The sequence below is a fragment of the Marinovum sedimenti genome (assembly GCF_054052205.1).
Window position 1 is genome coordinate 2,002,501 of sequence record NZ_CM133223.1, and the last position, 55,240, is coordinate 2,057,740.

Genomic DNA, 55,240 nt, shown 5'->3' on the forward strand with positions numbered 1-55,240 from the left:
AGTGTTGCTGATCATCCTCTAAAACCAGCTATAGATCGTAGACTTGGTAGGCCGTTACCCCACCAACTATCTAATCTAACGCGGGCCAATCCATCTCCGATAAATCTTTCCCCCGAAGGGCGTATAAGGTATTACTCACCGTTTCCAGTGGCTATTCCTTAGAGAAGGGTATGTTCCCACGCGTTACTAACCCGTCCGCCGCTAGACCCGAAGGTCTCGCACGACTTGCATGTGTTAGGCCTGCCGCCAGCGTTCGTTCTGAGCCAGGATCAAACTCTCAAGTTGAAACGCATTACTGCGTATCCTTGACGGTTGAACCTCTGCACATCTTTGATTGCACGACCGTAGCCATCTACTTGAGCGCCGAAGCGCCCGGGGAGTAGACAGTCACAGCACCCTCACCCGGCTAGGAACGAGAGTGGCAACCAAAAGTCATCTGTCTGTCTGTGCTTCAGGTTTCTAAGAAACCGAAAGTCCATACAAACAGTGAAGCTGACACCGGTCATCGGTACTCACTCGAAAGCAAATCCCTACCGGCGTTGATATACAGACGTCCATCCGTCGAAACGAACCAAACCGCCCACATATCTCTTCAGATATTAGCAATGTCAAACAGCGCAGAGACAAAAACAAACCGGATGCGCCCAAACTTATCGGCGCGCCCGCCCGTCAAAACCTCTAATTTTCTTCTCCGCCTCGTAACCGTCAGCTCCGCGTCTCCGCCTCGCCGCCGCCCCGTCTGGCGTCCCGTTGTGCGCCTCAGCGCCGCCGGTGAGGGGGCTTTTACGGTTAGCACCCAAAACCCGCAAGGCCTTTTTGACCAAACAATGATCTTTTCTTCAAATAACCGTCACAATATAACAATATCAATAACTTACAGGATGAAGTTTCTTCAGACAAATCCGCACGATCCCGATTTCCCAACCCCCAAGCAGCGCCCATTCCGACTCGTTTCCCCTCAATCCCAACTTCTCCACAGCCTTACCCACAGATTCACGCCAAAATTCCCCCAAACCAGCCCCGACTCGCACCCGAGTCGCCCCCAAATCCCCCCGACTCGCGCTCACCAAACCCCCAAAAACCAAAAAGCAGCCCCAAGGGGCCGCTTTCTCGTGCATCAGTCTTATAGGGGATCACTCCGCCGCTTTTGCCGTCAGCTTTTTCAGTGCGCCGGCCATCGGGGTTGTCACTGCCTCAGGCAGCGCGCCATCGGCGAGATCGGCCATCCGCTCGTCGGGCGCCTCATAGGCCAGCCAGACGCCGCCCGCCTTGTCTTCGTAGACTAGCACCTTGAGCGGCAGGGCCAATCCGGTTTCGCGGGCCTCGATCATCGCGGGTGTTCCCACCTTGGGATTGCCAAAGATCAGCAACTCGGACGCGCCAATATCCTGTCCGACGCTTTTCGCCCCTTTGCCGTGATCGACCCGCGCAAACAGCGTGGCCCCGGCGCCTTCGATTGCGGCGGCCAAGGCATCGGCGGCCTCGGGCACGGTTTTGCCGGTGGCGACCTTGATGGTTTCAGCCCCCACACCGGTGGCAACCATCAGGGAAAGGGCGAGTGTCAGGGTACGCAGCATATCTGTCTCCTATACAAAGTCCCGCCGCGGGGTGTTTGAGGCTGTCTTCTGGCGCGACACACGGCGGCGCAGTTTCTTGGGATCAAGTCGCAGCGCCAGCAGCCCAAGGATGGTGAACAGATAGAGCAGCGGTTCGATCTGGAAACCCTTGGCCACCATCAAGGAGTGCACCCCGCCCAACAGCACCGCCAGATAGGTCAGCTTGTGCAGCTTGCGCCAGCGCGGCCCAAGCTTGCGGATCGACAGGTTGTTCGAGGTCAGCGCCAGCGGCAGCAGCACCACAAAGCCCGCCATGCCGACGGTTATATAGGGACGTTTCAGAATATCGGCCCAGATCTGCGAGAGGATCTGCACATCAAGCACCAGCCATGTCAGCAAATGCAGCACCACATAGAGGAAGGCCATCAGGCCAATGGCGCGGCGGAACTTGATCAGATTCACCCCGACAAATTTGCGCAGCGGCGTCACCGCCAGCCCAACGATCAGCAGCTTGAGGCCGAACTCGCCCAGCTCACGCTCCAGTGCGTTGATCGGCTCGGCCCCAAGGCCGCCGGTCAGCCCAAGGTACAGGAACCACAGCGCCGGCAGCGGCAGCGCGATATACAGCACCCACGCCGGCACCTTGCGCAGCGTTGTGTTGATCCGGTCCGTCACACTCATGAACAGCATCCCGCGCCCGTCTGCACCGGCGGGCAGGCCACAGAGCCATACGAACAGTAAACGCAGCAATCGCCGGGTTTGGGGCGCAACACCACGGCGCAGGCTTTGCACTCATAAAAGAACTGGCACGCGTCGGTGGGCATGTCTTCATCCTCGGCATGGCCGCACTTGGGGCAGGTCAGCGTGGAAAGGGTAACGGGATCAGCCATCTCGCTCAGCGGAATTTCCGCAGGTCCATGCCGTCGTAGAGACTGGCCACCTCTTCTTCGTAGCCATTGAACATCAGCGTCGGGACCTTTTTGGCAAACAGCCCGCCGCCAATCACCCGCTCACTGGCCTGCGACCAGCGCGGATGATCGACCTCGGGGTTCACGTTGGAATAGAAGCCGTACTCATTGCCCAGCGCGACATTCCAGCTTGTCGGGGGCATTTCGTCGGTCAGCGTGATGCGGACAATCGATTTGATCGACTTAAAGCCATACTTCCACGGCACCACCAGCCGCAGCGGCGCGCCGTTCTGGTTGGGGATGTCGCGGCCATAGATGCCAGTCGCCACCAAGGTCAGCGGATGCATCGCTTCGTCAAGCCGCAGGCCTTCGACATAAGGCCACTCCAGCACGGGGTATTTCTGGCCAAACATCTCTTCGGGGCGATAAAGCGTCTCGAATGCCACGTATTTCGCGCTCGACTGCACACCGGCCATTGCCAACAAGTCGGCCAGCTCAAAGCCGTTCCACGGCACCACCATCGACCAGGCCTCGACACAGCGGAAGCGATAGATGCGCTCCTCGACGGTCATCGCCTTCATGATGTCCTCAAAGGCATAGTCGCCGGGCTTGTCGACCATGCCGTCAATCTTGACGGTCCAGGGGTCGGTCGTCATCGCATGCGCATTGCGCGCGGGGTCATCCTTGCCGGTGCCAAACTCATAGAAGTTGTTGTAGGTGGTGATGTCGTCCCAGTCGTTGGGTTCGAGGTCGTCGCCCATCGCCAACGCCGGTCCGGCAATCGACGCAAGGCCAAGCCCCGCCACACCGCCCATCAACTGGCGGCGGTTGAGATAGACGGATTCCGATGTGACGTCATTGTCCGTGAGTGTGTTCTTCCAGCGAAAGGCCATCTGTGTCCCCTAGTGATGTGCATGTCGGGGGCACGGTCGCACGCACCTTCCCTGTCCTTGCATATCTAGCCGCATGTCAGGCTTGGACAAACCAAACTCTGCTCAACTTGTCGTGGCCCGGCTGTAATGTTTTGGCTTGGCAGGCAGGGAATGGTGGGCTGGGCTGCCATTTCAGACGCGCCTGCAACGCTTTTGAACGACGGCCTGTGATCGCCTTTGGCTGCCGTGCGACCGCATTGACTGCAAAGCCGCGCATTGCCGCGCCGCGGGGTGGCTCAAACCGAAGCGCTTGCCTCTGCCATTTCGCGGCTCCGCGGGGCGGGTCGGCGCTTTGAACGCGCCAGGTGAAGTGCGCGCACGAACATCACGGCCCTACTCCGCCGCAACCTCACCTTGCGCCGTCCGCCGGGCCAGAACCGCGCCCATCGGCTCGGACTGGCCATTGTCTTGCATGATCCGCACATGCCGCCGCCGGATCTGCCGAGGCTCTGACACGCCCACCGAATGCGCAATAATCTCGACTTCCTCGGTGATCTGCTTGGCATAGCGCGCGACGCGCTCGTCTTTTTCCTCGACCACCAGCCCCTTTTGCAGGCGGGCGTCATGGGTGGTGATCCCGGTCGGGCAGGTGTTGCGATTGCACTTCATCGCCTGAATACAGCCCAGCGCAAACATAAAGCCGCGCGCCGACACGATGAAATCTGCCCCCGCTGCCAAAGCCCAGGCCACATCACCGGGATTGACCAGCTTGGCCCCGGCAATCAACCGTATCCTGTCTTTCAACCCGGCCGCGTTGCGCAGGTCGGCCACCATTGGCAGGCTCTCACGCACCGACATCCCCACCAGATCCATCAGCGGCATCGGCGCGGCCCCGGTGCCACCCTCACCGCCGTCGATGGTAAGGAAGTCGGGCGCGCTCAACGCTCCGCGCTGCTTAATCGCATCAAACAGCCCCGTAATGCCCTCTTGCGACCCCACCACCAGCTTGAGGCCGACAGGCTTGCCCGTCACCTCGCGCACATGGTTGATCAGGTCGAGCATATCGCCCCAATCATCCACCTCGAGATGGCGGTTGGGCGACAGCGCATCCTGCCCCACCGGCAACCCCCGAATGGCGGCAATCTCGGGCGTGACCTTGGCACCCGGCAGAATGCCGCCTTTGCCGGGCTTGGCGCCTTGGCTCATCTTGATCTCGAACATCCGCACCGCGCCATGTGCCGCCACTTCGCGCAGTTTCTCATCACTCAGCCGGCCCTCGCCATCGCGCACACCAAACTTGGCCGTGCCGATTTGAAAAACGATGTCACAGCCGCCTTCAAGGTGAAACGGGCTTAGCCCGCCCTCGCCCGTGTTCATCCAGATGCCGGCCTTCTTGGCCCCCCGGCTGAGCGCCTGCACCGCCGGTTTGGAAATCGCACCGTAGGACATGCCCGAGATGTTAAATATCGACGGCGCGGTATAGGGCACCCGCGCGCCCTCTCCGATCACCATCGGGGCGGTCTTGGCAAATTGCTCATGCAGCGGCGGAAAGGCGGCGTTCACAAAAATCGATGTCCCCGGAAGGCTAATGTTGCGGGTCGACCCAAAGGCCACCGTGTTGTCCATGCCCTTGGACGCCTGATCAACCCACTCCCGCTGGGCGCGGTTGAACGGCAGTTCCTCGCGGTCCATCGCGAAAAAGTACTGGCGAAAGAATTCGCCGAGCTCGGAAAACAGATGCCGAAACCGCCCGATCACCGGATAATTGCGCCGGATCGCATCGGCGCGCTGCGTGCGATCGATAACGAACATCACAGCCGCCGCCACAACGGCCAGACCAGCCAGCGTGGCAAAGAGCACGGCGGCCACATTGATGATATGCATGGCCACGCCCATGGCGGCTCTCCCTTTGGTTTGCGCAGTGTCGCGCAACAGTGCGCAAACCCAACGCCCCCGGCAACACAGGAAACCCAACGTCCTCGTGATGTGGCCTCTCTGCCGCACCACAGTCACCGGTGCCAAAACGCCCCCTTTGCAGCCCCACTTTAACCATAATCGGATCGCAAAACCGTATTTGTTTCCGATTCCTGAGCAGCGCGAGGAGCAGTGTGTTGCCAAACCAAAATTCATTTCCCTACGGGACCCAGCTTTATATCAACCCATCCGCACCGATCACCGGCAGCCCGCTCGCAGACTACCTGCGCGGGACAAGCGGTGACGATGTCATCAACGGCGAAGGCGGCAATGACTCGCTGCGCGGTGGCTATGGCAATGACCTGCTGTCCGGCGGCAACGGCAACGATGTCATGACCGGCAACTGGGGCGCTGACACGCTTCTGGGCGGTGCGGGCAATGACCTGCTGTCTGGCGGCGGCGACAATGACGAGCTTCAAGGCGGCACCGGGGCCGACACCTTGCGCGGCGGATGGGGCAACGATCTGTTGTTCGGCGGCGAGGGCAATGATGTGCTGCTTGGCGGCAACGATGATGACACCGTCTATGGCGGCGCAGGCCACGACTCGTTGGTCGGCGGATACGGTGCCGATGTGCTTCATGGCGGCGAGGGCAATGACACCGTCTATGGTGGCAACGGCGACGACATCATGACAGGCGGCGACGGCAACGATGTGCTCTCGGGCAACAACGGTGACGATCTCGCTGAAGGCGGCGCGGGCAGCGATACCCTGCGCGGCGGCACGGGCGACGACACCCTGCGTGGCGGCGACGACAACGATGACCTGCGCGGTGGCAGCGGCAATGATCTGCTCGAAGGCGACGCGGGCAACGACCTGCTTCTGGGTGCCAACGGCGAAGATACCCTTATGGGTGGCGCTGGCGATGACCGGCTCTCGGGGGGCAACCACAATGATGTGATGGACGGCGGGGCCGATCAGGACTGGCTGTCTGGCGGCAATGGCCATGACACACTGGCCGGCGGCGCGGGCAATGACACCCTGTTTGGGGGCAATGGCGCCGATGTGCTGGACGGCGGGGCCGACAACGATGTGCTCTGGGGCGGCTCGTGGGACGATGCGCTGTCTGGCGGTCTGGGCAATGACACCCTGTATGGCGGAACGGGCAATGATACGCTGACTGGCGGGGCCGGTGATGACCTGATGAGCGGCGGTTACGGCCACGATCTCTTTGTGTTCGACGCAGGGTTCGGCCAGGACACCATCACAGGCTTTGGCAACGGCGATGACCTGATCGACCTCACCAGCCTTGGCCTCAGCGACACCAGCGATCTGGTGTTTGCCGACACCACCGATGGTTTGATGATCGGAGCCCCCGATGGCAGCAGCATCCTGATCGACGGCGCATCGCTGCTCAACTTCGACACCGATACCATCCTGATCTGACCCCACAAAAGAAAACGCGCCGGGGGGACCGGCGCGTTTCAGTGTCTCAAAGGTGGTCTAGTGAACCACGGCATCCTCCGGCCTTGGCCGATTGGTCGCCGCGACCCGGTCGCCGATGATAAGCCCATCGGCACCGGCACTCACCGGCAGCGCATCACCGTCACCGATGTCACCCGCCAGCAGCATTTCCGCCAGCGGATCCTGCAAGGCACGCTGGATCACTCGCTTGAGCGGTCGCGCGCCGAACACCGGATCATAGCCCTCTTCCGCCAGCCATTTGCGCGCCGCATCGTCCAGCTCCAGCGCGATCTTGCGCCCGGCCAGCCGTTTGAGCAGGCGGGCCAGCTGAATATCAACGATCCCCGCCATGTCCTCACGCTTGAGCCGGTCAAAGATGATCGTCTCATCCAGACGGTTGAGGAACTCAGGCCGGAAATGCGCCCGCACCGCATCCATCACGTCGCGTTGCGCCTGTGCGCCATCGGCCCCGTCGGGCAACTGGCTTAGCGCCTGCGACCCAAGGTTCGACGTCAGGATGATCAGCGTCTGTTTGAAGTCCACGGTCCGGCCCTGACCATCGGTCAGCACGCCATCATCAAGCACCTGCAACAGCACGTTGAACACATCCGGATGCGCCTTTTCGACCTCGTCAAACAGCACCACCTGATAGGGGCGGCGACGCACGGCTTCGGTCAGAACCCCGCCTTCGTCATAGCCAACATAGCCCGGAGGCGCACCGATCAGACGCGCGACCGAATGCTTCTCCATGAACTCGGACATATCGATGCGCACCATCGCATTGTCGTCGTCAAACAAGAAGTTGGCGACGGCTTTGGTCAGCTCGGTCTTGCCCACGCCGGTTGGCCCGAGAAAGAGGAACGAACCCAAAGGCCGGTTTTCATCGTTAAGCCCGGCACGCGCCCGGCGCACAGCATTCGCAACCGCACGAACCGCCTGATTTTGGCCTACAACGCGGCCATGCAGCTCGTCTTCCATCCGAAGCAGCTTGTCACGCTCGCCTTCCAGCATCTTGCCCGCCGGAATACCGGTCCAGCGTTCCACAACCGAGGCAATCTGATCGGGCCGCACAGCCTCTTCGACCATGACGCCGTCCTGCTCTTGCGTTTCCGCCACGGACAGTTGCTTTTCAAGCTGCGGGATCACGCCATACGACAGCTCGCCCGCCTTGGCGAGATCGCCGTTGCGCTTGGCAATGTCGAGCTCTGCCCGCGCGTGATCAAGCTGTTCCTTGAGGTCGCGCGCCACGTTAAGCTTGTCCCGCTCGGCCTGCCATTTCGCCGTCAGATGCGCCGACTGGTCCTGAAGATCGCCCAGCTCTTGTTCCAGCTTTTCCAGCCGGTCCTTCGAAGCCTGATCATCCTCTTTGCGCAGCGCTTCCGATTCAATCTGCTTTTGCAGAATGTCACGGTCAAGCGCGTCAAGCTGCTCGGGTTTGCTATCCACCGCCATGCGCAGGCGGCTGGCGGCCTCGTCCATCAGGTCGATCGCCTTGTCGGGCAGAAACCGGTCGGTGATATAGCGATGCGACAGTTGCGCCGCCGCCACCAAGGCACTGTCGGCAATCCGCACACCGTGGTGAAGCTCGTACTTCTCCTTGATGCCACGCAGGATCGAGATCGTGTCCTCTTCGGTTGGCTCCTGAACCAGCAAAGGCTGGAACCGCCGCGCAAGGGCCGCATCCTTTTCCACATGTTTGCGGTATTCATCGAGCGTCGTCGCACCCACGCAGTGCAATTCACCCCGCGCCAGCGCCGGTTTCAGCAGGTTCGAGGCGTCCATCGCCCCATCCGCCTTGCCCGCGCCGACAAGCGTGTGCATTTCGTCGATGAACAGGATGATTTCACCCGCCGCCGCCGTCACTTCCGACAGCACGGCTTTCAGGCGCTCTTCGAATTCACCGCGATACTTCGCCCCGGCAATCAGCGCGCCCATATCGAGCGAGAGCAGCTTCTTGTTGCGCAGGCTTTCGGGCACGTCGCCATTGACGATCCGCAGGGCAAGCCCCTCGGCAATCGCGGTTTTACCCACGCCCGGTTCCCCAATCAGCACCGGATTGTTCTTGGTCCGTCGGCTCAAAATCTGCATCGCGCGGCGAATTTCCTCGTCGCGGCCAATGATCGGGTCAATCTTGCCCTCGCGGGCCCGTTCGGTCAGGTCGAGGCTGTATTTCTTCAACGCTTCATAGCCATCCTCGGCGCTCGCCGTATCAGCGGTGCGCCCCTTGCGGATGTCATTGATCGCGGTATTGAGCGCCTGTGCGTTGACGGCCCCGGCCTCCAGCGCCTTTTTCGCCTCGGATTTCACCAAAGCCAGCGCCATAAGGATGCGTTCAACCGGGACAAAGCTGTCACCGGCTTTCTTGGCCACCTTTTCGGCCTCGTCCAGCACCTTGCCTGTCGCGCTATCAAGGTAAACCTGCCCGGCATCGCCACTGACCTGCGGGATTTTACCCAATGCAAGGTCGTTGGCCTGCACCACGCGTTCGGGCGCACCGCCCGCACGTTTGATAAGATTGGCGGCAAGCCCCTCTTCATCATCCAGCAAGGCTTTGAGAATATGTTCGGGGGCCAGCCGTTGGTGGCTTTCCCGCATTGCGATGGTCTGCGCTGCTTGAATGAATCCGCGCGACCGCTCCGTGAACTTCTGCAAGTCCATGGTTGTCTCCTTCATGTTAAGCGCCCTGTCGCGGCGATGCCCGGCTATGCGGCACACCCCCTTTGGGCCTTCGTATTGGAAAATGGGCACCCTTTTTGGCATTTCAAGACTGGCTTGCCCCCTGACATCACACCTTCTTGCAGCGAGGGTTTTCTGCGGCGAAGCGGCGAAGTGACGTAAGGGGAAACAGGGCTGGGAATGGCCCGAGGGAACAAAACAAGGGGCAACGGCGTTTGGTCTGCAAGGGGTAACGTCCCGCGAGCAGTAAGAGAAAGGCCCACAAGATGCCGTTCAAGACCCGCATTACCGACGCCCACCATAACGCCGAAACCGGCTGTTTCGAAGCGCATGTCACTCTGATGGAGGGCACCGACAGCTTCACTTATACGGTCGAGGTTCCGGCTCCGATTGACCGAGATTACGATGAGGTCAAAGCCGCGCTGATCACGGCGGCCCGCCGGGTTCACCGTCCGGGCGATTGCACACTGACCAAGCGCCGCGTCGAAGAAGCGCTGCCCGATCGTCATGAGGATATCGCCAACCGCATCCTGTTTGCGCGTCCGAACTTCCTCGAACAAATCCTGGTACGCCACTAACGCCGCCCGGCGCACCGGTGGCTTTTTGCCCCCTGCGCCGGTCTTGACCTCCTGCACCGGCTCGGCCAACAAGGCGCGAGTTTGCCCCAGGAGAGCGCCCCATGTCCCATCCCATTTCCGATGACCGCCTTATCGTTGCCCTCGACGTGCCCAACGCCGTGGCCGGGCTTGAGCTTGCCGAAAAGCTGGGCGATGCGGTGTCGTTCTACAAAATCGGGCTGGGGATGCTGACCGGCGGCGGCATGGCGCTGGCCAATGAGCTCAAGTCTGAACACGGCAAGCGCATCTTCCTCGACATGAAATTGTTCGACATCGGCGCAACGGTTGAGGCCGCAGTGCGCGGCCTCGCGCAGTTCGATCTCGATTTCCTGACCGTCCACGGCGACCCGCACGTTGTTCGCGCCGCAAAGGAAGGCGCGGCTGGCAAGGACCTCAAGATTCTCGCTGTCACCATCCTGACCTCGTTGGATCGCAATGATCTTGACGATGGGTTGATCGCACCGGGCGACATTCACGACATCGTTGCCATCCGCGCCGCCCGCGCGCTTAAGGCTGGGGCCGATGGGGTGATCGCTTCGGCGCAGGAAGCCGCAATGATCCGCGCGCTGCCCGAAGCGAAAGGCAAGCTGATCGTCACCCCCGGCATCCGCCCCGCCGGTGCCGACGCGGGCGACCAAAAGCGGATCGTGACCCCGGCCAAGGCTGTGGCCGGTGGGGCCGATTACATCGTTGTCGGCCGCCCGGTCTGGCAAGCCGCCGATCCCCGCGCGGCAGCGCAGGCCATCGTGGCAGAGCTGAACGGGTAAATATCGACTCCGAGAGACCCGCGATAAGCCGCGCAATCGCCGACCCGCGGGGTGGCGAACCGACATCGGTGTTGGGCACTTTATCGTGCCAAACTCTAAAACCACTGATCGAAGCGCCATACCAACCGTATCGCCGCCCCGGGGGGCGGGTCGGCGATTGCGCGGCGGACTGCGGCCTTGACTCCGCGCCTGCGGCGTCACGCGCGCCAACCCCTCTGGAACTCCTCGCCGCGCCCGCCTAGTGTCCGCGCAAGGAGAACAGCACCATGGCAATAGGCACCAACATTCGCACATACTTTCAGGGCCAATGGCACGACGGCGACATCCCCGTGATGAAAGCCGCTGACCACGGCAGCTGGCTCGGCTCGACCGTGTTTGACGGCGCCCGGATGGTGAACGGGCTGACCCCCGACCTCGATCTGCACTGCGCCCGCGTCAACCGCTCGGCCAAGGCGCTGATGATCACGCCCACCGTCACCACCGAAGACATGGTGGCCCTCATCAAGGACGGCCTCAAAGCCTATGCCCCCGGTGACGCCGTCTATATCCGGCCGATGTACTGGGCGCTTGAGGGCGATTTCCTTGGCGTCGTGCCCAAGCTGGGCGAAACCGGTTTCGCGATCTCGCTTGAGGCGGTGCCGATGGCCCCTGACACCGCCACCTCGACCCTGACCCGCACCCAGTTTCACCGCCCCATTCTGGCGGATGCGGTGGTGGATGCCAAAGCGGGTTGTCTGTATCCCAACAACGCCCGCATGCTGGCCGAGGCCCGCGCCAAGGGGTTTGGCAACGCGCTTGTGGCCGATGCCCTTGGAAACGTGGCCGAAACCGCCACCGCCAATATCTTTATGGTCCGCGATGGCACCGTCTTTACCCCGGTGCCCAATGGCACCTTCCTCGCGGGCATCACCCGCGCCCGCCACATCATAAACCTGCGCGCCGATGGCGTTGAAGTCGTGGAAAAAGTGCTGAGCTTTGCGGATTTCCATGCCGCCGATGAGGTCTTTATGTCCGGCAATATGATGAAGGTCACGCCGGTCACCGGTTTTGACGACACCTCGTATCAGGTCGGCCCGATCACCCGCCGCGCGCGCGAGCTTTACTGGGACTGGGCCGCCACCACGGCTTAGCGCAGACGCCAAAAACCCATTGTCCCACACCTCAATCACGGGCATGATCCGGCCCGAAGGAGTGCACTCATGCGCAAGTTTCTTGTCATACTCGACGACAGCCGCGAATGCCTGAACGCCATGCGTTTTGCCGCCATGCGCGCCAGCCACACCGGCGGCGGGGTCGAGATCCTCTCGGTTATCCCGCCCGATGAATTCAACCACTGGATTGGGGTTGGCGACATCATGCGCGAAGAGGCCCGCGAGCGTATTCACGCGCATTTCGAGGTCTTCGCCAAGTGGATGCGCGACCGGCAGAATGTTGATCCCGAACTGGTGATCCGCGAAGGCGAACCGGTCGACGAGATCATTTCGCAGGTCAACGAAGACCCCGACATCGGCGTTCTGGTGCTGGGCGCGGGCACCGACAAGAAAGGCCCCGGCCCGCTTGTCACCCAGCTCACCCGCAACTCCGGCGCGCTGCCGATCCCGATCACAATCGTGCCCGGCGATCTAAGCAAGGAGCGGCTGGAAGCGATCACCTGATGGCGGCCACCCCAGTTTAGAACCATTCCAAATATTGACATCGCGGGTTTGGATAGACATATCTGACCCAAGCGATAAGGAATACGTCTCATGTTCATCCAGACCGAATCCACACCGAACCCGGCCACCCTGAAATTCCTGCCCGGTCAGACCGTGCTTGAAATGGGCACCGCGGATTTCCCGACGGCCGATGGCGCATCCGCCTCGCCTTTGGCAGAGCGGCTGTTTGCGGTCAGCGGCGTTGAAGGCGTGTTTTTTGGCCATGATTTTGTGACCGTGACCAAAGCGGAAGCGATGGACTGGGATCACCTCAAGCCGTCGCTTCTGGGCGCGATCATGGAGCATTTCCAATCCGGCGCGCCGGTGATGGCGGGCGATGTTGCCGGTCCCTCGGGCCACGCGGAACACACCGGCGAAGATGGCGAAATCGTCAACCAGATCAAGGAATTGCTTGATAGCCGCGTGCGTCCCGCCGTGGCACAGGATGGCGGCGACATCACCTTTCACGGCTTTGAGCGTGGCGTCGTCTATCTGCACATGCAAGGGGCCTGCGCGGGCTGCCCGTCGTCAACCTTGACGCTGAAAATGGGCATCGAAAACCTGCTGCGCCATTACATCCCTGAAGTTACCGAAGTGCGCCCGGTCGCCGTTTAAAACGCTGGCGCGGAGTGCCCTGATGACCGAACCGCTGGTTCTGGGATTTGATACATCGGCCGCGCAATGTGCGGCCGCTTTGCTGTGCGGCGACCGCATTCTTGCCAGCCGCGCCGAAGACATGACGCGCGGTCAGGCCGAACGGCTGTTTCCCCTGCTCGAAGAAGTCTTGGCCGAAGGCGGCGCGACCTGGCGTGATCTGGCCGCACTTGGCGTCGGCACCGGCCCCGGCAATTTCACCGGCATCCGCATTTCCGTCGCCGCCGCGCGCGGGCTGGCTCTGTCACTGGGCATTCCGGCGGTCGGCGTCACTGCGCTCGAAGCCGCGGCCTTTTGCTTGCCCACCCCGGTCACAGCTCTGATTGATGCGCGCCGCGACCGGGCCTATGCCCAAAGTTTTCCAGACGGCGCGCCCGCGCTTGTCGAAATTGCCGACCTGGGGCCCGATACGGTTGTGACTGGTCCCGGCGCACCTCTCATGCCGCAGTCCACGCAAATCCCCCCGGCGATGCCGATTGCCGAAGCCATCGCCCGCATCGCTGCGGATAGGTTCCAAACCGAAACAAAATCCCCCGCGCCGCTGTATATCCGTCCCGCCGATGCCGCCCCGGCGCGCGATGCGCCGCCGGTGATCCTTGATGACGCCTGAGGCGCTCGCGGCGCTGCACGCACGTTGCTTTCCCGCGCGACCTTGGTCGGCCACGGAATTCCAAGACCTGATGCAGGCGCGCGGCATGATCTGGCGCGTCAGCCCGAACCAAGACGGCTTTGTTTTCGCGCAAACCGTGCCGCCCGAAGCCGAAATCCTGACCATCGCCGTCGCCCCGGAGGCTCGCCGCACTGGTGTGGCCCGCGCGCTGATGGCGGATTTGTTGGCCGCATTGCCCACCGCCAAGGTCTCGAACTTGTTTCTGGAAGTGGCCGACGACAATGCCGCCGCGCGCGCGCTTTACCATGCCATCGGCTTTGAAACCGCTGGCCGGCGCCGGGGCTATTACCCCCGCGTGGATGCCCCTGCGGCAGATGCCCTTATCCTGCGCAAAGCACTGGCCTAATCCCGCCTTGCCGCAGCGGAAACACGCAAAAATCGGTTGACCCTTCCGCTGCAACCCGGCCTTATTCGGATATGATCCGGGCAAATCCGGACAACGTACTTTGTGCGGGGTCGACCCCCGCGCTTTTCCAACGGGAGCAACCAAATGACTTTCATGCACAAAATCATGGCCACCACCGCCGCTCTGGCGCTGTCGGCGGGCGCGGCACTGGCCGAGCCAGCGCTGATTTTCGACCTTGGCGGCAAATTCGACAAAAGCTTTAACGAAGCCGCCTTTGCCGGTGCGCAACGCTGGGCCGAAGAAACCGGCGAAAGCTTTCGCGAAATCGAGCTTCAATCCGAAGCGCAACGCGAGCAGGCCCTGCGCCGCTTTGCCGAAAATGGCAACAATCCCATCGTGATGACCGGCTTTGCCTTTGGCAACGTGCTGACCGAAGTCGCGCCTGATTACCCCGAGACCAAGTTCGCGATCATCGACATGGTGGTGGACCAGCCCAACGTGCGCTCGGTGGTGTTTAACGAACATGAAGGGTCGTACCTTGTGGGTATGATGGCGGCGATGGCCTCCGAATCCGGCACTGTCGGCTTTATCGGCGGCATGGACATCCCACTGATCCGCAAATTTGCCTGCGGCTATGCCCAGGGTGCCAAGGCTGTGAATGGCGACATCACCGTTCTGTCCAACATGACCGGCACCACGCCCGCCGCATGGAATGACCCGGTCAAGGGGTCGGAGCTGACCAAAGCGCAGATCAGCCAAGGCGCGGACGTGATTTATGCTGCGGCGGGCGGCACCGGTGTTGGCGTGCTGCAAACGGCCGCTGACGAAGGCATTCTGTCGGTCGGCGTCGACAGCAACCAGAACTACATGCACCCCGGCAAGGTTCTGACCTCGATGCTGAAACGGGTCGACAACGCGGTCTATGACGCGATGACCCAAGGCATGGAGCTGGAAACCGGCATCAACGTGATGGGCGTCGGCAATGGCGGCATCGACTACGCGATGGACGAGCACAACGCCGATCTGGTGGGTGACGAGATGAAAACCGCCGTCGAGGATGCCAAAGCTAAGATCTCCAGCGGAGATCTGATGGTGCACGATTATTCGTCCGACGACACTTGCCCCGATCTGAACTTCTGATCCGGTTAAGCGATTGATACACCGGGCCGCGCGAACATATGCGCGGCCCGAATCCCAAAACGCACAGCCCAGCCAGCCCACCCGGCCCTCTTTTCAAAGATGGCCCCGAAGGGCGGGATGAGCCTGCGGTGCTAGGAGAGCATCCCATGTCCGTTGCACCCGCCATCGAACTCAAGGGCATCTCCAAGGCCTTTGGCCCCGTTCAGGCCAACAAAGACATTTCGATCCGCGTCATGCCGGGCACGATCCACGGCATCATTGGCGAAAACGGCGCCGGGAAATCGACGCTGATGTCGATTCTCTACGGCTTCTACAAGGCCGACGCGGGCGAGATTTTCATTCAGGGCAACCAGACAACCATCCCCGACAGTCAGGCCGCAATTGCCGCCGGCATCGGCATGGTGTTTCAGCATTTCAAACTGGTGCCGAATTTCACCGTGCTGGAAAACGTCATTCTGGGCGCGGAAGAGGGTGAGCTTCTCAAACCCTCGCTGGCCAAGGCGCGCAAATCGCTAACCGATCTGGCCGCTGAATATGAGCTAAAGATCAACCCGGATGCCATTGTTGAGACCCTGTCTGTTGGGCACCAGCAGCGGGTGGAAATCCTCAAGGCGCTGTACCGGCAGGCCGATATCCTGATCCTTGATGAGCCGACCGGCGTGCTGACCCCAGCCGAGGCAGACCAGCTGTTCCGCATCCTCAACCGGCTGCGCGAAGAGGGCAAGACGATCATCCTGATCACCCACAAGCTGCGCGAAATCATGGAAATCACCGATACCGTTTCGGTGATGCGCCGGGGAGAGATGACAGCAACGGTCAAGACGTCAGAGACCAGCCCCGAGGAGTTGGCCGAGCTGATGGTGGGCCGCAAGGTGCTGTTGCGCGTGGATAAAAAACCCGCCCAGCCTGGCGCACCGATTTTGCAGGTCCGCAACCTTCGCGTGGTCGATGCGGATGGGGTTGAGCGGGTCAAAAGCATCAATCTTGAGGTGCACGCCGGCGAAATCCTTGGCATTGCCGGGGTGGCGGGCAATGGCCAGTCCGAACTTCTCGAGGTGTTGGGCGGCTACCGTGCCGCCACCGGCGAAATCCTGATGAACGGAGAGCCGATTGACCTGACCGGCAAGAAATCCGATGGCCAGTCGCGCCGCGCCCGTGGCATTGCCCATGTGCCCGAAGACCGCCAGCGCGAAGGTCTGATCATGGATTATCACGCTTGGGAAAACGCGGCCTTTGGCTATCACCGCGATCCGGCGTTTCAGTCCGGCTTTCTGATGAACAACGCCGCGATCAAGGCCGACACCGCGCGCAAGATGGAAAAGTTTGACGTGCGCCCGCCCGATCCGAACCTTGCCGCCAAGAACTTTTCCGGCGGCAATCAGCAGAAAATCGTTGTCGCCCGCGAGATCGAGCGTAACCCCGATTTGCTGTTGGTCGGTCAGCCAACGCGCGGCGTCGATATCGGTGCGATTGAGTTCATTCACAACCAGATTGTCGCCCTGCGCGATGCGGGCAAGGCGGTGCTGCTGGTCTCGGTCGAGCTTGAGGAGATCCTGTCGCTCTCGGACCGGGTGGCGGTGATGTTTGACGGGATGATCATGGGCGAACGCAACGCAACTGACACCGATGAAAAAGAGCTGGGACTGCTGATGGCCGGGATCACAGAAGAGCCCGACGTGCCGATCATCGACGCAATCGAGGCGAAACTGGCCGCCAAGGACGCGCGGGGGGCAAAGCAACATGGGTAGCGAGCTTCCCCAAGCACGGAATCAAGGCCGCAGGCCGCCGCGCATCGCAGGCGCGCCTCAACGCGGCGGCGATTTGGCTGCCGCAAGCGCCACCTTCCCAATTTCCGCGGATGTGGCGGCGATAAAGTGCCCCGAACATCCGTTGGATCGCCCCCGCGCGCGCCTGCAATACACGGCTCGCGCACAAACACTGAACGACCAAGAGGCCCTCAATGGATAGAATGCCCGGCTGGGCCGATGCGGTCCTCGTCCCTCTCATCTCGCTGATTTTAGCGGCATTTCTGTCGGCGCTGGTCATCATTGGCATTGGCGAAGACCCTGTTGCTGCTTTCAAACTCATGGTCGAAGGCGCGCTGATGCGATCGGCGGGTTGGGGCTATACGCTCTATTACGCCACCAATTTCATCTTTACCGGCCTCGCTGTGTCCATCGCCTTCCATGCCCGCATGTTCAACATCGGCGGCGAAGGTCAGGCCACGCTCGGCGGGCTTGGCGTCGCGCTGATGTGCCTCTATATCCCATGGCCGCATTGGACGCTGGCGTTGCTGGGGTCTGCTGTTGGCGCGGCCACCTTTGGCGCGCTCTGGGCGTTTATCCCGGCCTATCTTCAGGCCAAGCGCGGCAGCCACATCGTGATCACCACGATCATGTTTAACTTCATCGCCGCCGCGTTCCTGAACTACGTGCTCGTCAATTTGTTGCGCCCCAAAGGCGCGATGGACCCGGCCACCGCGAAATTCCCCGAGGCCACCCACCTGCCCACTTTCCGCGACATGTTCTCGACCGCCGAGACCATCATGTTTCGCGGGGCTCCGGCCAACGTCACCTTTTTCATCGCCGTGATCGCCTGTTTCGCGGTCTGGGTGCTGCTGTGGCGCACCCGTCTGGGCTATGAAATCCGCGCCTTTGGTCACTCTGAAAGTGCTGCGAAATATGCCGGGATCTCGCCGGTGCGCATCACCGTGGTTGCCATGCTGATCTCGGGCGGCTTGGCCGGGATGATGGCGCTCAACACCACGCAAGGCGAAAGCGAACGGCTGATCCTTAACGCCACCGAAGGCGCGGGTTTCATCGGCATCGCCGTGGCGCTGATGGGGCGGTCGCATCCGCTTGGCGTGTTCCTCGCCGCGATCCTGTTTGGCTTTCTTTATCAAGGCGGGGCCGAACTGGCGCTTTGGACCAATATTCCGCGCGAATTGATCGTGGTGATCCAGGCGCTGGTGATTCTGTTCACCGGCGCGCTGGATAACATGGTGCGGATGCCGCTGGAGCGGGTTTTCCTCGCCCTGCGCCGCAAGGAAGGCTAGGCGATGGAGGATCTTGTCGCCCACCTGCCCGCCTTTTTCGCCGCCTATGCGATCTTGCTGTTCGCCGCGTCGTCGCCCGGCCCCGCAGTCGCCTTTCTGCTCGGCATTGCCACATCGCAAGGGCGCGGCCCCGCGCTTGTCGCCACCTCGGGCATCGCTTTTGGCAGCACCACGATCAATATCGCCACCTTGCTTGGGGTTGGCCTGCTGATTTCTCAAGCCGCCTGGGCCATGCAGGCGCTTCGACTGATCGGCGCGGCCTATCTGCTTTGGCTGGCTTACGGCGCGTTTCGCAAGGCGGCAAACCCGCCAAAGTTCGCCCCGACCATCGTTGCACACCGCAGCGCCGCCCGCCATTTCGCCGCTGGGTATCTGCTGCAAGTCACCAACCCCAAGGCCATCGTCTTCTGGCTCGCCATCGCCTCGATCGGCGCAACCGAGGGCGGCAGCCTTGTCACCATCGCGGCCTTCATCCTCGGGGCCTTTTGCATCTCGCTTTTCTGCCACGGCGCTTGGGCGCTTCTCTTGTCATCGGCTCCGGTGCGCACGTCTTACGCTGCAGCGCGCCGCTGGATCGAGCTGGCGCTTGGCGGTTTTTTCACCTTTGCCGCCTTTCGGCTGGCCACATCGGAGGCATAGGGCATGGACCTTCTGACCGTTTTGCAAGTGCTCGATTCCACGGTCCGCCTGGCCACGCCCCTGTTGCTGGCCTGCCTCGCGGGGCTGTTTTCCGAACGCGCGGGCATCTTTGACATCGGGCTCGAGGGCAAAATGCTCGCCGCTGCCTTCTTTTCCGCCGCTTTGGCCTCGATCACCGGGTCAGTCTGGCTCGGCCTCTTGGCGGGGATCGCTGCCTCGCTGGTGCTCTCGGGCATCCACGGGCTGGCCTCGATCACCTTCCGCGGCAACCAGCTGATTTCTGGCGTGGCAATCAACTTCCTTGCCGCCGGGATGACCGTGTTGATCGCGCAGGATCTGTTCAGCCAGGGCGGGCGCACGCCATCGCTGATCGGCAAGGGCCGGTTCGAGCCGATCACCCTGCCCTTTGCCGAGACGCTGCAATCGGTGCCGGTGCTGGGGCCGATTTATTATGACCTGATTTCAGGCCACTCGATCCTTGTTTATGTCGCGTTCCTTATGGTGCCGCTGTCGTGGTGGATTTTGTTCCGCACCCGGTTCGGCCTGCGCTTGCGCGCGGTGGGCGAAAACCCTGCTGCGGTGGATACGGCCGGGGTGTCCGTCGTTGGGTTGCGCTATGCGGCGGTTGCGATTTGTGGCGTGCTCTGCGGCATTGCCGGAGCCTATCTTGCGACCGGGCTGCAAGCGGGTTTCGTCAAAGACATGACCGCCGGGCGCGGCTTTATCGCGCTGGCGGCGCTGATCTTTGCCAAGTGGCGGCCGTGGTATGCGCTCTATGCCTGCCTGCTGTTCGGGTTGTTGCAAGCGGTTGCGCTGCGGTTCCAGAACATCGACCTCGGGATATTTGTGCTTCCGGTCCAGTTCATGGACGCGTTGCCCTATATCCTGACCGTGGTGATCCTTGCCGGATTTGTCGGCCGGGCGATCCCCCCACGTGCAGGCGGCGAACCCTATGTAAAGGAACGCTGATCCGGCAAGCCAAAGGTTAGCGGCCCAGCCAAGCGGGATCGTTTCGGCGGAAACGCCCTCGGTTTTAGCGAATATTGCGCCGGTGGTTGCGCCATTGGGTCCTGCGGCCTCCGGCAACGTGACCGAGCGAAACAAAAAGTGTGCAGCTGGCGCACAAAGAAGCAGGATGCTGCACTTGCATTATCTCCCAAGTCGGGACTAGGAAGGGCCATGCAAATATACCTGCCCATAGCCGAGGTATCGGTGAACGCCTTCCTCCTTTTGGGGCTGGGTGGCATAGTGGGCGTGCTTTCGGGCATGTTCGGCGTTGGTGGCGGCTTCCTTATGACTCCGCTTTTGTTTTTCATCGGAATCCCGCCCGCTGTCGCGGTGGCGACCGAGGCCAACCAGATTGTTGCCTCGTCGTTTTCTGGCCTGCTCGCACACTTAAAGCGTAAGACAGTCGATCTGCGCATGGGCTGTGTGCTCCTTGTTGGCGGGCTCATCGGTGCGGCGATGGGTGTGTTTGTCTTTAACTACCTTAAATCGCTGGGTCAGGTCGATCTGCTGGTCAAGCTTTGCTATGTCGTCTTCCTTGGCATCATCGGCGCGCTGATGTTCGTCGAAAGCCTCCGCGCCATCCGCAAGTTGCGCAAATCCGGCGGCGTGGCCCCGGCCAAACGTAAACATCGCGGTTGGGTCACGGCGCTGCCCTTCAAGATGCGGTTTCGCACCTCCGGCCTGTATATTTCGGTCATTCCACCGGTCATCGTCGGCATCCTCGTTGGCGTTCTGGCCGCGATCATGGGTGTTGGCGGCGGCTTTATCATGGTTCCTGCCATGATCTATATCCTGCACATGCCGACCAAAGTTGTGATCGGCACCTCGCTGTTTCAAATCATCTTTGTCACCGCTTTCACCACCCTGCTGCACGCCACAACCAACTATACCGTCGACATGGCGCTGGCGGTGCTTTTGCTGGTCGGTGGCGTGATCGGGGCCCAGATCGGCACCCGCATTGGCGTCAAACTCAAGGCCGAGCAATTGCGCATTCTTTTGGCGATCCTCGTGCTTGCCGTTTGTGGCAAGTTGGCATTTGATTTGCTGCTGCAACCGGGCGAATTGTACTCTATCGGCGCGGCGGTGGGTCACTGATGTTGCGTGTCTTTGCCCTCCTTATCCTGTGTTTTCTGCCCGTCGCGGCCGTCACTCAAACTGCCCCCGCCATCGAAGAAGACGTCGTGCTGGGCCTGTCGCAAAACCGGGTTCGCATTACCGCCAATTTCGACGGCTCCGAAATCTTGTTTTTCGGCGCGGTCACACGAAACGCGCCGCTGCCTGACTCTGAGTTGGACGTGATTATCGCCATCGCTGGCCCCTCCGAGCCATTGGTGGTTCGTAAGAAAGAGCGCCGCTTCGGCATTTGGGTGAACACCGAGTCCGCCGATGTGCAGGCCGCGCCGAGCTTCTATTCCGTTTCCACCACCCGGCCGCTTGGCGATATCTTGACCGAAAACACCGATGTGCAGCATCGCATCACCGCCGCCAAGGCCGTTTGGGCGCTCAAATCGGAAGCCGCCTTTTCCGAGGCCGTGCTCCGCATTCGCGCGAACAACGGCCTGTATCAGCTCAACGAAGGTGCGATTGAGGTCGACAAACAGACCCTGTTCCAAACTCGCGTGCACATGCCCTCTAACCTCACCGAGGGGCCTTATATAGCGCGCGTTTACCTGCTGCGTGATCAACGGGTTGTCTCCTCGCATCAGACGGTGATCGATGTGCGTAAGGTCGGGTTGGAGCGTTTCCTCTTCAATCTTTCGCGGCAACAGCCGCTGGTTTATGGTTTACTGTCGATTGCCATCGCCATCTTTGCGGGATGGGGCGCGGCCGCGGTGTTCCGACTTTTCAACCGCGGATGAATCGGCAGCGCGACGTCTATCCTTGGACTGTGAAGCTGCCCACCCGTTGGGCAGACAATGATCAATACGGTCACCTCAACAACGCCACCTACTATTCATTGTTCGACACCGCCTTGACCCTGTGGCAGATGCAAGCCGGTTTTCTGAGTGATGCAGCCGATGCGCCGCGGTTCCTGGTGGTGGAGAACGGCTGCCTTTACCACGAAGAGCTCAGCTTTCCCGAGACGATAATCGCAGGCCTTCGCGCCACCCACATCGGCAACAGTTCCTTCCGGCTGGACTTGGCATTATTTCGCGGGACGGCCGAACTTGCCGCGTCCACTGGCTTCTTCGCGCAGGTGCAGGTCGACCAACAGACCCATAAGCCCACGCCGTTGAACGCCGCCCGACGTGCCATTCTCTCATCTATCTCATGACGAACCTCCTCGCCCAGCCTAGGGTCAATACAGTGAACAAATCGTAAACGCTTGTTTTCTAGAGGCTGTCACTACCTCTCCGTGATTAACGATAGATTTACCTTCTCTGAGCCATGCTATTGGGATGAGTCGATCACACACCTTTGCAGAAGCGCCATTGCCGCTCTTCCCCTCGGATGAGGCCTCTGAACCGGTGACATTGTCGCGGGGCGGCCGCTTGCCCTCTTATATCCGCGATCACCGTAAGCGCTTGCGAGAGCGCTTTCTGTCGGGCGGGGCCGACGCTTTGCCAGACTACGAAATGCTCGAACTCATCTTGTTTCGTGCGATTCCCCGGCAAGACGTGAAACCGTTGGCGCATTTGCTTCTGACGACTTTTGGCGATTTCAACCGGGTGATTTCCGCGCCCGCCACGCGACTGGCCGCAGTCAAGGGCATCGGCGACGCTGTGATCTGCGAGTTGAAACTGGTCGAGGCGGCGGCCCAACGCTTGGCACGGTCGCGCGTGCTTGCGCGGCACATCGTGTCAAGCTGGGATCAGCTTATAACCTACTGCCACACCACGATGGCGCACCGTGAAACCGAGCAGTTTCGGGTTCTCTTTCTTGATCGCAAAAACATACTCATTGCGGATGAGGCGCAGGCCCAAGGCACCGTCGATCACGTCCCGGTGTACCCGCGCGAGGTGGTCAAACGCGCGCTGGAAATTAACGCGTCGGCACTGATCCTGGTGCACAACCACCCGTCGGGCGACCCTACACCCAGCCGCGAGGATATCGACATGACTGCCCAAATCGCCAATGCCGCCACGGCACTTGGCCTCACGCTGCATGATCACATAATTATCGGAAAATCGCGCGAGCTTAGCTTTCGGGCAGAGGGGCTTCTTTGAAACATGGGCCGGCTGCAAACGCGCCAATCAGCTTCGCGCCGACCAGCTCGCAGAGACTTGGCGGCGGGTATAGAATTCGCCCATCAGCCCGAGGGTGATCAATCCGATGCCCAGCCAGATCGGGTATTCAAGATTGGAATTGCGCGGATAGTAGTTGACGAAGGCAAACCCACGGGATTGGTCGATGGCATGGAACAATGGGTTCCAATCGAACATCGCCAGAAGATAGCTTGGCAGCGTATTGGCCACGAACATCTTGCCCGAGGCGATCATGTTGGCACGCTGATAAATCGTGGAGGCAATGCTGACAGGGGTAGGAAACCACGGCTTGAGCGCAAGAAACACCATACCGATGGCCGCACCGGTAAACCACGCCAGCAGAATCATCCCGATACAGCCAATGGGATCGTAGATTTCCACATCCTTGAAGCCCGCATCGTAAATAAACAGCACGATCAGCACCGACAGCACCTGAATATAGAGCGATGACAGCATCCCCGACAGGATCGAGATCATGGTATTCATCGGCGCGTGCTGCATCATCGGCGCGGCGGGCCCTTCGGCCCCGACAACGGCACTCAACGTCTTGATATGCGTCATATAAAGAAAGATGCCGGACATGATGTAGATCATGAAATCGCCGCGCAGCTTTAAGCCGCGCAACCCCAGAACCGTGAACATGACATAAAACACCATCACCATGATGATGGTCTGAAGCACATTCATGAAGATCGACATGAAGGCATTGCCATGGGTTTTGCGAACGTTGCGCACGGCCCCGTGGTAAATCAACTCGATCGTCGTCAAAAACGACTCGAGCGAAGTTTTAGGGCGCCGCTGTACGAACATAAGGCTCTGCTCCGCCTGATTTGTGCCATTTTGGCACGGAATTCTTGCTGTTCCGTTGCGCTAGAAGCATAACCTCGCGCAAGCACTATGACAACTAGGCTGCGCGACCTGCGCAAGGAGAATGAATTTGAACTACGATGAATTGACCCGCGTGATCCGAAAGCTGGCATTGGAAGCCGGAGACGTAATCATGGAAATTTACGAATCCGACGATTTCGACGTGAAATCCAAATCCGACGACAGCCCCGTGACCGCAGCGGATGAAGCGGCCGATGCACTGATCTCGGCCGGCCTGCGCGAAGCCTTTCCGGACGTGACCTTGGTGACCGAAGAGCAATCCGACAGCCACGAGGAGAAGGCCGATACCTTCCTGATCGTCGATCCGTTGGACGGCACCAAAGAGTTCATCAACCGGCGCGGCGACTTTACCGTCAACATCGCCTATGTCGAAAATGGCGTGCCGACGCGCGGCGTGGTGTACGCACCCGCCAAGGGGCGACTATTTTACACCAACAGCGTCGGCCATTCGGTCGAAGAAGAAGGCCCGTTTGCCAAGGACACCGCCGGCACCCAGAGCCCAATCAAGGTGCGCGAGGCCGACAATAACGCGCTGATGGTCGTGGCGTCGAAGTCACACCGTGATCAGGCGACCGATGATTACATTGGAAAATACGCCGTGGAGGACATGAAAAGCGCCGGTTCGTCGCTGAAATTCTGCCTCGTGGCAACTGGCGAGGCCGACATCTATCCGCGCCTGGGCCGGACGATGGAATGGGACACCGCCGCAGGTCATGCCGTGCTGAATGGCGCGGGCGGTCGGGTGGTGCGCTTTGATAACCACGCGGCGCTGGCCTATGGCAAGGATGGATACGCCAACCCGTTCTTCATCGCCTATGCCCCCAGCGTTGAACTCAAGGAAGGCTGACGCATCTTGCTGCCGGTCAGTGTCATCGTCGTCTCTCATGGGCGGGCAAACGCGCTGAAGCGGTGCGTCATGGCGCTCGGCCAGCTCGATTACCCCGTTTTCGAGGTTGTCGTGGTGGCCGACCGTGCCAGCCTTTTGGCGTTGCGGGCGTCACCCTTAGCCGATGGGCTGAAGACGCATGCTTTTGAGGCTGAAAACATCAGCGCGGCGCGCAATCTGGGCGTCGGGCTGGCGGCGGGCGAAGTCGTCGCGTTTATCGACGATGACGCCGTGCCAGAGCCGACCTGGCTGACCCATCTTGCCGGAGCCTTTGTAGACAATGAGGTGGCGGCGGCAGGCGGTTTTGTCCGTGGCCGCAACGGCGTGTCCTGGCAATGGCGCGCGGCTTGGGTCGACACGGGCGGGCAGCGCCACGATCTCCCGCTTGAAACGGACCGGCCGGTTGTGCTGCACCCGGCCAAGGGCCGCGCGATCAAAACCGAAGGCACCAACATGGCGTTTCGGCGCGATGTACTGGCAGGGATCGGCGGTTTTGACCCGGCATTCCGGTTTTTCCTTGATGAAACCGATGTGAATCTGCGGCTGGCCCGGGCGGGGCACGCCACCGCAATTGTGCCGCGCGCGCAGGTGCACCACGGCTTCGCAGAAAGCACCCGGCGGCGCGCAGACCGGGTGCCGCGCGATCTGTTCGAAATCGGAGCCAGCCTTGGTGCCTTTCTCTTGCGCCATGCCCCGGCCTCGGCGCGGGCGGATCGTTTGGAAGACTTCGCAAACGAGCAGCGCATCAGGCTTCTGCGCCACATGGTTGCCGGGCGGCTGGAACCGGGTGATGTTTCGCGGCTTATGGCGCGCCTGCGCGAAGGGTTTGCCAGAGGCGCGACGCGTCACGCCACGCCGCTCCCCGCCTTGCCCGCCGCCTCGGCACCATTTTCCCCACTGTCGGGCAAAACCGGGTTGCGACCACGGGTGCATTGCGGCCGCTGGCGTGACCGCTCAAAAATTAGGCGCAAGGCTGCGCATGACGTCGCAGCCGGGCATATTACCACGGTTTTGATCTTCTCATTCACGGCATTGTTTGGTCGCGTAAGCTTCACAGAACAGGGCTATTGGCAGCACAAAGGCGGTCAATTTGGTCGCACTCAGCGAACAGATCCAATCTTTCGGTTGCGCAGCCTGCGGCGAAAATGCGACGAGGAGATTGGCCGTGTTTGCACGGAACGAGGATTGGACAAACCGCTTTGAGGCGCTTTGTCCGTTTATATATTGCACTATTGGGTGTAGAATTTTGAACAGCCAATACGGAAATTGAGGTTCAGTTTATGCGTAACAAAGTCACCAAAGCGATCTTTCCAGTTGCGGGAATGGGGACACGGTTTCTTCCTGCCACGAAATCTGTGCCGAAAGAGATCATGACGCTGGTCGACCGACCGCTGATCCAATACGCCATCGATGAGGCGCGTGCCGCCGGGATCAAGGAATTCATCTTCGTGACGTCCCGTGGCAAGGGCGCGCTTGAGGATTATTTCGACCACGCCCCGCAGCTTGAAGCCGAGCTGCGCAAGAAGGGCAAAACCGAGCTGCTCGAAACGCTTAAAGACACCAACATGGAGAGCGGCGCGATTGCCTATATCCGCCAGCACAAGGCGCTTGGCCTTGGGCACGCGGTGTGGTGTGCGCGCCGGTTGATTGGCAACGAACCCTTTGCGGTGATGCTGCCCGATGACGTGATCGCGGCGGAAAAGCCCTGTTTGCAGCAGATGGTAGAAGCTTATGCTGAGACCGGCGGCTCGATGGTCGCGGCGATGGAAGTCGCCCCGGACAAGACCTCGGCTTACGGCGTTCTTGATGTCGCCGAGGATCATGGCAACATGGTTTCGGTCAAAGGCATGGTCGAAAAACCCGAGGCCGGCACGGCACCGTCGAACCTCGCGGTGATCGGGCGCTACATCATCACGCCGGACGTTCTGCGCAATCTCAACAAGATGAAACAGGGTTCGGGCGGCGAGATCCAGTTGACCGACGCCATCGCGCAGGAGATCACCGAAGGCCGCAAGGTTTCGGGTCTGCGCTTCCGTGGCCAGCGGTTTGATTGCGGCTCGAAAGCGGGCTTCCTGCAGGCCACAGTGGCCTTCGGACTGGCACGTGAAGAGCTTAAGGATGATCTGCATGGCTATCTGCAAGAGCTGATGGCCGTGGACAAGGCAGCGCAATAAACCATGACACTTGGCAATATTCTGGTCACCGGCGGTGCCGGTTACATCGGCTCGCACGCCTGTAAAGCGTTGCGCAATGCCGGCTATACCCCTGTCACCTATGACAATATTTCGACGGGCTGGGAGCAGGCGGTCAAGTTCGGACCACTGGCCAAGGGCGATCTTCTGGATCGCGCGCGGCTTGACGAGGTGTTTGCCGAGTACAAACCTGTGGCTGTCATGCACTTTGCTGCGCTCAGTCTTGTGGGCGAGGCGATGTCGAACCCCGGTCTTTATTGGCGCAACAACGTCGCCGGGTCGCTTAACCTGATCGAGGCGGCCGCCGATGCCGGGTGCCTCGATTTCGTGTTTTCCTCGACCTGCGCCACCTATGGCGAACATGACAACGTGGTGCTTGACGAAAACACGCCGCAGCATCCGCTGAACTCTTATGGCGCGTCTAAACGCGCAATCGAAGACATGCTGCGCGACTTCGGCGCGTCGCATGGGATGCGCAGCGTCATTTTTCGCTATTTCAACGTGGCCGGTGCCGACCCCGAGGCCGAAGTGGGCGAATTTCACCGCCCCGAGACCCATCTCATCCCACTAATGCTGGATGCGATTGACGGCAAGCGGGCCGCGCTCACCGTGTTTGGCACCGATTACGACACGCCCGACGGCACCTGCATCCGCGACTATGTGCATGTCTGCGACCTTGTCGACGCGCATGTTCTGGGGCTGAATTGGCTGAAAGACGGCAAGGGCAGCCGGGTGTTCAACCTGGGCACAGGCGACGGATTTTCCGTGTTCGACGTGATCGCTCAGTCGAAAACTGTCACCAACCGCGAGGTTCCGCACGATATCGGCGCGCGCCGGGCCGGGGACGCCACGAAACTGGTTTCCGGATCGACCCGCGCCGTGCAAGAACTGGGCTGGACACCGACGCGATCCAACCTGGAGGCAATGATCCGCGATGCCTGGCGCTGGCACCAAACCGGCAACTACGACGCATAAGCCAGCGGCGCGTTGCCTTGATATCACACGGCTGATCCGGCGCGCCGGGCGGCCGATGACCGGTGTCGATCGGGTAGAATTTGCCTATCTGCGTGCGCTGGTGGCCGATCCGGTGCCACTGTTTGCACTGGCGCGCACCCGGCTGGGATATGTCCTGTTGGGCCCCGAGGGTGCCGCCGAAATCCTGCGCTGTGCCAAGGCCAACAGCTGGGGGCCGATGGACCTTTTGGGGCGGTTGTCGCGCGGCCCCGAGATGCGGCGGCGCGCCGAGGCCGATCTTAGACGTCACGCCCTGGCCCGCTGTTTGCCGCAGTCCCTGCCCGCGATGCTGCGGCGGCACTTGCCCGGCGGGGTCAGCTACCTCAACACCGGGCACTCAAACCTCACAGACCGGGTGCTCAAAGCGGTGCGCAGCATTCAAGGCGCACAGATTGCGGTATTGGTGCACGATACGATTCCGCTGGATTACCCGCACTACCAGCGGGCGGAAACTCTCAAGAAATTCAAACGCTTCTTAAGTCGCGTAACGCGGAATGCAGACCTCGTGATCTGTAATTCTCACGCCACATTGTCGGATTGCCAGCGCCATATGGAGGCATTTGGGCGCATCCCCGATGGTCTTGTCGCACCCCTAGGGATCGAGCGCGTGCGGCCCGGGCGCGCAAAGGATGCCCCGAACGAGCGGTACTTTGTAACCGTCGGCACCATCGAACCGCGCAAGAACCACGCGCTGCTGCTCGACATCTGGGATGGCTTCGCCGCCGAGGGCCGCACCTCGCCGCATCTGGTGATTTGTGGCGCGCGGGGCTGGAACAATGACGCCGTTTTTGCCCGCCTCGATGCGGGAAACCCGCTGGTGCATGAACGCGCCGGACTAAGCGATGCCGAGATCGCAGCGCTTTTGATCGGCTCACGCGGCCTGTTGTTTCCCAGCTTTGCAGAGGGTTATGGCTTGCCCCCCGCCGAGGCCGCCGCGCTAGGCGTGCCCGTGGTGGCGAGCGATCTCGCGGTCTATCGCGAAATCCTTGACGACATACCCATTTACCTGCCGCCCAGCGATGTCTATTCTTGGCGCAAGAAAATAGAACAGTTAAATGAGCAGAGACCCTCGTCCAACCCACTTGTACCGCCCAGCTGGACCAGTCATTTCAACACTGTCTTAAGCCGGATCTGATAGCAATCGGGATTGACGCACGAAGGTTAACGGGGAACGGGATTGGGCGCCTGGCAATCATATCGCCTGAGGTTACAGCGTAAACGCTGGCGGTTTCGCGCGCGGCGCAAGTCGCGGGAAATGCGCGCATCCTCGGACCGTACGGCCAATATTCGCTCTGGCGATCTTTTGCTGTTTTCGACCATGCGTAACGAACACGTGCGCCTGCCGTATTTCCTGCAGTACTATCGCGACATGGGAATTAACCATTTCTTGATGGTCGACAACGGCAGCACGGATGGCACCTATGAGTATCTGCTCGAGCAGCCCGACGTCTCGGTTTGGACCACGGATGCCAGTTACAAACGGTCGCGGTTTGGCGTCGACTGGCTCAATTGGCTGGCGCGCAAATACGCGCATGGCCATTGGGCGCTGACTGTCGATCCGGATGAATTCTTTCTGTTTCCGTTCTGCGACACGCGCCCACTCAGGGCGCTGACCGATTGGCTTGATGCCTCTTCGATCCGGTCGTTTTCGGCGATGCTTCTCGACATGTATCCCAAGGGGCCGCTCAACGCGCAGCCCTATTTGCCGGGGGATAATCCGCTCGATATTGCGTGCTGGTTCGACAGCGGCAACTACTCGATCAAGCGCAATCATGTGTTTGGCAACCTGTGGATTCAGGGCGGGCCGCGACGACGGGTGTTCTTCCCCGAGCTGCCGGAAAAAGCGCCTGCTCTCAATAAGATACCTCTGGTGAAATGGGATCGGCGTTACGCTTACGTCAGCTCTGCTCACATGCTTTTGCCGCGCGGGCTTAACCTTGTTTATGACGAATGGGGTGGAGAAAAGGCCAGCGGCATCCTGCTTCATACCAAGTTTCTCGACACATTCACCGCCAAAGCCGCCGAAGAGTTGCAGCGGGGCCAGCACTACGCGGCCTCGGTCGAGTACAAGGCCTATGCCAAGACGATGGAGGAGAACCCCGACCTCTGGTGCAAGTGGTCGGAACGGTACATCAACTGGCGCCAGTTGGAGATTCTCGGCCTGATGTCGAAGGGCAACTGGGCATGAGCCTCGGCGTTGTCATGTTGGTGCACACCGCGTTCAAACGCGCCGAACAGGTGGCGCGCCATTGGGCCAACTCCGGCTGCCCGGTGGTCATCCATGTCGACAAAAACGTGTCTGGAGAGGCCTTTCGCACCTTTTCCTCGGCGCTGGCGGACATGGACCATGTGAAATTCTCCAAACGATTTCGCTGCGAATGGGGCACTTGGGGCATCGTCGCCGCCAGCCAAAGTGCGAGCGAAGTGATGCTGCGCGAGTATCCGGATGTGCAGCATGTCTATCTCGCATCGGGCTCGTGCCTGCCGCTGCGGCCAGTCGAAGAGTTGATCGATTATCTCGCGGCCCGTCCAAGGGTGGATTTCATCGAGAGCGCCACCACGGTCGATGTGCCGTGGACGGTGGGCGGCCTCGACGAGGAACGGTTCACCATGCATTTCCCGTTTTCGTGGCGGCGCAATCGGTTTCTTTTCGACAAATTCGTTCAAATCCAACGGGGAATTGGGCTGAAACGCCAGATTCCCAACGGCTTGCGCCCGCATATGGGCAGCCAATGGTGGTGCCTGACGCGTCAAACGCTCTCTGCCATCCTGCAAGACCCCGATCGCCACGCCTATGACAGCTATTTCCGCCGGGTTTGGATCCCTGACGAAAGCTATTATCAGACACTGGCCCGGCTCTATTCGCGCGAGCTAGAAAGCCGTTCCCTGACCCTGTCGAAGTTTGATTTTCAGGGGAAACCGCATATTTTCTATGACGACCATCTGCAACTTTTGCGCCGGTCCGACTGCTTTGTCGCGCGCAAGATCTGGCCCCATGCCGAGCTTCTGTATCGGTCTTTCCTGACCGACCGCGCCGGTGCCATGAGCCGAACCGAGCCCAACCCGGGCAAGATCGACCGCATCTTTGCCAAGGCCGTCGACAGGCGGACGCGGGGCCGCCCCGGCCTTTATATGCACTCGCGCTTTCCCAACGAAAATTGGGAAAATGGCGTAACCGCAGGGCCTTACTCCGTGTTTCAGGGCTTTACCGAGCTGTTTGAGGATTTCGAGCCTTGGCTGGCGCGGGCCACATCGGCGCGGGTGCACGGCCATCTTTTCGGCACCGAAGGGGCCGGATTTGCCGAAGGCGAGGCGGTGGTTCAAGGCGGGCTTTCCTCCAGCGCCGCGATCCGCGATGCCAACCCTTGGGGCTTTCTGACCAGCCTGCTGTGGAACACACGCGGCGAGCGCCAAAGTTTTCAGTTCGGGCCGCTCGACATCCAAGAGAATGTGGTCTGGAACATGGCCAAAGACCCGAACGCACAGATTTCGGTGGTGTCTGGGGCTTGGGCAGTGCCGCTGTTCAAGTCCAACCTCGATTTCGCCACCATCCGGCGCAGCGCTGCAAAGCTGCAAAAGATCGAGGCCGACTCGCTTTATGCCTATCGCTCGCCCTATGCCAAGGCCCGGATCAGGATTTGGACAATGGCCGAGTTCATCGAAGCGCCGATGGAGCCGCTGCAAAGCATCATCGACGAAATCGGCCTGCGCAAAGGCCGCAGACTGGCGGAAGTGCCGAAGATGGAAGACCTGACAGGCTTTGGCCAATTCCTGCAAAACCTGAAAAATCAGGGGATGCACCCCTATTTGATGGGCGATTTCCCGGTCGAAGGCCGCCCGCTGGGCCAACGCCCGAAAACCCGCAAACCTTACCTTGTGAGATAACCGCGCATGTCCAAACCGTTCGACAGTTTCGTGGTGTTTGCCGAAATGCGCACCGGGTCCAACCTGCTTGAGGCCAATCTTAACCTCTTTGACGGCATCACCTGCCACGGCGAGGCCTTTAATCCGCATTTCATCGGCTATCCCAACAAAACCGAGATCCTCGGGATCAGCCAACCGGCCCGCGATGATGACCCGATGGCCCTTGTTTGCGCGATCCGCGAGCGGACGGGCGGGCTTGGCGGATTTCGGTACTTCCATGACCATGATCCGCGGGTGCTTGAACCGCTTCTTGATGATCCGAGGATCGCCAAGATCGTGCTGACCCGCAATCCGGTGGAAAGCTATGTCAGCTGGAAGATTGCCCAGCAAACGGACCAATGGAAGCTCACGAATGTGGCCAAGCGCAAGGATGCGCAGGCGCGTTTCGACAAGGCCGATTTCGAGGCCCACCTGGAGAGCTTGCAGAACTTTCAAATCCGGCTGTTAAACGGGCTGCAACGGCGCGGGCAAACCGCGTTTTACGTGGCCTATGAAGATGTGCAGGATTTGGCGGTGATGAACGGGCTGGCGCGCTGGTTGGGTTGCGCGTCGGTTCTTGAAAGCTTCGATCACAATCTGAAACGCCAGAACCCCGCGCCGATCTCGGAAAAGGTCGAGAATTTCGATGAAATGCAGCGCGCTTTGGCGCAACTGGACCGGTTCGATCTGTCGCGCACCCCAAATTTCGAGCCCCGGCGCGGTGCTGCGGTGCCCGGATACGTCGCGGCGAAAAATGCACCGCTGCTTTATATGCCGGTCAAAGGCGGACCCGAGGCTGAGGTTTGCGACTGGCTTGGGGCTTTGGGCGATGGCTTGCAGCGCGATTTCAATCAGAAAAGCCTGCGCCAATGGCTGCGCAAACACACCGGCCACCGGCGTTTTACCGTTCTGCGCCACCCCTTGGCGCGGGCGCACCACGTCTTCTGCACGCGGATCTTGCCCAAAGGACCAGACAGCTTTGGCCGTATTCGCCGGGTGTTAACCAATCGGCACGGTCTGCCGATTCCCGAAAACGGGCCCGACGAGAGCTATGATCGCGATACCCATCGCAAAGCCTTTGGCGGGTTTTTGGAGTTCATTCAGTCCAACCTCAACGGTCAGACCAATCTGCGGATGGATCCGCACTGGGCCGCGCAAAGTGCGATCTTGCAGGGCATGGGCGATCTGTGCCTGCCGGACATGGTGCTGCGCGAAGAGGAGATGGCCGCCTATCTGCCAGCGCTGGCCGAACAATTGGGACTGGAGACGGTTCCAGAACCGAAAGAGGCCGCGCCGACCGCGCCGTTTACACTGGAGGACATCCACGACGGCGGATTGGAAGACATGGCGCGCGCAGCCTATCCCCGAGATTATCTGATGCTGGGATTTGATGCCTGGGCGTAAAGCATTTGCGTTTGACTGCATCATCTAGCGCTGCCTGAGATCAAAGATTTCAAGGCTTTAGATGATGCTAAATATTTAAGTAAATGCTAGATGCTCTAGGCGTGGCGCAAGGTGGGCAGACTGCCCACCTTGTCGGACGATCCGGGCCTATGCGGCCTTCATCGCCTCTTCTTCAGTAAGGATGGTATACAGCGTGGCCACATTCTGATTGGCCCGCAGTTTGGTGCAAACCGCATTGTCCCGCAAAAGACGCGAAACGCGCGCAAGCGCTTTGAGATGTTCGACGCCGGCATCTTCGGGTGCAAAGAGGCCAAAGACCACATCAACAGGCTGGCGATCGACAGAATCAAAATCGATCGGTTTTTCCAAAAGCAGGAACACGCCAACGCAGGTTTCGATCCCCGCAATACGTGCATGCGGAAGCGCGACCCCGTGGCCGACACCCGTCGGCCCCAAGGATTCACGCTCCAAAAGCGCTTCGAATGCAGTGGCGGCGTCGATCCCATAGGCCGATTGAGCCAGATCCGCCACGTCATGCATCAGTCGCTTCTTGCTCGAGCAACCCGAAGCCACCCGGATTGCCTCGGGCTTCAACAAATCAGAGAGTTCCATTGTGCCTGTAGTCTCCATCCCCGGGCTGGTCCGCAGGCTTTAAGCCTGTTCTTGCGGTTCTATCCAGCCGATATTGCCATCGTCCCGTCGGTAAACAACGTTCAGACCCTTACGCTCGTTCCGAAACACCAGAACAGGCGCGCCGGCAATCTCCATCTGCATCACTGCTTCACCGACCGTGAGTGCAGGAATGTCGGTTTTCATTTCAGCGACGATCATCGGCTGGAGGCTTTCGGGTTCCGAATCCTCATCCACTTCGTCGCTCGCGAGGATATACGATGCTGCGCCATAAGTTTCAACGGGTTCGGTCCGGTCCTTGTGATGGTCCTTCAGCCGACGCTTATAGCGGCGTAATTGCTTCTCCATCTTCTCGCAACAGCTTTCAAAGGCTGCATAAATTTCTGTTTCATGGGCCTTGGCCTGCGCGGTCAGGCCAGTAGAGAGATGCACGGTGGCCTCGCACACATATTCATGCGCGGCCTTGGAAAAGACGACGTTCGCGTCCGTCGGACGTTCGGCATATTTCTGCACGACCCCCCCCAACCCATCTTGCACATGGGTTTGCAGAGCCGCGCCAATATCGATCTGTTTGCCGGTGATTTGATAGCGCATCTTCGGTCCTTCTTATTGTTCCGGTGAGAATTCCGCACACGCCCACATCACGCGACGCGCGGCAGCCCAGTCACCTTCTCGGGATTGCGACGCAGCAAGTTGCTTGTACATGTTCACCACCCTGAAAACAGGAACGCAGCGTTATTTCTGAGGCAAGCCACTCATGCGTCATGATCCCATTTGAGGACACAGCGCGCCCCTCTGTCAATGATTTGTCACAAGAATATTGCGCGATTTAGTTTACCGACGGTTAACGAATGTGCAGGTAAGCTCGTGCACAGGCTTACGAAATCCGGAATTGATCACCCAGATAGACGCGCCGCACGTTTTCGTTCTCTACCACCTCATCGGGCGTGCCCGACATTAGAACCGTGCCATCATGGAGGATATAGGCCCGGTCCACGATCTCCAGCGTCTCGCGTACGTTGTGATCGGTAATCAAAACGCCGATGCCGCGGTTGGACAGGTCCGACACCAGGCTGCGGATATCGCCAACGGAAATCGGATCGACCCCGGCAAAGGGTTCATCAAGCAGCAGGTATTTTGGCTCGGCCGCAAGACAGCGAGCAATTTCGACCCGGCGGCGTTCGCCCCCGGACAGCGCCAATGCGGGCGCACGACGCAGGTGTTCGATATGGAATTCCGACAGCAGCTCCTCGAGCCGCTCGCGGCGCCTGCGCCTGTCACTCACCGCAATGTCGAGGATCGAGCGGATATTGTCTTCGACGCTCATGCCGCGAAAGATCGACATTTCCTGAGGCAAATACCCGATGCCGAGCTTGGCACGGCGGTACATCGGCATCTGGGTCACATCCTGGCCGTCGATGATGACCTTGCCTCCCTCGGGAAAAACAAGGCCGGCCACAGAATAGAACGTCGTGGTCTTGCCCGACCCATTGGGGCCCAGAAGGGCGACCACTTCGCCGCGATGCAGCTCCATGCTGACATCCCGGATGACCACCTTTTTGCGGTAGCTCTTGCGCAAGTGTTCTATACGCAACCCGGCGGAACCCTCCGCCACTGTCAGCCTTGGGGTCGACATTACTGGCTGTCGCTCTGTTGCTGAATGACCGACTTGACCCGCCCGGTCATCCGCGCCGTTCCTGCGTTCAGATCGGCAATCATTTCGTCCGCCGTCAGCGCGTTGCCGCCCTGGGTCAGCAACACATTGCCGGTCATCACCACGATGCCCTTATCGACATCGTAATCAGCGTTTTCGCCCTCAGCGGCCTCTGCCCCAGACACCAGCGTCACGCCACCGCGCGCCTCGAGCCGGGAAATTGCGCTCCGGTTCTTGGTATAAACCACCAGAACACGCGGCGCAGACAGCCGCATCTCGCCCTGCCCGACGACAACATTGCCGGTGAAAAGCGCTGTGCCGTCACCTTGATTGACCGACAGATTGTCGGCAGTGACTTCAACCGGCGCATCCGGATCTGCCTGGATCGCGCCAAAGCCCACCTCGGCCCCTTGGCTAAACGCAGCGAACGGAAGGAGCGTGAAAAAAAGTACCGCTAACAATTTAACTCGGGTCATGGAGTGTCACTTTCCTCGGAAACAGTCTGCTTTGCGGGCTGATATACCAGCTTCACGCCGTTAGTGAAAAACAATTGCACGTCACCGTCGACACCCGTGTCGCGGATGCGAAGCGCGCCGGCGGTCAGATCGCCAATCGGCCCAGTCGCGGCCACACCGGAGGGCGCATCCGCATTGACCGAGCGCAGCGCCGACTTCAGCAGCTGGGTGCGCATCACATAGCCTGACGAGCTGTCGATCACGACGTTGCCGGTCAGTTCCAACCGGTCGGCCGGCTCGTTCACCGCCGCGTCATCCGCAATGATAATGATGCGCGAGCCGTCGGTGAGCCGGAAGGCTGCATTCAGCTGTTTTGCCAGCACCCCGGAGGGATCGTCCGGCATTGGCCGCGCGCTTTTCGCAGTCACGGCCACCGCGTGCCCCTCGGGCGTGCTGCCCGTATAGTACGGCGCTGTAACGCTGTCGCGCTCGGGAAGCTCGGAGGCGTCGTCAAAAAATGTCAGGTCGGGGTCTTCGTTAACGGAAGTCGACAGCAGAAACATCGTCGACAGCAGCCCCAAGGCGCTGAGCGGCAACAGGACCTTGAGCCCCGAAACCATACCCGACCGAAACGATTCTCTCATGTCTGGTCTGCCGCCTTTCGTCTGATCGTCGTCCCTTACTTAAGCCCGGTCGCCCGCAGTACAATGCAGATCAATGGGCAAAGATATCCTGCTCCGGCCAACCGGCGAGATCCAGCCGGGCGCGTGTGGGCAGAAAATCAAAGCACTGTTGCGCCAATTCGCTGCGCCCCTCGCGCGCCAACCGACGATCAAGCTCTTTGCGCAGTCGGTGCAGATACAGCACGTCGCAGGCCGCATACTCAACCTGCGCCTGGCTCAAGGTGGCAGTGCCCCAATCGCTGGACTGCTGCTGTTTCGAGATGTCGACACCCAGCAGTTCTTGCAGCAGATATTTCAGCCCATGGCGGTCCGTATACGTGCGGATCAGCTTGCTGGCGATCTTGGTGCAATACACCGGTGCGGTGACGGTGCCAAAAGCATACTCAAGCGCCGCGATATCAAAGCGGCCAAAGTGAAACAGCTTCAACACGTTCGGATCGGCCAGCATCCGGCACAGGTTGGGCGCTTCGGTCTGGCCCTGTTCGACCTGCACCAGATGCGCGGTGCCGTCGCCCGAAGACATCTGGATCACGCACAACCTGTCGCGATGCGGGTTAAGCCCCATGGTCTCGCAATCAATGGCCACAACCGGCCCAAGGTTGAGATCGTCAGGCAGATCTCGCTGATAGAGGTGATGCGCCATGGTGTGGACTCCGTCTTCCAATATTCCACTCGGGCAATAGTGCTTTGGCATCGCCGTTGCAACGCTGGCGCGATGCCAACGTCGAATCACCAGTGACGACCCCGCTCAATGATCATGCATGGATTTTGCACAATACCCTCCCCTTGGATGGATTGATCACCTCCTAGAGGAGATTGGTTGACGCCATAGGTAAAAATATCCTTAAGATGCGGCGCACCAACCGGGCCAATTGCCCAGAGCTGTGTTCAACTGCGCACCTAATTTTCACTTCGGAGATCATGGCCAGATGTGATTTTGGGTACGAGACAGCGCAAAAGGTGAGGGCATTCCCTCCTTTAAGGCGCAACTACATGCACTTAGGCGTTCCTGATTGACCACTTTTGCGCAACTATCTCACATTGTGAGCCGGATTGTTTCGTTTCAATTTACAATCCTACCCCAAACACCCGTTTAAGGTGTGCCGCGCACCACTCTCCAAGCGAAGCCAGGGGCGCAACCTCTCGCGCAGAGGTTGATTGCAGCGACCTCTGGCACCGCAGCAGGGCCGCACCTGACGCAGGGGAAGTGTCACTCTCCCTAAAGGTGAAACGCAATTGAGGCAACTTGACGGCACAATCTAGGCCGTCCATTTTCATACAAGTCGAGCAAAAATAACCAAGAAACTTGGGTAAATTGTTTTTGCAAACGGCACTTGGGGGTTGGTGCTTTCACTTGGGAGTGAATTGTACGGTTAAAGGGTCTGCACGCAGCGCATGAAACCACGTGGTTTCGGCGCTGCGAAAAAAAACGACAACGGAGCCACTGTGTTCGCCCCGCTCTGCGGTGCGTTGTGCTCCTGCGCGCCTTCCTTTTCATCGCTGCAATTTCGCTTCGTCACTGATCGCCTTGGAGGGCAAGACGTTGACAATGCATATGCGTTCGGTTGGATCCACACGAAGGTCCGCTTCCGACACCCTGCTTGCCACCCCACTTGGGCGTGGACTGTACCGCCAATTTGCCAAGCGTGCCTTGGACATCGGGAGCGTGCTGCTGGCCCTCGTTCCCATGCTGTTGCTGTTGGCACCGGTCTGCGTGCTGATTGCGCTGGACGGACATTCGCCGATTTATCGCCAACAGCGCATCGGGCGCAACGGCCGGATCTTTCGGATGTGGAAACTGCGCACCATGGTGCCCAATGCCGACAAACAGCTTTGGGCCTACCTCAATGCCAACCCGGCGGCGCGTGCCGAATGGGACCACAGCCAGAAACTGCGCCGCGATCCGCGGGTCACATGGATTGGGGTCTTTCTGCGCAAAAGCTCGCTGGATGAGCTGCCGCAGCTGATCAACGTGCTGCTGGGGGATATGTCGCTGGTGGGGCCGCGTCCGATGATGCTGGACCAACAAAAGATCTATCCCGGCACCGCCTATTACGCCATGCGTCCGGGCATCACTGGCATCTGGCAGACCTCTGCCCGCAACGAAAGCAGCTTTTCCGAGCGCGCAATCTTTGACGCCCGGTACTTTCGCGAGCTGTCTTTCCTGACCGATCTGCGCCTGATCCTGCGGACATTTCACGTGGTCTTTCGCGGCACCGGCTACTGAGCCAAGGCTGTTAACCCACGGCTCGACCTTGCGCCGCACGAATGTTAGGCCGGGCGCGTCCCGGCCTTTTTCGTGCCGCAGCTTATGAGGAGAGAGCCCATGACCCTTAACGTATATCTCAGCGGTGAAATTCACACAGACTGGCGCGAGCAGATCGTGGCAGGGGCCCAAGGGCTCGACGTGGAATTTTTCAGCCCGGTCACCGATCACGCGGCCAGCGATGATTGCGGCGTTGCCATCCTCGGGGCGGAGGACAACAAATATTGGCACGATCACAAGGGGGCGATGGTCAACGCCATTCGTACCCGCAAAGGGATTGCCGATGCCGATGTGGTGGTGGTGCGCTTTGGCGAGAAATACCGCCAATGGAACGCCGCCTTTGATGCCGGATATGCCGCCGCGCTTGGGAAATCGCTGATCGTTTTGCAACAGCCCGACCATGATCACGCGTTGAAAGAAGTCGATGCCGCCGCCCTTGCGGTGGCGCGCGAACCGGGTCAGGTGGTCGAAATCCTGCGCTATGTTCTGACCGGCAAGCTTCCGGGCTGACCCCTGTTTCCCTTCGGGGGAATGCGGGCTGCAAATTCCCATTAAAGCGCTTGCAGAGGGGCTTTATTGCCGCAAACTGGCGTCGCGCGGCTGAACCGGCCAGCGCGACGTATCAAAGGCGAGCGAAGGGGACAGGCAGCCATGTTAAATGAATTCAAGGCCTTCATAGCGCGCGGCAATGTCATGGACATGGCCGTGGGCATCATCATCGGGGCGGCCTTCACTGCCATCGTGAAATCGGTGGTCAGCGACCTGATCAATCCGATCATCGGGGTGTTCACCGGCGGCATCGACTTCACCAACAACTATTTCGTGCTGGCCGGTGACGTGCCCGCCGGTGCCAGCCTTGACGTCGCGCGCGAAGCCGGGGCCTCGGTCTTTGCCTTCGGGGCGTTTGTCATGGCCGTGATCAATTTCCTGATCATCGCCGCCGTGGTGTTTGCGCTGGTCAAGGCGGTCAACCGCATCAAGGAAAGCGCCGCGCGTGAAGAGACCCCGGAGCCAGCCGAGCAAAAGCCCGCAGGCCCGAGCGAAATCGATGTGCTGCTTGAAATCCGCGACGCCCTCAAACGCTGACACGGTCTAGGGCTGGCAATCCTCCGCGCGCCCATGCCCGGCGCGCGGTTTTTTGTTGCCTTCTATTCAGGATCGGGGACAGATTTGGAGTTGAGGTTCGAGAGGGAGGCAGATGGGCCAATCCGACCGCCGATGCGGCATCTGGTTCGACAAACGCGAACGCTGGCAGCCCGAGCTTCGGGCCCTGCGCGACATCTTGCTAGACTGCGGCCTGGACGAAGCTTTCAAATGGCGCGGCCCGGTGTATTGCGCGCATGGCGGCAATATCGCCGTCGTCTGGGGCTTCAAAGAGCATTGCGCAGTTGGCTTTTTCAAGGGCGTGCTGCTGGACGATCCTGAGGCGGCTCTTGTGGCACCAGGGCCAAATTCACGGTCGGTTCGGATGATGACCTTTGCCGATATGAGCAGTGTAAGCGCCTGCGAACCGGCACTCCGGCGTCACATCGCACAGGCCATTGAAAACGAACAGGCCGGGCGCAAGGTGGATTTCCCCAAGGATGATCTCGCCCTGCCCGAAGAATTGGCCACGGCTCTCGACGCCGACCCCGATCTGCGCGCCGCCTTTGAGGCGCTGACACCGGGGCGACAGCGCGGCTATGTCCTGTATATTTCGGGCGCGAAGCAGTCCAAAACGCGTGCTGCACGGGTGGAGAAATGGACGCCCCGCATCCTCGACGGGTTGGGGATGCACGACCGGTAGCGCGTTACCACCGGCGCAGCGCATCCTCGTCTTCATCGCGCGCGGCCACCCATTCGGCCCCGTCTGCGCCGATCTCTTTCTTCCAGAACGGCGCGCGGCTTTTGAGGTAATCCATCAGGAACTCTGCCGCCTCAAACGCCGCCTTGCGGTGCCGCGCGGCGGTGGCGACCATCATGATCATCTCATCCCGCTCCAGCCGACCATAGCGATGGATCACCAGGGCATCGCCAAGGGACCAGCGCTGCATCGCCTCTTCGGCCATCGCTTCCAGCGCTTTGGCCGTCATGCCGGGGTAATGTTCGATCTCCATCGCCGCCATACCGCCGTCAACCGAATCGCGCACGATGCCGGTAAACGTCACCACGGCGCCCATGTCGTGCTGCGCCCGTGCAAAAGCTTCGGCCTCTTGCCCGAAATCGAGCGGCTGTTGCTGCACCGAAACGCGCATCGCGCCTCAGCCCCCGGTCATCGGCGGAAAAAAGGCCACTTCGCGAACCCCGGCCAGCGGCGCGTCGAAATCGGCCAGCTCCTGATCCACCGCCACCCGCAGCGCGGACAGATCGGAAAAGGCCAGCTCATAGCGGTCTTCGCGCGCCTTCAGCTCTTCAATTAGGTCGGCAACGGTCGCCGCCCCGGTCTCAACCCGCTCTTTCGGCACACCGATCCGTTCCCGCACCCAGGCAAAGTACAGCACATCCATCAAGCATCCTCCTTGAGATGCGGCAGCGCCTTACGCAGGTAATCCATCCCGGTGATCAGCGTCAGCGCGGCCGCGATCCAAAGCAGGCCAAGCCCGATATACCCCGACCAGAACATGCCGTTGTACATCGTGCGCAGGCCCAACACATCGACCTCGCGCCCCTCCAGGACATCAACCACCAACTGCTGGTCCATGCCCCAGGACCACATGCCGAAATAATGCTCGAACACGCCTTGGGAAAACAGCACCGCAATCGCCACCATCTGAAAGGTGGTTTTCCACTTCGCCAGTTTCGTAACCTTGAGCGTGCCAGCCACATCACCAAGATACTCGCGCAAGCCGCTGACAAAGACCTCGCGGAACAGGATCACCGTCGCCGGCAGCACCAGCCAGGGCGAATACGACGAATAGGCCGCAATCACCATCAACGCGACAACCACCATCGCCTTGTCGGCAATCGGGTCAAGCATGGCGCCAATCTTGGTTTCCTGTTTCCAGGCGCGCGCCAGATACCCATCAAACCAATCTGTGATTGCCGCCACAAGGAACAGCAACAGCGCCCCGATGTCGGCATAGGGTCGGGCCCAATACAGAAACATCAACGGCACAGCCGGCGCCGCAATCAGGCGCAGCAAGGTGAGGATATTTGGCAGGTTCCAGCGCATGGTTGAGTTCTATCGTTCCTGCCTCGGACAGGGAAGAGAGTTTGGCGATATTTCAATTTGGAAAAGATCACCTATGTGAGACGGATGAAAATCGCATTGCCCCTCCTCACCGTCGCCCTCCTCGCCGCGTGCGACAGCGACGAAACGCTCACCGCCTATGGTGCCGCCGAAACCACATGGGCGTTGCAAAGCCTCAACGGCGCGCCCTATCCGGCCACGGCCACGCTGACCTTCCCCGAGCCGGGACGCCTCGCAGGCCAAGCCCCGTGCAACAGCTTTTCAGGATCGCACTCCGCGCCCTATCCGTGGTTCGACGCTGGCCCCTTGGCCACCACCCGCCGCGCCTGCCCCGATCTCGCCGCCGAAACGGCCTTTCTCAGCGCGCTTGATGCGATGACCTTGGCCGAAGTCCAAGGCAACACTCTGATCCTTTCGAATGACACCGGTGGCGAATTGGTCTTCCGCGCTACGGAATGACAAATCCCGTTACCACCTTTCGCCCCCCTGCAAAGCGCCTATCTTGCCGGTATGACACAGATGCTCCTCTCCGCGGCCACGTCCGCCTTTGCCAGCCTCTCAGCCACGTTGAGCGGCGCGCAAGACACTGATACCATTTGGAAACTTCAAACCCTCGATGGCGCGGCATATGAGGCCCGCGCCACGCTCACCTTCCCCAGCCCGGCGCAGATAGCCGGAACCACCCCGTGCAACAGCTTCTTCGGCGTTCAGTCCCGGCCCATGCCCGAGTTCGCCGCCAAACGGCTTGGCCTGACCCAGCGGATGTGCCTGCACTTCCAAGCAGAGGCCGCGTTCATCACCGCCCTGCGCGACATGACACTGTCCGAGTTTGACGGAAATCGGCTGGTGTTGCGCAACGAAGACGGGCGCGAAATGGTCTTCATCAGCCTGCCGCACGCCAATTGAGCCTCTCTACCGCGCGCGCCACAAACCGGCCTCCGCACTGACGGGCTCACCTCCGCCACGGGCCCCAAAACCCGGCGCGCCGCAGGCGCTCAATGTGAAACCACCCGCAGACGGTCGATGAACCGCGCGCGCGCCTCTGGCAACGGTTTGGTCCCCAAGGCAGGGGCCAACCGCTCGCCCAGAAAAAAGCCGGTCACGCCCAAGCCCCGCGCAATGTCATCATTCTCACAGGCCCCCTGCCCCAAAAGCACCTCTGGCAGCGGCAAAAGCCGATCGGCCCAATCCCCCGCCCCCAGGCGCGAAACCGCGCGCCCGGATCGGGGAGAAACAAACGCCAGCCCCTCGGTCGCCCCAGTCACCGCGCAAGCAGACAGATCCAGCCCGTAGCCCAGATCCTCCAACAGCGCCAATTCCCAGCGCAGATAGGCCAGCGGCCACAGATCGTCCTGCCCCAAAAGATCCAAAAGCTGCTCAGACCGGGCATAAAGCCCGCCGTGCGGCTCGCGCTCGGGCAGACAAAACCCCAGCAGCGCACAGACCGCATTCAACCCGGCCAGCGCCAACCGGCTGCCCATCGCCTGCGCCGCGCGCGAGCGTTGCAGCTCGACAGTATAGGCCCCCAGATGCTCCTCCAGCCGCGCCCGCCATTGCAGATCAAGCTGCGCGCCCGGTTGCAGCACCGGCCCCAGTTTGCGGCTGGTCGCGCCACGCACCACGCCCGCGTGCCGGCCATGTTCGGGGGTAAACGCCTCGACGATGGCGGAATTTTCGCCATGATGCCTGAGGCTCAGCAATATCCCGGTGTCGCGCCATTCCATCGCGTCAGGCTGGCCTCAAAGCCCGCCACTGTCCAGCAGATGCCGCCCGGCGCGGTCCTCAACCTCGATCACCCAAAGATCGCGGTCCATCTCGCGTTGCCGCGCCAAGGCCGCATCGACCTCTGGCTCCGGCCCCGCCAGCATTTCCTGCCACCGGGTTTCATCGGCCATCAGATCGTGCATCCGGTGAAACAGCCGCGCCTGCCCGTCGAGCGTGTTGAGTTTGACGATCACGACACCCGAGGTGTCATCGCCATGCGCCACCACAAAGGCTGGAATATCCGCCTGCCGCAGCCGCGCGATATAAGCGGCCACCCAGAAATCTGCCGTCAGGCGCATCGGCTCAGGTGTTGCCGTCGCGGAAATTCAGGCCCATTTCGGAATAGCGTGCCGCTTCTTCCAGCCATTTTTCCCGCACTTTAACCTGCAGGAACAGGTGCACCCGGCGGCCAAGAAACTCTTCCAGTTCCTCACGCGCCGCCTTGGAGATTGCCTTGATCGACTCGCCCTTGTTGCCAAGCACGATGCCCTTGTGGCCGTCGCGCGCGACATAGATCACTTGGTCGATCCGCGCCGTGCCATCCTTGCGCTCTTCCCAGTTCTCGGTCTCGACGGTCAACTGATACGGCAGCTCTTGGTGCAGCCGCAGGGTCAGCTTTTCGCGGGTCATTTCAGCCGCAATCATCCGCAAGGGCAGATCGGCGATCTGATCCTCGGGGTAAAGCCACGGGCCCTCGGGCAGTTGCACCGCCAGCCATTTCTTGAGATCATCGCAGCCAAAGCCCTTTTCGGCCGAGATCATAAAGGTCTCTTCAAAGGCGTAGCGCGCGTTCAAATCCTTGGTCAGCGCCAAAAGCACATCCGATTTCACCCGGTCAATCTTGTTGATCGCCAGAACGATGCGGCGGCCTTTGCCGATGTCTGTCAGCCCGTCCAGAATGCGTTCAACGCCTTCGGTCACGCCACGATGCGCCTCGATCAGCAGCACGGTGATGTCGGCATCCGCCGCCCCACCCCAGGCCGCCGCCACCATCGCGCGGTCCAACCGGCGGCGCGGTTTGAACAGGCCGGGCGTGTCGACGAAAACGATCTGCGCCTCGCCTTCGATGGCCACACCACGGATGCGCGCGCGCGTCGTCTGGACCTTGTGGGTCACGATCGACACTTTCGCGCCCACCATGCGGTTGGTGAGGGTGGATTTGCCCGCGTTGGGCTCTCCGATCAAAGCGACGAATCCGGCGCGTGTGGTCATAGGGTCTGGCTTTCTGTCTCTGAATTAAGAGCGCTTAACGCAGATTTCACCTTAAAACCAGAGGCGATCCCGTCGCGCCCTCCTTGGCCGCCTGCCCGCGACGCCGCGTGACAAATGCGGCAGCATTTGTTCGCAATCGGGAAACATTACCCGTATTTTCCACAATTGGTTCAAAATTAAACCCAAATCTTGGGCGAGATTGCCGTCTGACAATCGAGAAAGCGACAATGGCACCCGATCACACCACGCACACCACGGTCATGGCCAGACTGAAGATCAGGATGGACCTTTGCCCACGTCCCGAGCGGACCGAATGGCAAATGCGCCACGAGATTGACGCGTTGCGCCCCGATTCCGGCCCGTTCGGGGCGGACAACCTCGCGACAACGGGTGATATTCTGGATGTGGCCCTTTGCATCTTTCAGGGCGCGGATACGCCGACCTTTACCCTGACGGTGCAGGCCGAAACCGAGGTTGCTGCGCAGGCGGAACTCGCGCGGCTGACGCTGGCCCTGCTTGCGGATTTCCCGATCAGCCAGATCGCTTGGCTCAGCGATGCCGCGCTTTTGGAGCGGTCAGCGTTTATTGCAGCACTTGCTCCCGCGCCTGCGGCAACCACCCGTCCCAGCCGCCCCGCCCGACCGACAGTTGCCAAAACCGCAACGCGTCCGCCCCGGCGGGCCGCGAAAGTCACCCCGAGGCATCCGGTGCTGTCGCGCCAAGGTCAGCGCCCGACCGCCGCCGACATGATCCGTTTGCAGGAAAACTCGATCCGGCGGCAGCTTTGCGAGCCGGTGCCCAGCGCCGAAACCCAACAGCTGCGGCGCGATCAGGGGCGGTTTGATCGGGAACGGCGCATCGCCACCGCCGCGATCAGCACGAGCTTTGCCCTAGCGGTGAGCACCACTGTCGCGCTGGCAGATGCGATGATGTCGGCGCCGCCGCTCTGAGAGCAGCGCCCGGCGTCAGGTGCCGGGCAACCGCGCAAGCAGCGCTTTGGCCGCCGCATGTTCAGCCTGCCGTTTCGATCCGGCTTCGGCCCGTTCGGTCTGGCCGCTTTCCAACCGCACCTCGATCACAAACACCGGCGCATGGTCTGGCCCGGTGCGGCTGATCTGCTCATAGGCTGGCGGCTTCTGGCCCCGGCCTTGCGCCCATTCCTGCAGGCTGGTCTTGGCGTCGCGGGCATCCTCCTCGACCGAGGTGATCCGCTTGCCCCAAAGCCGCAGGACCAGCGCCTTGGCCGCGTCAAACCCGCCATCAAGATAGACCGCGGCAATCACCGCCTCCATCCCATCGCCGAGCAGCGCCATCTTGCGCCGCCCGCCCGAGAGCATCTCGGAGCGGCCAAGTTTGAGCGCCGCCCCAAGGTCAATCTCGCGCGCAACATCGGCGCAGGTTTCCTTGCGCACCAGTGCATTGAACCGCGGCGCAAGCTGGCCTTCGCTGGCTTGGGTATCGGCGGTCAGCAGCGCTTCGGACATCACCAGCCCAAGCACCCGGTCGCCCAGAAACTCCAGCCGCTGGTTGTCGCCGCGCGTCGGTGTCGACATCGACGAATGAGTGACGGCGCGCACCAGCAGCCGGGGGTCAGAAAAATCATACCCCAGCCGCGTTTGCAGCGCCTTCAGATCCGCCGAAAGGTTCACTTGATCGCCTTGAAGAAACGATCGCTGCGCCATGTCCAGAAGTACAGCATCGAGCTGCCCGCAGACGAGAACATCACCCGGTCCGCCCGGCCAACAAGGTTTTCGAACGGCACAAACCCAACGCCGCCCACTTCCTGACGGAAGCGCGAGTCGGTGGAATTGTCGCGGTTGTCGCCCATCATGAAATAATGGCCTTCGGGCACGGTATAAACGGCGGTGTTGTCCGAGGACTGCCGGCCGATATCGAGGATCGAATGCGAGGTGCCTTCTGGAAAGGTCTCGATGTATTTGCGTTTCTGGCAGAGCGCGCCATCGCCGACCGGTGCATTGGCACAGCGCGGGCTAAGCCGCTGCGGACCCTGCGGGCCAGCGACCTCTTCGAACATGCCGTCTTCGGTCTGTTGCACGGCGGTGCCGTCGATAAACAGCACGCCGCCCTTCACTTGGATCTTTTCGCCCGGAAGCCCGACAACCCGCTTGATGAAATCACGCCCGGTCACCGGGTGGCGGAACACCGCCACATCGCCGCGTTTCGGCGCGCCTCCAAGGAAACGGTCGTTGTCGCCATCGGCCCAGCCGCAGAAATCTTCGGCATCCACATCAAGGCCAAAGCGCGGCACCATGATCGAGGGGCAGGAGGCGTAGGAATAGCCATAGGCCATTTTGTTGACGAACAGGAAATCGCCAATCAGCAAGGTGTCCTTCATCGATCCCGACGGAATCCAGAACGGTTGAAAGAAAAGCGTGCGGAACACGCCCGCAATCAGCAATGCATAGACAATGGTCTTGACCGTCTCGACGATCACATTGCCCTTCTTTTCTTCAGCCATCGACAGGGAGCTCCTCGCTCAGGTTTGACGAGGGCTACATGGGCCGGGGACGGTGGGGTGTCAAGCGATGGGGGCTGGACGCGGGGCAATGATCCGGGGAATGCTGCCTCAGGATCGCAACGGAGCCGACATGACGCAACAGCCCAACATCCTTATTTTCATGGTCGACCAGCTGAATGGCACGCTGTTTCCCGACGGCCCCGCCGATTGGCTGCACACGCCTAACTTGCGCAAGCTGGCGCTGCGCTCGACCTGTTTCGCCAACGCCTATACCGCCTCGCCGCTCTGTGCGCCGGGGCGGGCGGGGTTCATGTCGGGGCAATTGCCCTCGGCCACCGGCGTCTATGACAATGCCGCCGAGTTCGCCTCGTCGATCCCGACCTATGCGCATCATCTGCGGCGGGCAGGCTATCAGACCTGCCTGTCGGGCAAGATGCATTTTGTCGGCCCCGATCAGATGCACGGGTTTGAGGAACGCCTGACCACCGACATCTATCCCCCCGATTTCGGCTGGACCCCGGACTATCGCAAACCCGGCGAAAGGATCGAGTGGTGGTATCATAATATGGGGTCGGTGACGGGCGCTGGCGTGGCCGAAATCACCAACCAGATGGAGTATGACGACGAGGTTGCCTATCACGCCACCCGCAAGGTCTATGATCTGGCGCGCGGCCATGACGACAGGCCCTGGTGCCTGACGGTAAGCTTTACCCATCCGCATGACCCCTATGTGGCGCGGCGCAAATATTGGGACCTGTACGAGGATTGCGAGCATCTCCTGCCCGAGGTGCCGGCGCTGGCCTACGAAAACCACGACCCCCATGCGCAGCGCATCTTTGATGCCAATGACTGGCGCAGTTTCGACATCTCACAGGATGACATTCGCCGCGCCCGCCGGGCCTATTTCGCCAATATCTCGTACCTCGATGACAAGATCGGCGAGGTGATGGAAGCGCTTGAGGCAACGCGGCAGGAGGCGATCATACTGTTCGTCTCGGACCACGGCGATATGCTGGGCGAGCGCGGATTGTGGTTCAAGATGTCCTTCCTCGAGGGCTCGGCGCGGGTGCCTTTGATGATCTCTGCACCGGGGATGGAACCGGGGCTGATTGAGACGCCGGTGAGCAATATCGACGTCTGCCCCACGCTTTGCGATCTGGCGAGGGTGAGCATGGACGAGGTGATGGAATGGACCACGGGCGAGTCGCTGGTGCCGCTGGGCCAAGGCGGGGTGCGCACCACGCCGGTGGCGATGGAATACGCGGCAGAGGCGTCATATTCGCCGATGGTCTGCTTGCGGGCGGGGGCGTGGAAATACACCAACTGCGCCATCGATCCCGAGCAATTGTTCAACCTTGCCAATGATCCGCATGAGCTGACCGATCTCGCCGAGGACCCGGCGCAGGCCGAGGTTTTGGAGCGGTTCCGGCTCGAATCCGCAAAGCGCTGGGATCTGGAGCGCTTCGATGCCGAGGTGCGCAAAAGTCAGGCGCGGCGCTGGGTGGTCTATGAGGCGCTGCGCAACGGTGCCTATTACCCGTGGGATTATCAGCCGCTTCAAAACGCCTCGGACCGCTATATGCGCAACCACATGGACCTGAACGAGGTCGAGGAAAACCAGAGGTTTCCGCGCGGGGAATGAGCTTGGGGCAGAGCCGCGCCGGGTGTGAGAGCGCGGCGTCGGCCTAGGCTTTCGGGCGCGCCTCGATCAGCACGGTCGCCTGCGCCCAAGGGTGATCGTCGGTCAGGGTGACGTGCAAAACGGCCTCATGGCCCGGCGGCGTCATGGCATCAAGCCGCCGTTTTGCCCAGCCCGTCACATGCATCACCGGCTGGCCGGTGCGCATATTGGTGACCGACATATCCTTCCACGCGATCCCCATGCGCAACCCTGTGCCAAGCGCCTTGGAACAGGCCTCTTTCGCGGCCCAGCGTTTGGCATAGGTCGCCGCCTCATGCGGGCGGCGCGCGGCGCGGGCCTGTTCGCGGTCGGTGTAAACGCGGTTGCGGAAGCGGTCACCAAAGCGGTCGAGGATACGGTCAATCCGCTCGATATTGCAAAGATCGGTGCCGATCCCAAGGATCACACCCGCGCCTCGTTCATGAGCCTGCGCATCTCGGCAATCGCGCCCTCAAGGCCCGAAAAGATCGCCTCACCGATCAGGAAATGCCCGATGTTGAGCTCTTTGACCTGCGGAAAACCCGCCACAGGGCCGACGGTCTCATAGCTTAGCCCGTGGCCGGCGTGCACTTCGAGGCCAAGGTCATGGGCGAAGCCGGTCATCTCGCGCAGCGCGTCCAACTCGCGGTCGCGGTCATCAAACCGGCCTTCGTGATGGGCATCGCAATAGGCGCCGGTGTGCAGCTCGATCACCTGCGCGCCAATGCGATGCGCCGCCTCGATCTGGCGTTTGTCGGCGGCGATAAAGATCGACACCCGGCAGCCGACATCCCGCAGAGGCGCGATAAAATGCGCCAGTTTGTTTTCCTCGCGCGCAACTTCCAGCCCGCCTTCGGTGGTGCGTTCCTCCCGCTTTTCCGGCACGATACAGACCGCATGCGGCTTGTGACGCAGCGCGATTTTCTGCATCTCGTCGGTCGCCGCCATCTCAAAATTCAGAGGCACGCTCAGCACCTCCATCAGCCCGTCGATGTCGGCGTCCGAGATGTGGCGCCGGTCTTCGCGCAGATGTGCGGTGATGCCATCGGCCCCGGCGTCTTCGGCCAGTTTGGCGGCGCGCAGAGGATCGGGAAAGGCCCCGCCGCGGGCGTTGCGGACGGTGGCGACATGGTCGATGTTCACGCCGAGCCTGAGTTTGTGCATGACGGTTCTCCGAGACTGATTGCGCGCAAGCTAACGGGGCGCGGGCGCGGGGGAAACCGGAATTTGCGACGCGCTCACTCGGGCTTTTTCGCCGCGTCCTCGGCCAGCGCCTTTTTCTTGGCGGCGGCCTTGGCCCGGATCGCCTCGATCCGCTTTTTCATCGCGCCTTTGCGCCGGGCCTGATAGGCGCGGATCAACGGTTCGGCCACTAGATAGGCAATCGTTGCCACAATGATTCCGGGAATGATGCCGCCGATCATATAGGGGTAAAACACGGTGTCCCAGAACACCTCGAGCCCGTGCCAATCCTGCGGCGCGCCCTTGATCCATGCCCAGAAATTGCTGGTCAGATCCTCGCCCGCATCGACAAACTTGCCCATCAAGGTGCGCTCGACATGCGGCGAAAGCTCTGTTCCTAAAAGAAAATTCCCGGTGGTCAGCGCAACGACCGCAATCGGGACATAGGTCAGGGGATTGCCGAAAAACGTACCCAGCAGCGCGGCGAGGATATTGCCGCGCATGATGATCGCCAGCGTTGCGGCGACAACGAAATGCATGGTGTAAAACGGCGTGAAGGTGGTAAAGACCCCGGCCCAGATGCCCCGCGCGATCTTTTCCGGCGGATCCGGCAGGCGGCGCAACCGGTGCTTGACGTAACGCGCCGCGCGCGTCCAGCCCCCTCGCGGCCAGAAGAATTCCCACACCGCGCGCAGGGTCGGCTTTTTGTCGCGGCGCTTGAAAACCACGGGTGGTTTCTTCCTTTCAGTTCGCCTCGGCCCTCGCGGCGATCGGTGTCACTTCGCGCATTCGAATGACGCGGGCAAGGTCGCTTTCCGCCTCGAGTGCGGTGATCAGCGAATGCAGATGCTCGGCATCGCGAAGATCGGCATTGATGTACAGCCTGTAGTAATCGGGCTTCCGGTCGATGAATTCAAGGTCGGAGATATTTGCCTTATGGCCGCCGATCAATGTGCACACCCGGCCCAACACCCCGGCATCGTTGCTCATCGTGACGTCGAGGGTCACGGTATAGGCGGCGGGGTGTTTGCCCTCGGTCCAATGCAGATCAAGCCAGCGCTCGGGCTGGTCTTCGTATTCGGCGAGCTTTTCGCAATCAATGGCGTGCACCACAACGCCCTGGCCGCGATAGGTGATGCCAACGATGCGCTCGCCCGGAAGCGGCTGGCAGCACGGGGCGCGGCGGAAGCTTTGGCCGTTTTCAAGCCCGATCACCGCGCGCTTGCGATCAATCTCGTCGCCCTCTTCCGTCACCAGATCCGGATAAACCGCCTCGACCACAGAGCGAGTTGTCAGCTCGGCAGAGCCCAGCCGCGCCAGCAGAGTCTCGGCGCTGTCGAGCCGCAGGTTGCGGGCGGCGGTTTCCAGCACCTTGTCCTTGGCCTTGCGACCGACATGTTCAAAAGCGGCCCGCGCCAGTTCGCGCCCGAGCCGCACAAACCGCTCGCGGTCCTGTTCGCGCAGGGCCCGGCGAATCGCGCTTTTGGCCTTGCCGGTGATAGCAATGTCGAGCCAGGTCGCCTGCGGCGTCTGGCCGTCGGCGGTGATGATGTCGACCGATTGGCCATTCTTGAGCCGGGTCCAGAGCGGCACGCGCAGCCCGTCAACCTTGGCCCCAACACAGGCATGGCCGATGCGGGTGTGGATCGCATAGGCGAAATCCAGCGGCGTGCCGCCACGGGGCAGCTTGATCACATCACCCTTGGGCGAGAACACAAACACCTGATCGGAATACATTTCCAGTTTGACGGCCTCGAGGAAATCCTCGTGATCCTCATCGTCCTGAAATTGCTCGGTCAGCGAGGAAATCCACTTGGCCGGATCAACGGCAAAGGGGTTTTCGCTGCGCACGCCATCGCGATACGACCAATGCGCGGCAACGCCGGTTTCGGCGACATCGTGCATCTGGCGGGTGCGGATCTGCACCTCGACCCGCTTGCCATCGCGGCCCGATACGGTGGTGTGGATCGAGCGATAGCCGTTGGATTTCGGCTGGCTGATGTAGTCCTTGAACCGTCCGGGCACCGCGCGCCAGCGTTGGTGGATGACGCCAAGCGCGGCATAACAATCGGCCTCGGTCTCGGTGATGATGCGGAAACCGTAGATGTCGGAGAGGCGCGAAAAGCCCATCTCCTTTTCCTGCATCTTGCGCCAGATCGAATAGGGCTTCTTGGCGCGGCCAAAGACCTGCGCCTCGACATTGGCCTTTTCCAACTCGCTGCGCATGTCGCCGGTGATCTTCTGGATCACATCGCCGGTTTCACGCTGCAACATGATGAACCGGCGGATGATGCTGGCGCGGCCCTCGGTGTTGAGCACGCGGAACGCCAGATCCTCAAGCTCGTCGCGCATCCATTGCATGCCCATCCGCCCGGCGAGCGGGGCAAAGATGTCCATCGTTTCGCGCGCTTTTTGGACCTGCTTTTCCGGGCGCATCGCCTTGATCGTGCGCATATTGTGCAGACGGTCGGCCAACTTGACGAGAATCACCCGCAAATCGCGCGACATCGCCATGAACAGCTTGCGGAAGTTCTCGGCCTGCTTGGTCTCGGTCGAGTTCAATTGCAGGTTTGTCAGTTTGGTGACGCCATCGACCAATACCGCAATCTCTTCGCCAAACTGGCCAGAGATATTGCCGAAGGTGCTGTTGGTGTCCTCGATCGTGTCGTGCAACAGCGCGGTGACAATCGTGGCATCGTCAAGCCGTTGCTCGGTCAGGATGGCGGCAACGGCGACGGGATGGGTGAAGTACGGCTCACCCGAGCGGCGAAACTGGCCCTCATGCATCTCGCGGCCATAGTCATAGGCCGCGCGAATGAGCGCCTCGTTTGTCTTGGGGTTATAATTGCGGACAAGCGCGATGAGGTCGTCAGCAGATATCATCGCGCGTCCTTAAGGCACCAGGGCGGTGGTTCAGCCCTGACCCTGAGCCTCCATCAGAGCCCGCAGCAGCTTTTCTTCCGACATATCGTCGTCCTGCGGCTTATCGGGCTCAGAACCCATCAAAAGCGCCATTGCGTCTTCTTCGGGTTCATCAACTTCGATCTGAGTCTGATTGCTCTCGATCATCCGTTCGCGCAGTTCGTCAGCGCTTTGGGTTTCTTCTGCGATTTCGCGCAGCGAAACAACGGGGTTCTTGTCATTGTCGCGGTCCACCGTAATGGCGGCACCCGCTGCAATCTCGCGCGCCCGATGGGCGGCCAGCATAACCAGTTCGAACCGGTTGGGGACTTTATCAACGCAATCTTCGACCGTCACGCGGGCCATGGGGAATCTCCGTCTGGCGAGTTCTGTCAGAATGGATAGCTCTTAAAGGGCTTCAAAACGCTTGACAAGCAGATATTCTGAAGCATTGCACCGATACGCCCGAAGTCACAAAGCTTTGACCTCGGCCATGTCGGCTTGGGGCAGCGCGGCGGCCATTTCGGACACGCTGCGCCCCGTGACCGGATGGACCCAATCGGGCGCGACATCCCTCAGCGGCACCAAGACAAACGGTCGATCCTGAAGCCTTGGATGCGGCAGGATCAGCTCGTCCGGGGTGCGCGTCATCTGATCGGCCAGCGGCAGATTGCGCCACGCGGCCCAGACATCGGGATTGGGCAGAACCTGGTCGCCCAGCGCCAGCAAGTCTAAATCGAGAGTCCTCATACCCCAACGCACGTTACGCGTGCGTAGAAACTCCGACTCGACCTCATGCAAAAGACTAAGCAATGCGGGGGCACCCCGCGACCAATTGGCACTAAACGCACCGTTCACGTAATCGGGACCGGCCCCCGCGGGAAAACACGGCGTTGTATAGACGGGTGAGACGGTGCCAATGGCCAAGCCACGCTCAGATAAGCGAAAAATCGCTTCTCTTAACGTCTGAACCGGTGGATTGTCAGAGAAAGGTAAGTTTGCGCCTATTGCTATCAGCGCCACTTTCCCGTTAAGGTTGCACGAAATTGGTTTTTTTCCTCGTTCAGGCACTTGCGGCAAGATCGTTTTGGTCTACCCTAAAGGCAGGCTCACCCGCAAAATTTTTTTCACTCACGGAGCGGATCATGAGCCCGCTTTATTGGAAGGGCAATTAATGTTTTACAAGGACGAACGGCTTGCGCTGTTCATCGACGGATCCAATTTGTATGCCGCAGCAAAGGCACTTGGGTTCGACATCGACTACAAACTCCTTCGACAGGAATTCGTAAGACGCGGCAAGTTATTGCGGGCGTTCTATTATACGGCATTGCTGGAGAACGAAGAGTATTCGCCAATCCGGCCGCTGGTCGATTGGCTGCATTACAACGGCTTCACGATGGTGACCAAACCGGCCAAGGAATATACCGACAGCCAGGGTCGCCGTAAGGTCAAGGGCAACATGGACATCGAGCTTTCTGTCGATGCCATGGAGCTTGCGCCCCGTGTGGACCATATCGTTCTGTTTTCCGGAGATGGGGATTTCCGGCCGCTGGTGGAAAGCCTCCAGCGTCAGGGCGTACGGGTTTCCGTTGTGTCGACGATTCGCAGCCAACCGCCGATGATTGCCGATGAACTGCGCCGTCAGGCCGACAATTTCATTGAATTGGACGGTCTGCGCGAAGTCATTGGCCGTCCTCCGCGCGAGCATCCGGA

61 protein-coding genes and 1 rRNA gene (2 of these 62 running past the window's edge) are annotated in these 55,240 nt (G+C 60.6%); 34 read left to right on the forward strand and 28 right to left on the reverse strand.

All coding sequences use genetic code 11. The features are described from left to right. The 6 genes from ACW9UO_RS09675 to ACW9UO_RS09700 all read right to left on the reverse strand — a co-directional run. Positions 1-285 (reverse strand): 16S ribosomal RNA (locus ACW9UO_RS09675) (it extends 1,180 nt beyond the left edge of the window). An 848-nt stretch (positions 286-1,133) separates the two neighbouring features. Next, a complete protein-coding gene (locus ACW9UO_RS09680) occupies positions 1,134-1,577 on the reverse strand; it encodes a DUF302 domain-containing protein (protein ID WP_457085606.1) in 444 nt (147 codons plus the stop codon). Between the two features lie 9 nt (positions 1,578-1,586). Next, positions 1,587-2,237: a protein-methionine-sulfoxide reductase heme-binding subunit MsrQ gene (gene msrQ / locus ACW9UO_RS09685; RefSeq protein ID WP_457085607.1), complete on the reverse strand. Its 651-nt coding sequence runs from the start codon at positions 2,235-2,237 to the stop codon at positions 1,587-1,589. Beyond that, on the reverse strand, positions 2,234-2,446 hold the full coding sequence (locus tag ACW9UO_RS09690; RefSeq protein WP_457085608.1) for a GDCCVxC domain-containing (seleno)protein: 213 nt from the start codon (positions 2,444-2,446) through the stop codon (positions 2,234-2,236). Before ACW9UO_RS09690 ends, msrQ begins: the two co-directional genes overlap by 4 nt. 5 nt (positions 2,447-2,451) lie before the next feature. Further along, positions 2,452-3,357 carry a protein-methionine-sulfoxide reductase catalytic subunit MsrP gene (gene msrP / locus ACW9UO_RS09695; protein ID WP_457085609.1) on the reverse strand — a complete coding sequence of 302 codons (906 nt, stop codon included), beginning with the start codon at positions 3,355-3,357 and terminating at the stop codon, positions 2,452-2,454. A gap of 372 nt (positions 3,358-3,729) precedes the next feature. Further along, on the reverse strand, positions 3,730-5,232 hold the full coding sequence (locus ACW9UO_RS09700; RefSeq protein WP_457085610.1) for an FMN-binding glutamate synthase family protein: 1,503 nt from the start codon (positions 5,230-5,232) through the stop codon (positions 3,730-3,732). Positions 5,233-5,447: 215 nt separating this feature from the next. Here ACW9UO_RS09700 and ACW9UO_RS09705 point away from each other — a divergent pair, with 215 nt between their 5' ends. Beyond that, complete coding sequence (locus tag ACW9UO_RS09705) at positions 5,448-6,695, forward strand: calcium-binding protein (protein WP_457085611.1); 1,248 nt, start codon at positions 5,448-5,450, stop codon at positions 6,693-6,695. Positions 6,696-6,752: 57 nt separating this feature from the next. Here the strand turns inward: ACW9UO_RS09705 and clpB are convergent, their stop codons facing one another. Beyond that, positions 6,753-9,371, reverse strand: a complete 2,619-nt coding sequence (clpB, locus tag ACW9UO_RS09710) for an ATP-dependent chaperone ClpB (protein WP_457088633.1) — start codon at positions 9,369-9,371, stop codon at positions 6,753-6,755. Positions 9,372-9,655: 284 nt separating this feature from the next. Here clpB and ACW9UO_RS09715 point away from each other — a divergent pair, with 284 nt between their 5' ends. The 16 genes from ACW9UO_RS09715 (at position 9,656) to radC (ending at position 23,146) form a co-directional block, all read left to right on the forward strand. After that, positions 9,656-9,967, forward strand: a complete 312-nt coding sequence (locus ACW9UO_RS09715; protein ID WP_457085612.1) for a hypothetical protein — start codon at positions 9,656-9,658, stop codon at positions 9,965-9,967. A 101-nt stretch (positions 9,968-10,068) separates the two neighbouring features. Then, entirely contained in the window at positions 10,069-10,773 is a 705-nt protein-coding gene (gene pyrF / locus ACW9UO_RS09720) for an orotidine-5'-phosphate decarboxylase (RefSeq protein ID WP_457085613.1), read from the forward strand. 266 nt (positions 10,774-11,039) lie between these two features. Beyond that, entirely contained in the window at positions 11,040-11,903 is an 864-nt protein-coding gene (locus ACW9UO_RS09725; protein WP_457085614.1) for a branched-chain amino acid aminotransferase, read from the forward strand. Between the two features lie 69 nt (positions 11,904-11,972). Continuing rightward, positions 11,973-12,428, forward strand: a complete 456-nt coding sequence (locus tag ACW9UO_RS09730; protein WP_457085615.1) for a universal stress protein — start codon at positions 11,973-11,975, stop codon at positions 12,426-12,428. A gap of 90 nt (positions 12,429-12,518) precedes the next feature. Next, positions 12,519-13,082, forward strand: coding sequence for a NifU family protein (locus ACW9UO_RS09735; RefSeq protein ID WP_457085616.1), 564 nt, complete (start codon positions 12,519-12,521; stop codon positions 13,080-13,082). A 22-nt stretch (positions 13,083-13,104) separates the two neighbouring features. Further along, a complete protein-coding gene (tsaB, locus tag ACW9UO_RS09740) occupies positions 13,105-13,731 on the forward strand; it encodes a tRNA (adenosine(37)-N6)-threonylcarbamoyltransferase complex dimerization subunit type 1 TsaB (protein WP_457085617.1) in 627 nt (208 codons plus the stop codon). After that, positions 13,721-14,137, forward strand: a complete 417-nt coding sequence (gene rimI, locus ACW9UO_RS09745) for a ribosomal protein S18-alanine N-acetyltransferase (protein ID WP_457085618.1) — start codon at positions 13,721-13,723, stop codon at positions 14,135-14,137. Before tsaB ends, rimI begins: the two co-directional genes overlap by 11 nt. 144 nt (positions 14,138-14,281) lie before the next feature. Further along, positions 14,282-15,277 carry a BMP family lipoprotein gene (locus tag ACW9UO_RS09750; protein ID WP_457085619.1) on the forward strand — a complete coding sequence of 332 codons (996 nt, stop codon included), beginning with the start codon at positions 14,282-14,284 and terminating at the stop codon, positions 15,275-15,277. Positions 15,278-15,423: 146 nt separating this feature from the next. Then, entirely contained in the window at positions 15,424-17,025 is a 1,602-nt protein-coding gene (locus ACW9UO_RS09755; protein WP_457085620.1) for an ABC transporter ATP-binding protein, read from the forward strand. Positions 17,026-17,237: 212 nt separating this feature from the next. Then, on the forward strand, positions 17,238-18,332 hold the full coding sequence (locus ACW9UO_RS09760; RefSeq protein WP_457085621.1) for an ABC transporter permease: 1,095 nt from the start codon (positions 17,238-17,240) through the stop codon (positions 18,330-18,332). Between the two features lie 3 nt (positions 18,333-18,335). After that, on the forward strand, positions 18,336-18,971 hold the full coding sequence (locus ACW9UO_RS09765) for a LysE family translocator (protein ID WP_457085622.1): 636 nt from the start codon (positions 18,336-18,338) through the stop codon (positions 18,969-18,971). Positions 18,972-18,974: 3 nt separating this feature from the next. Beyond that, on the forward strand, positions 18,975-19,940 hold the full coding sequence (locus ACW9UO_RS09770; RefSeq protein ID WP_457085623.1) for an ABC transporter permease: 966 nt from the start codon (positions 18,975-18,977) through the stop codon (positions 19,938-19,940). A 210-nt stretch (positions 19,941-20,150) separates the two neighbouring features. Then, positions 20,151-21,074 carry a sulfite exporter TauE/SafE family protein gene (locus ACW9UO_RS09775; RefSeq protein ID WP_457085624.1) on the forward strand — a complete coding sequence of 308 codons (924 nt, stop codon included), beginning with the start codon at positions 20,151-20,153 and terminating at the stop codon, positions 21,072-21,074. Next, complete coding sequence (locus ACW9UO_RS09780) at positions 21,074-21,838, forward strand: TIGR02186 family protein (protein WP_457085625.1); 765 nt, start codon at positions 21,074-21,076, stop codon at positions 21,836-21,838. Before ACW9UO_RS09775 ends, ACW9UO_RS09780 begins: the two co-directional genes overlap by 1 nt. Positions 21,839-21,867: 29 nt before the next feature. Then, a complete protein-coding gene (locus ACW9UO_RS09785) occupies positions 21,868-22,254 on the forward strand; it encodes an acyl-CoA thioesterase (RefSeq protein WP_457085626.1) in 387 nt (128 codons plus the stop codon). Between the two features lie 124 nt (positions 22,255-22,378). Then, on the forward strand, positions 22,379-23,146 hold the full coding sequence (gene radC, locus ACW9UO_RS09790; protein ID WP_457085627.1) for a RadC family protein: 768 nt from the start codon (positions 22,379-22,381) through the stop codon (positions 23,144-23,146). Between the two features lie 27 nt (positions 23,147-23,173). On the opposite strand, the gene ACW9UO_RS09795 is transcribed toward radC, so the two are convergent. Next, positions 23,174-23,995: an ABC transporter permease gene (locus ACW9UO_RS09795; RefSeq protein WP_457085628.1), complete on the reverse strand. Its 822-nt coding sequence runs from the start codon at positions 23,993-23,995 to the stop codon at positions 23,174-23,176. 127 nt (positions 23,996-24,122) lie between these two features. Between ACW9UO_RS09795 and cysQ the strand changes: the two genes are divergently transcribed. From cysQ to ACW9UO_RS09835, 8 genes are all read left to right on the forward strand, one after another. Then, the gene (gene cysQ / locus ACW9UO_RS09800) at positions 24,123-24,920 is read left to right on the forward strand and encodes a 3'(2'),5'-bisphosphate nucleotidase CysQ (RefSeq protein WP_457085629.1); all 798 of its coding nucleotides are present in this window, start codon (positions 24,123-24,125) and stop codon (positions 24,918-24,920) included. 69 nt (positions 24,921-24,989) lie between these two features. After that, positions 24,990-26,162 carry a glycosyltransferase family 2 protein gene (locus ACW9UO_RS09805; RefSeq protein ID WP_457085630.1) on the forward strand — a complete coding sequence of 391 codons (1,173 nt, stop codon included), beginning with the start codon at positions 24,990-24,992 and terminating at the stop codon, positions 26,160-26,162. Positions 26,163-26,239: 77 nt separating this feature from the next. Further along, entirely contained in the window at positions 26,240-27,133 is an 894-nt protein-coding gene (galU, locus tag ACW9UO_RS09810) for a UTP--glucose-1-phosphate uridylyltransferase GalU (protein ID WP_457085631.1), read from the forward strand. A 3-nt stretch (positions 27,134-27,136) separates the two neighbouring features. Beyond that, positions 27,137-28,126 carry a UDP-glucose 4-epimerase GalE gene (gene galE / locus ACW9UO_RS09815; protein WP_457085632.1) on the forward strand — a complete coding sequence of 330 codons (990 nt, stop codon included), beginning with the start codon at positions 27,137-27,139 and terminating at the stop codon, positions 28,124-28,126. Positions 28,127-28,181: 55 nt separating this feature from the next. After that, on the forward strand, positions 28,182-29,300 hold the full coding sequence (locus tag ACW9UO_RS09820; protein WP_457085633.1) for a glycosyltransferase family 4 protein: 1,119 nt from the start codon (positions 28,182-28,184) through the stop codon (positions 29,298-29,300). Between the two features lie 42 nt (positions 29,301-29,342). Next, entirely contained in the window at positions 29,343-30,353 is a 1,011-nt protein-coding gene (locus ACW9UO_RS09825) for a glycosyltransferase family 2 protein (protein ID WP_457085634.1), read from the forward strand. Continuing rightward, complete coding sequence (locus ACW9UO_RS09830; protein ID WP_457085635.1) at positions 30,350-32,050, forward strand: DUF5927 domain-containing protein; 1,701 nt, start codon at positions 30,350-30,352, stop codon at positions 32,048-32,050. Before ACW9UO_RS09825 ends, ACW9UO_RS09830 begins: the two co-directional genes overlap by 4 nt. Positions 32,051-32,056: 6 nt before the next feature. Then, on the forward strand, positions 32,057-33,472 hold the full coding sequence (locus tag ACW9UO_RS09835; protein WP_457085636.1) for a nodulation protein NodH: 1,416 nt from the start codon (positions 32,057-32,059) through the stop codon (positions 33,470-33,472). A 147-nt stretch (positions 33,473-33,619) separates the two neighbouring features. Here the strand turns inward: ACW9UO_RS09835 and ptsN are convergent, their stop codons facing one another. The 6 genes from ptsN to ACW9UO_RS09865 form a co-directional block, all read right to left on the reverse strand. Beyond that, positions 33,620-34,084, reverse strand: a complete 465-nt coding sequence (gene ptsN, locus ACW9UO_RS09840; protein WP_457085637.1) for a PTS IIA-like nitrogen regulatory protein PtsN — start codon at positions 34,082-34,084, stop codon at positions 33,620-33,622. Between the two features lie 39 nt (positions 34,085-34,123). Further along, a complete protein-coding gene (gene hpf, locus ACW9UO_RS09845; RefSeq protein WP_457085638.1) occupies positions 34,124-34,696 on the reverse strand; it encodes a ribosome hibernation-promoting factor, HPF/YfiA family in 573 nt (190 codons plus the stop codon). Between the two features lie 283 nt (positions 34,697-34,979). Beyond that, a complete protein-coding gene (gene lptB / locus ACW9UO_RS09850) occupies positions 34,980-35,738 on the reverse strand; it encodes an LPS export ABC transporter ATP-binding protein (protein WP_457085639.1) in 759 nt (252 codons plus the stop codon). Next, on the reverse strand, positions 35,738-36,232 hold the full coding sequence (locus ACW9UO_RS09855; protein ID WP_457085640.1) for an LptA/OstA family protein: 495 nt from the start codon (positions 36,230-36,232) through the stop codon (positions 35,738-35,740). The genes lptB and ACW9UO_RS09855 overlap by 1 nt, the downstream gene beginning before the upstream one ends. Beyond that, the gene (locus ACW9UO_RS09860) at positions 36,229-36,855 is read right to left on the reverse strand and encodes a hypothetical protein (RefSeq protein WP_457085641.1); all 627 of its coding nucleotides are present in this window, start codon (positions 36,853-36,855) and stop codon (positions 36,229-36,231) included. The genes ACW9UO_RS09855 and ACW9UO_RS09860 overlap by 4 nt, the downstream gene beginning before the upstream one ends. A gap of 70 nt (positions 36,856-36,925) precedes the next feature. Beyond that, positions 36,926-37,537: a ribonuclease D gene (locus ACW9UO_RS09865; RefSeq protein WP_457085642.1), complete on the reverse strand. Its 612-nt coding sequence runs from the start codon at positions 37,535-37,537 to the stop codon at positions 36,926-36,928. 1,008 nt (positions 37,538-38,545) lie between these two features. Here ACW9UO_RS09865 and ACW9UO_RS09870 point away from each other — a divergent pair. The 4 genes from ACW9UO_RS09870 to ACW9UO_RS09885 all read left to right on the forward strand — a co-directional run bounded on the left by ACW9UO_RS09870 (position 38,546) and on the right by ACW9UO_RS09885 (position 40,946). Then, positions 38,546-39,121, forward strand: coding sequence for a sugar transferase (locus ACW9UO_RS09870; protein WP_457085643.1), 576 nt, complete (start codon positions 38,546-38,548; stop codon positions 39,119-39,121). A 99-nt stretch (positions 39,122-39,220) separates the two neighbouring features. Then, positions 39,221-39,670 (forward strand): YtoQ family protein, encoded by a 450-nt coding sequence (locus tag ACW9UO_RS09875; protein ID WP_457085644.1) that lies wholly within the window; start codon positions 39,221-39,223, stop codon positions 39,668-39,670. Between the two features lie 141 nt (positions 39,671-39,811). Next, positions 39,812-40,246: a large conductance mechanosensitive channel protein MscL gene (mscL, locus tag ACW9UO_RS09880; protein WP_457085645.1), complete on the forward strand. Its 435-nt coding sequence runs from the start codon at positions 39,812-39,814 to the stop codon at positions 40,244-40,246. A gap of 112 nt (positions 40,247-40,358) precedes the next feature. After that, positions 40,359-40,946 carry a YdeI/OmpD-associated family protein gene (locus tag ACW9UO_RS09885; protein WP_457085646.1) on the forward strand — a complete coding sequence of 196 codons (588 nt, stop codon included), beginning with the start codon at positions 40,359-40,361 and terminating at the stop codon, positions 40,944-40,946. Positions 40,947-40,950: 4 nt separating this feature from the next. Here the strand turns inward: ACW9UO_RS09885 and ACW9UO_RS09890 are convergent, their stop codons facing one another. From ACW9UO_RS09890 to pgsA, 3 genes are read right to left on the reverse strand one after another with little or no spacing between them, the layout of a single operon-like run. After that, positions 40,951-41,394: a molybdenum cofactor biosynthesis protein MoaE gene (locus tag ACW9UO_RS09890; RefSeq protein ID WP_457085647.1), complete on the reverse strand. Its 444-nt coding sequence runs from the start codon at positions 41,392-41,394 to the stop codon at positions 40,951-40,953. A gap of 6 nt (positions 41,395-41,400) precedes the next feature. Beyond that, on the reverse strand, positions 41,401-41,646 hold the full coding sequence (gene moaD, locus ACW9UO_RS09895; protein WP_457085648.1) for a molybdopterin converting factor subunit 1: 246 nt from the start codon (positions 41,644-41,646) through the stop codon (positions 41,401-41,403). Beyond that, positions 41,646-42,311: a CDP-diacylglycerol--glycerol-3-phosphate 3-phosphatidyltransferase gene (pgsA, locus tag ACW9UO_RS09900; RefSeq protein ID WP_457085649.1), complete on the reverse strand. Its 666-nt coding sequence runs from the start codon at positions 42,309-42,311 to the stop codon at positions 41,646-41,648. Before pgsA ends, moaD begins: the two co-directional genes overlap by 1 nt. Positions 42,312-42,395: 84 nt before the next feature. Between pgsA and ACW9UO_RS09905 the strand changes: the two genes are divergently transcribed. Further along, the gene (locus ACW9UO_RS09905) at positions 42,396-42,788 is read left to right on the forward strand and encodes an META domain-containing protein (RefSeq protein WP_457085650.1); all 393 of its coding nucleotides are present in this window, start codon (positions 42,396-42,398) and stop codon (positions 42,786-42,788) included. Between the two features lie 51 nt (positions 42,789-42,839). Further along, positions 42,840-43,235, forward strand: coding sequence for an META domain-containing protein (locus tag ACW9UO_RS09910; protein ID WP_457085651.1), 396 nt, complete (start codon positions 42,840-42,842; stop codon positions 43,233-43,235). A gap of 89 nt (positions 43,236-43,324) precedes the next feature. Here the strand turns inward: ACW9UO_RS09910 and recO are convergent, their stop codons facing one another. Genes recO through era form a run of 3 tightly spaced genes read right to left on the reverse strand, consistent with a single transcriptional unit; the run spans position 43,325 to position 45,305 of the window. Further along, the gene (gene recO, locus ACW9UO_RS09915; protein ID WP_457085652.1) at positions 43,325-44,053 is read right to left on the reverse strand and encodes a DNA repair protein RecO; all 729 of its coding nucleotides are present in this window, start codon (positions 44,051-44,053) and stop codon (positions 43,325-43,327) included. Positions 44,054-44,068: 15 nt separating this feature from the next. After that, complete coding sequence (locus ACW9UO_RS09920; RefSeq protein WP_457085653.1) at positions 44,069-44,392, reverse strand: DUF1491 family protein; 324 nt, start codon at positions 44,390-44,392, stop codon at positions 44,069-44,071. Between the two features lie 4 nt (positions 44,393-44,396). Then, positions 44,397-45,305: a GTPase Era gene (gene era / locus ACW9UO_RS09925; protein WP_457085654.1), complete on the reverse strand. Its 909-nt coding sequence runs from the start codon at positions 45,303-45,305 to the stop codon at positions 44,397-44,399. A 260-nt stretch (positions 45,306-45,565) separates the two neighbouring features. On the opposite strand from era, the gene ACW9UO_RS09930 reads away from it, so the two are divergent. After that, complete coding sequence (locus ACW9UO_RS09930; RefSeq protein WP_457085655.1) at positions 45,566-46,255, forward strand: hypothetical protein; 690 nt, start codon at positions 45,566-45,568, stop codon at positions 46,253-46,255. Positions 46,256-46,270: 15 nt separating this feature from the next. Here ACW9UO_RS09930 and rnc read toward each other — a convergent pair whose 3' ends face one another. Next, on the reverse strand, positions 46,271-46,954 hold the full coding sequence (gene rnc, locus ACW9UO_RS09935; RefSeq protein ID WP_457085656.1) for a ribonuclease III: 684 nt from the start codon (positions 46,952-46,954) through the stop codon (positions 46,271-46,273). After that, a complete protein-coding gene (gene lepB, locus ACW9UO_RS09940) occupies positions 46,951-47,784 on the reverse strand; it encodes a signal peptidase I (protein WP_457085657.1) in 834 nt (277 codons plus the stop codon). Before lepB ends, rnc begins: the two co-directional genes overlap by 4 nt. A gap of 130 nt (positions 47,785-47,914) precedes the next feature. Between lepB and betC the strand changes: the two genes are divergently transcribed. Next, positions 47,915-49,426, forward strand: a complete 1,512-nt coding sequence (gene betC / locus ACW9UO_RS09945) for a choline-sulfatase (protein ID WP_457085658.1) — start codon at positions 47,915-47,917, stop codon at positions 49,424-49,426. Between the two features lie 43 nt (positions 49,427-49,469). On the opposite strand, the gene acpS is transcribed toward betC, so the two are convergent. From acpS to folK, 6 genes are all read right to left on the reverse strand, one after another. Beyond that, positions 49,470-49,871, reverse strand: a complete 402-nt coding sequence (acpS, locus tag ACW9UO_RS09950) for a holo-ACP synthase (protein WP_457085659.1) — start codon at positions 49,869-49,871, stop codon at positions 49,470-49,472. Then, positions 49,868-50,608, reverse strand: a complete 741-nt coding sequence (locus tag ACW9UO_RS09955) for a pyridoxine 5'-phosphate synthase (protein ID WP_457085660.1) — start codon at positions 50,606-50,608, stop codon at positions 49,868-49,870. Before ACW9UO_RS09955 ends, acpS begins: the two co-directional genes overlap by 4 nt. Before the next feature lie 74 nt (positions 50,609-50,682). After that, the gene (locus ACW9UO_RS09960) at positions 50,683-51,354 is read right to left on the reverse strand and encodes a DUF2062 domain-containing protein (protein WP_457085661.1); all 672 of its coding nucleotides are present in this window, start codon (positions 51,352-51,354) and stop codon (positions 50,683-50,685) included. Between the two features lie 16 nt (positions 51,355-51,370). Next, the gene (locus ACW9UO_RS09965) at positions 51,371-53,509 is read right to left on the reverse strand and encodes a RelA/SpoT family protein (protein ID WP_457085662.1); all 2,139 of its coding nucleotides are present in this window, start codon (positions 53,507-53,509) and stop codon (positions 51,371-51,373) included. A 30-nt stretch (positions 53,510-53,539) separates the two neighbouring features. Further along, on the reverse strand, positions 53,540-53,893 hold the full coding sequence (gene rpoZ / locus ACW9UO_RS09970) for a DNA-directed RNA polymerase subunit omega (RefSeq protein WP_457085663.1): 354 nt from the start codon (positions 53,891-53,893) through the stop codon (positions 53,540-53,542). Between the two features lie 105 nt (positions 53,894-53,998). Next, positions 53,999-54,598, reverse strand: coding sequence for a 2-amino-4-hydroxy-6-hydroxymethyldihydropteridine diphosphokinase (gene folK, locus ACW9UO_RS09975; RefSeq protein WP_457088634.1), 600 nt, complete (start codon positions 54,596-54,598; stop codon positions 53,999-54,001). 103 nt (positions 54,599-54,701) lie between these two features. On the opposite strand from folK, the gene ACW9UO_RS09980 reads away from it, so the two are divergent. Then, positions 54,702-55,240, forward strand: the 5' portion of a protein-coding gene (locus ACW9UO_RS09980; RefSeq protein WP_457085664.1) for a LabA-like NYN domain-containing protein. It continues 31 nt past the right edge of the window; 539 of the gene's 570 nt are visible here — the first part of the coding sequence; its start codon is at positions 54,702-54,704; the stop codon falls past the right edge of the window.

What these genes read in the sequence shown, in the direction of transcription:
- ACW9UO_RS09680 (WP_457085606.1), bottom strand. Translation starts at nt 1,577, where the DNA reads ATGCTGCGTACCCTGACACTCGCCCTTTCCCTGATGGTTGCCACCGGT.
- msrQ (WP_457085607.1), bottom strand. Translation starts at nt 2,237, where the DNA reads ATGAGTGTGACGGACCGGATCAACACAACGCTGCGCAAGGTGCCGGCG.
- ACW9UO_RS09690 (WP_457085608.1), bottom strand. Translation starts at nt 2,446, where the DNA reads ATGGCTGATCCCGTTACCCTTTCCACGCTGACCTGCCCCAAGTGCGGC.
- msrP (WP_457085609.1), bottom strand. Translation starts at nt 3,357, where the DNA reads ATGGCCTTTCGCTGGAAGAACACACTCACGGACAATGACGTCACATCG.
- ACW9UO_RS09700 (WP_457085610.1), bottom strand. Translation starts at nt 5,232, where the DNA reads ATGGGCGTGGCCATGCATATCATCAATGTGGCCGCCGTGCTCTTTGCC.
- clpB (WP_457088633.1), bottom strand. Translation starts at nt 9,371, where the DNA reads ATGGACTTGCAGAAGTTCACGGAGCGGTCGCGCGGATTCATTCAAGCA.
- ACW9UO_RS09715 (WP_457085612.1), top strand. Translation starts at nt 9,656, where the DNA reads ATGCCGTTCAAGACCCGCATTACCGACGCCCACCATAACGCCGAAACC.
- pyrF (WP_457085613.1), top strand. Translation starts at nt 10,069, where the DNA reads ATGTCCCATCCCATTTCCGATGACCGCCTTATCGTTGCCCTCGACGTG.
- ACW9UO_RS09725 (WP_457085614.1), top strand. Translation starts at nt 11,040, where the DNA reads ATGGCAATAGGCACCAACATTCGCACATACTTTCAGGGCCAATGGCAC.
- ACW9UO_RS09730 (WP_457085615.1), top strand. Translation starts at nt 11,973, where the DNA reads ATGCGCAAGTTTCTTGTCATACTCGACGACAGCCGCGAATGCCTGAAC.
- ACW9UO_RS09735 (WP_457085616.1), top strand. Translation starts at nt 12,519, where the DNA reads ATGTTCATCCAGACCGAATCCACACCGAACCCGGCCACCCTGAAATTC.
- tsaB (WP_457085617.1), top strand. Translation starts at nt 13,105, where the DNA reads ATGACCGAACCGCTGGTTCTGGGATTTGATACATCGGCCGCGCAATGT.
- rimI (WP_457085618.1), top strand. Translation starts at nt 13,721, where the DNA reads ATGACGCCTGAGGCGCTCGCGGCGCTGCACGCACGTTGCTTTCCCGCG.
- ACW9UO_RS09750 (WP_457085619.1), top strand. Translation starts at nt 14,282, where the DNA reads ATGACTTTCATGCACAAAATCATGGCCACCACCGCCGCTCTGGCGCTG.
- ACW9UO_RS09755 (WP_457085620.1), top strand. Translation starts at nt 15,424, where the DNA reads ATGTCCGTTGCACCCGCCATCGAACTCAAGGGCATCTCCAAGGCCTTT.
- ACW9UO_RS09760 (WP_457085621.1), top strand. Translation starts at nt 17,238, where the DNA reads ATGGATAGAATGCCCGGCTGGGCCGATGCGGTCCTCGTCCCTCTCATC.
- ACW9UO_RS09765 (WP_457085622.1), top strand. Translation starts at nt 18,336, where the DNA reads ATGGAGGATCTTGTCGCCCACCTGCCCGCCTTTTTCGCCGCCTATGCG.
- ACW9UO_RS09770 (WP_457085623.1), top strand. Translation starts at nt 18,975, where the DNA reads ATGGACCTTCTGACCGTTTTGCAAGTGCTCGATTCCACGGTCCGCCTG.
- ACW9UO_RS09775 (WP_457085624.1), top strand. Translation starts at nt 20,151, where the DNA reads ATGCAAATATACCTGCCCATAGCCGAGGTATCGGTGAACGCCTTCCTC.
- ACW9UO_RS09780 (WP_457085625.1), top strand. Translation starts at nt 21,074, where the DNA reads ATGTTGCGTGTCTTTGCCCTCCTTATCCTGTGTTTTCTGCCCGTCGCG.
- radC (WP_457085627.1), top strand. Translation starts at nt 22,379, where the DNA reads ATGAGTCGATCACACACCTTTGCAGAAGCGCCATTGCCGCTCTTCCCC.
- ACW9UO_RS09795 (WP_457085628.1), bottom strand. Translation starts at nt 23,995, where the DNA reads ATGTTCGTACAGCGGCGCCCTAAAACTTCGCTCGAGTCGTTTTTGACG.
- ACW9UO_RS09805 (WP_457085630.1), top strand. Translation starts at nt 24,990, where the DNA reads ATGGCGCTCGGCCAGCTCGATTACCCCGTTTTCGAGGTTGTCGTGGTG.
- galU (WP_457085631.1), top strand. Translation starts at nt 26,240, where the DNA reads ATGCGTAACAAAGTCACCAAAGCGATCTTTCCAGTTGCGGGAATGGGG.
- galE (WP_457085632.1), top strand. Translation starts at nt 27,137, where the DNA reads ATGACACTTGGCAATATTCTGGTCACCGGCGGTGCCGGTTACATCGGC.
- ACW9UO_RS09820 (WP_457085633.1), top strand. Translation starts at nt 28,182, where the DNA reads ATGACCGGTGTCGATCGGGTAGAATTTGCCTATCTGCGTGCGCTGGTG.
- ACW9UO_RS09830 (WP_457085635.1), top strand. Translation starts at nt 30,350, where the DNA reads ATGAGCCTCGGCGTTGTCATGTTGGTGCACACCGCGTTCAAACGCGCC.
- ACW9UO_RS09835 (WP_457085636.1), top strand. Translation starts at nt 32,057, where the DNA reads ATGTCCAAACCGTTCGACAGTTTCGTGGTGTTTGCCGAAATGCGCACC.
- ptsN (WP_457085637.1), bottom strand. Translation starts at nt 34,084, where the DNA reads ATGGAACTCTCTGATTTGTTGAAGCCCGAGGCAATCCGGGTGGCTTCG.
- hpf (WP_457085638.1), bottom strand. Translation starts at nt 34,696, where the DNA reads ATGCGCTATCAAATCACCGGCAAACAGATCGATATTGGCGCGGCTCTG.
- lptB (WP_457085639.1), bottom strand. Translation starts at nt 35,738, where the DNA reads ATGTCGACCCCAAGGCTGACAGTGGCGGAGGGTTCCGCCGGGTTGCGT.
- ACW9UO_RS09855 (WP_457085640.1), bottom strand. Translation starts at nt 36,232, where the DNA reads ATGACCCGAGTTAAATTGTTAGCGGTACTTTTTTTCACGCTCCTTCCG.
- ACW9UO_RS09860 (WP_457085641.1), bottom strand. Translation starts at nt 36,855, where the DNA reads ATGAGAGAATCGTTTCGGTCGGGTATGGTTTCGGGGCTCAAGGTCCTG.
- ACW9UO_RS09865 (WP_457085642.1), bottom strand. Translation starts at nt 37,537, where the DNA reads ATGGCGCATCACCTCTATCAGCGAGATCTGCCTGACGATCTCAACCTT.
- ACW9UO_RS09875 (WP_457085644.1), top strand. Translation starts at nt 39,221, where the DNA reads ATGACCCTTAACGTATATCTCAGCGGTGAAATTCACACAGACTGGCGC.
- mscL (WP_457085645.1), top strand. Translation starts at nt 39,812, where the DNA reads ATGTTAAATGAATTCAAGGCCTTCATAGCGCGCGGCAATGTCATGGAC.
- ACW9UO_RS09885 (WP_457085646.1), top strand. Translation starts at nt 40,359, where the DNA reads ATGGGCCAATCCGACCGCCGATGCGGCATCTGGTTCGACAAACGCGAA.
- ACW9UO_RS09890 (WP_457085647.1), bottom strand. Translation starts at nt 41,394, where the DNA reads ATGCGCGTTTCGGTGCAGCAACAGCCGCTCGATTTCGGGCAAGAGGCC.
- moaD (WP_457085648.1), bottom strand. Translation starts at nt 41,646, where the DNA reads ATGGATGTGCTGTACTTTGCCTGGGTGCGGGAACGGATCGGTGTGCCG.
- pgsA (WP_457085649.1), bottom strand. Translation starts at nt 42,311, where the DNA reads ATGCGCTGGAACCTGCCAAATATCCTCACCTTGCTGCGCCTGATTGCG.
- ACW9UO_RS09905 (WP_457085650.1), top strand. Translation starts at nt 42,396, where the DNA reads ATGAAAATCGCATTGCCCCTCCTCACCGTCGCCCTCCTCGCCGCGTGC.
- ACW9UO_RS09910 (WP_457085651.1), top strand. Translation starts at nt 42,840, where the DNA reads ATGACACAGATGCTCCTCTCCGCGGCCACGTCCGCCTTTGCCAGCCTC.
- recO (WP_457085652.1), bottom strand. Translation starts at nt 44,053, where the DNA reads ATGGAATGGCGCGACACCGGGATATTGCTGAGCCTCAGGCATCATGGC.
- ACW9UO_RS09920 (WP_457085653.1), bottom strand. Translation starts at nt 44,392, where the DNA reads ATGCGCCTGACGGCAGATTTCTGGGTGGCCGCTTATATCGCGCGGCTG.
- era (WP_457085654.1), bottom strand. Translation starts at nt 45,305, where the DNA reads ATGACCACACGCGCCGGATTCGTCGCTTTGATCGGAGAGCCCAACGCG.
- ACW9UO_RS09930 (WP_457085655.1), top strand. Translation starts at nt 45,566, where the DNA reads ATGGCCAGACTGAAGATCAGGATGGACCTTTGCCCACGTCCCGAGCGG.
- lepB (WP_457085657.1), bottom strand. Translation starts at nt 47,784, where the DNA reads ATGGCTGAAGAAAAGAAGGGCAATGTGATCGTCGAGACGGTCAAGACC.
- betC (WP_457085658.1), top strand. Translation starts at nt 47,915, where the DNA reads ATGACGCAACAGCCCAACATCCTTATTTTCATGGTCGACCAGCTGAAT.
- ACW9UO_RS09955 (WP_457085660.1), bottom strand. Translation starts at nt 50,608, where the DNA reads ATGCACAAACTCAGGCTCGGCGTGAACATCGACCATGTCGCCACCGTC.
- ACW9UO_RS09965 (WP_457085662.1), bottom strand. Translation starts at nt 53,509, where the DNA reads ATGATATCTGCTGACGACCTCATCGCGCTTGTCCGCAATTATAACCCC.
- rpoZ (WP_457085663.1), bottom strand. Translation starts at nt 53,893, where the DNA reads ATGGCCCGCGTGACGGTCGAAGATTGCGTTGATAAAGTCCCCAACCGG.